The sequence below is a fragment of the Stenotrophomonas sp. PD6 genome, assembly GCF_049199305.1.
Lineage (GTDB): Bacteria > Pseudomonadota > Gammaproteobacteria > Xanthomonadales > Xanthomonadaceae > Stenotrophomonas.
This window is the reverse complement of the sequence record NZ_JBLZQD010000003.1, coordinates 56627-114297: the sequence shown is the minus strand read 5'-3', so window position 1 is coordinate 114297 and position 57671 is coordinate 56627. Positions and strand designations below refer to the sequence as shown.

General features: G+C 66.0%; 50 protein-coding genes and 1 pseudogene (2 of these 51 running past the window's edge). 25 read left to right on the top strand and 26 right to left on the bottom strand.

Going from position 1 to position 57671, the window contains the following annotated elements:
- The 4 genes from ACOZHM_RS06300 to ACOZHM_RS06285 form a co-directional block, all read left to right on the top strand.
- Positions 1-157, top strand: the 3' end of a protein-coding gene (locus ACOZHM_RS06300) for a carboxylesterase/lipase family protein (RefSeq protein ID WP_421568250.1). Its footprint begins 1457 nt before the window's first position; 157 of the gene's 1614 nt are visible here — the last part of the coding sequence; its start codon lies off the left edge, out of view; the stop codon is at positions 155-157.
- A gap of 208 nt (positions 158-365) precedes the next feature.
- Positions 366-956, top strand: a complete 591-nt coding sequence (locus ACOZHM_RS06295) for a cysteine dioxygenase (RefSeq protein ID WP_421568249.1) — start codon at positions 366-368, stop codon at positions 954-956.
- 111 nt (positions 957-1067) lie between these two features.
- Positions 1068-1469: a hypothetical protein gene (locus ACOZHM_RS06290; protein ID WP_421568247.1), complete on the top strand. Its 402-nt coding sequence runs from the start codon at positions 1068-1070 to the stop codon at positions 1467-1469.
- Positions 1470-1542: 73 nt separating this feature from the next.
- On the top strand, positions 1543-2382 hold the full coding sequence (locus tag ACOZHM_RS06285; protein WP_421568246.1) for a PhzF family phenazine biosynthesis protein: 840 nt from the start codon (positions 1543-1545) through the stop codon (positions 2380-2382).
- Between the two features lie 91 nt (positions 2383-2473).
- Here the strand turns inward: ACOZHM_RS06285 and ACOZHM_RS06280 are convergent, their stop codons facing one another.
- Together ACOZHM_RS06280 and ACOZHM_RS06275 are read right to left on the bottom strand one after the other, a co-directional pair.
- Complete coding sequence (locus ACOZHM_RS06280; protein WP_421568244.1) at positions 2474-6289, bottom strand: LamG-like jellyroll fold domain-containing protein; 3816 nt, start codon at positions 6287-6289, stop codon at positions 2474-2476.
- 138 nt (positions 6290-6427) lie between these two features.
- Entirely contained in the window at positions 6428-9184 is a 2757-nt protein-coding gene (locus tag ACOZHM_RS06275; RefSeq protein ID WP_421568243.1) for a TonB-dependent receptor, read from the bottom strand.
- A 274-nt stretch (positions 9185-9458) separates the two neighbouring features.
- Between ACOZHM_RS06275 and ACOZHM_RS06270 the strand changes: the two genes are divergently transcribed.
- On the top strand, positions 9459-10475 hold the full coding sequence (locus tag ACOZHM_RS06270; RefSeq protein ID WP_421568241.1) for a sugar kinase: 1017 nt from the start codon (positions 9459-9461) through the stop codon (positions 10473-10475).
- Complete coding sequence (eda, locus tag ACOZHM_RS06265) at positions 10462-11100, top strand: bifunctional 4-hydroxy-2-oxoglutarate aldolase/2-dehydro-3-deoxy-phosphogluconate aldolase (RefSeq protein ID WP_421568240.1); 639 nt, start codon at positions 10462-10464, stop codon at positions 11098-11100. Before ACOZHM_RS06270 ends, eda begins: the two co-directional genes overlap by 14 nt.
- Before the next feature lie 31 nt (positions 11101-11131).
- Here eda and ACOZHM_RS06260 read toward each other — a convergent pair whose 3' ends face one another.
- On the bottom strand, positions 11132-13015 hold the full coding sequence (locus ACOZHM_RS06260) for a sigma-54-dependent Fis family transcriptional regulator (RefSeq protein WP_421568238.1): 1884 nt from the start codon (positions 13013-13015) through the stop codon (positions 11132-11134).
- A 235-nt stretch (positions 13016-13250) separates the two neighbouring features.
- Between ACOZHM_RS06260 and adh the strand changes: the two genes are divergently transcribed.
- The 4 genes from adh (at position 13251) to ACOZHM_RS06240 (ending at position 16784) form a co-directional block, all read left to right on the top strand.
- Positions 13251-14780: an aldehyde dehydrogenase gene (gene adh / locus ACOZHM_RS06255; RefSeq protein WP_421568237.1), complete on the top strand. Its 1530-nt coding sequence runs from the start codon at positions 13251-13253 to the stop codon at positions 14778-14780.
- Between the two features lie 75 nt (positions 14781-14855).
- A complete protein-coding gene (adhP, locus tag ACOZHM_RS06250; protein WP_421568235.1) occupies positions 14856-15884 on the top strand; it encodes an alcohol dehydrogenase AdhP in 1029 nt (342 codons plus the stop codon).
- Positions 15885-15974: 90 nt separating this feature from the next.
- The gene (locus ACOZHM_RS06245) at positions 15975-16352 is read left to right on the top strand and encodes a DUF779 domain-containing protein (RefSeq protein WP_421568233.1); all 378 of its coding nucleotides are present in this window, start codon (positions 15975-15977) and stop codon (positions 16350-16352) included.
- Positions 16353-16400: 48 nt separating this feature from the next.
- Positions 16401-16784, top strand: coding sequence for a hypothetical protein (locus ACOZHM_RS06240; protein WP_421568232.1), 384 nt, complete (start codon positions 16401-16403; stop codon positions 16782-16784).
- Positions 16785-16905: 121 nt separating this feature from the next.
- Here the strand turns inward: ACOZHM_RS06240 and ligD are convergent, their stop codons facing one another.
- The 3 genes from ligD to ACOZHM_RS06225 all read right to left on the bottom strand — a co-directional run bounded on the left by ligD (position 16906) and on the right by ACOZHM_RS06225 (position 20886).
- A complete protein-coding gene (gene ligD / locus ACOZHM_RS06235) occupies positions 16906-19422 on the bottom strand; it encodes a DNA ligase D (RefSeq protein ID WP_421568230.1) in 2517 nt (838 codons plus the stop codon).
- 6 nt (positions 19423-19428) lie between these two features.
- Positions 19429-20391 carry a Ku protein gene (locus tag ACOZHM_RS06230; RefSeq protein WP_421568228.1) on the bottom strand — a complete coding sequence of 321 codons (963 nt, stop codon included), beginning with the start codon at positions 20389-20391 and terminating at the stop codon, positions 19429-19431.
- A gap of 96 nt (positions 20392-20487) precedes the next feature.
- Entirely contained in the window at positions 20488-20886 is a 399-nt protein-coding gene (locus ACOZHM_RS06225) for a hypothetical protein (protein ID WP_421568227.1), read from the bottom strand.
- Positions 20887-21046: 160 nt separating this feature from the next.
- On the opposite strand from ACOZHM_RS06225, the gene ACOZHM_RS06220 reads away from it, so the two are divergent.
- Positions 21047-21394 (top strand): hypothetical protein, encoded by a 348-nt coding sequence (locus ACOZHM_RS06220; protein WP_421568226.1) that lies wholly within the window; start codon positions 21047-21049, stop codon positions 21392-21394.
- Between the two features lie 121 nt (positions 21395-21515).
- Here the strand turns inward: ACOZHM_RS06220 and ACOZHM_RS06215 are convergent, their stop codons facing one another.
- Positions 21516-23597, bottom strand: a complete 2082-nt coding sequence (locus tag ACOZHM_RS06215; protein WP_421568225.1) for a TonB-dependent receptor family protein — start codon at positions 23595-23597, stop codon at positions 21516-21518.
- 201 nt (positions 23598-23798) lie between these two features.
- Here ACOZHM_RS06215 and ACOZHM_RS06210 point away from each other — a divergent pair, with 201 nt between their 5' ends.
- The 5 genes from ACOZHM_RS06210 to ACOZHM_RS06190 all read left to right on the top strand — a co-directional run bounded on the left by ACOZHM_RS06210 (position 23799) and on the right by ACOZHM_RS06190 (position 28879).
- Positions 23799-25001 (top strand): aromatic amino acid transaminase, encoded by a 1203-nt coding sequence (locus ACOZHM_RS06210; protein WP_421568223.1) that lies wholly within the window; start codon positions 23799-23801, stop codon positions 24999-25001.
- Between the two features lie 178 nt (positions 25002-25179).
- Positions 25180-26193, top strand: a complete 1014-nt coding sequence (locus ACOZHM_RS06205) for a class 1 fructose-bisphosphatase (protein WP_421568222.1) — start codon at positions 25180-25182, stop codon at positions 26191-26193.
- A gap of 201 nt (positions 26194-26394) precedes the next feature.
- Positions 26395-27105 (top strand): 2OG-Fe(II) oxygenase, encoded by a 711-nt coding sequence (locus ACOZHM_RS06200; RefSeq protein ID WP_421568221.1) that lies wholly within the window; start codon positions 26395-26397, stop codon positions 27103-27105.
- Between the two features lie 317 nt (positions 27106-27422).
- Positions 27423-28067 carry a hypothetical protein gene (locus ACOZHM_RS06195; RefSeq protein ID WP_421568219.1) on the top strand — a complete coding sequence of 215 codons (645 nt, stop codon included), beginning with the start codon at positions 27423-27425 and terminating at the stop codon, positions 28065-28067.
- 488 nt (positions 28068-28555) lie between these two features.
- Entirely contained in the window at positions 28556-28879 is a 324-nt protein-coding gene (locus tag ACOZHM_RS06190; protein WP_421568217.1) for a SymE family type I addiction module toxin, read from the top strand.
- A gap of 123 nt (positions 28880-29002) precedes the next feature.
- Here ACOZHM_RS06190 and ACOZHM_RS06185 read toward each other — a convergent pair whose 3' ends face one another.
- Positions 29003-29629, bottom strand: coding sequence for a response regulator (locus tag ACOZHM_RS06185; RefSeq protein WP_421568215.1), 627 nt, complete (start codon positions 29627-29629; stop codon positions 29003-29005).
- Positions 29630-29918: 289 nt separating this feature from the next.
- Here ACOZHM_RS06185 and ACOZHM_RS06180 point away from each other — a divergent pair, with 289 nt between their 5' ends.
- From ACOZHM_RS06180 to ACOZHM_RS06170, 3 genes and pseudogenes are all read left to right on the top strand, one after another.
- Complete coding sequence (locus tag ACOZHM_RS06180) at positions 29919-30977, top strand: alpha/beta hydrolase (RefSeq protein ID WP_421568213.1); 1059 nt, start codon at positions 29919-29921, stop codon at positions 30975-30977.
- Positions 30974-31471, top strand: a pseudogene (locus ACOZHM_RS06175) ((R)-mandelonitrile lyase); the annotation flags it as partial. The gene ACOZHM_RS06180 and the pseudogene ACOZHM_RS06175, both read left to right, overlap by 4 nt.
- A gap of 12 nt (positions 31472-31483) precedes the next feature.
- On the top strand, positions 31484-32137 hold the full coding sequence (locus ACOZHM_RS06170) for a carboxymuconolactone decarboxylase family protein (protein WP_421568611.1): 654 nt from the start codon (positions 31484-31486) through the stop codon (positions 32135-32137).
- An 83-nt stretch (positions 32138-32220) separates the two neighbouring features.
- On the opposite strand, the gene ACOZHM_RS06165 is transcribed toward ACOZHM_RS06170, so the two are convergent.
- The 6 genes from ACOZHM_RS06165 to cls all read right to left on the bottom strand — a co-directional run bounded on the left by ACOZHM_RS06165 (position 32221) and on the right by cls (position 38290).
- Positions 32221-32712 carry a hypothetical protein gene (locus ACOZHM_RS06165; RefSeq protein ID WP_421568212.1) on the bottom strand — a complete coding sequence of 164 codons (492 nt, stop codon included), beginning with the start codon at positions 32710-32712 and terminating at the stop codon, positions 32221-32223.
- 247 nt (positions 32713-32959) lie between these two features.
- Complete coding sequence (locus tag ACOZHM_RS06160; protein ID WP_421568211.1) at positions 32960-34030, bottom strand: hypothetical protein; 1071 nt, start codon at positions 34028-34030, stop codon at positions 32960-32962.
- Positions 34031-34310: 280 nt separating this feature from the next.
- A complete protein-coding gene (locus ACOZHM_RS06155; RefSeq protein ID WP_421568210.1) occupies positions 34311-35402 on the bottom strand; it encodes a PA0069 family radical SAM protein in 1092 nt (363 codons plus the stop codon).
- A gap of 331 nt (positions 35403-35733) precedes the next feature.
- Entirely contained in the window at positions 35734-36477 is a 744-nt protein-coding gene (locus ACOZHM_RS06150; protein ID WP_421568208.1) for a pyridoxine 5'-phosphate synthase, read from the bottom strand.
- A 4-nt stretch (positions 36478-36481) separates the two neighbouring features.
- Positions 36482-36751, bottom strand: coding sequence for a hypothetical protein (locus ACOZHM_RS06145; protein ID WP_421568207.1), 270 nt, complete (start codon positions 36749-36751; stop codon positions 36482-36484).
- Between the two features lie 69 nt (positions 36752-36820).
- Positions 36821-38290: a cardiolipin synthase gene (gene cls, locus ACOZHM_RS06140; RefSeq protein WP_421568205.1), complete on the bottom strand. Its 1470-nt coding sequence runs from the start codon at positions 38288-38290 to the stop codon at positions 36821-36823.
- Between the two features lie 116 nt (positions 38291-38406).
- Between cls and ACOZHM_RS06135 the strand changes: the two genes are divergently transcribed.
- A complete protein-coding gene (locus ACOZHM_RS06135) occupies positions 38407-39000 on the top strand; it encodes a hypothetical protein (protein WP_421568204.1) in 594 nt (197 codons plus the stop codon).
- 243 nt (positions 39001-39243) lie between these two features.
- Here ACOZHM_RS06135 and ACOZHM_RS06130 read toward each other — a convergent pair whose 3' ends face one another.
- The 12 genes from ACOZHM_RS06130 to dnaA form a co-directional block, all read right to left on the bottom strand.
- On the bottom strand, positions 39244-39657 hold the full coding sequence (locus ACOZHM_RS06130; protein WP_421568202.1) for an ExbD/TolR family protein: 414 nt from the start codon (positions 39655-39657) through the stop codon (positions 39244-39246).
- A gap of 3 nt (positions 39658-39660) precedes the next feature.
- Entirely contained in the window at positions 39661-40086 is a 426-nt protein-coding gene (locus ACOZHM_RS06125) for an ExbD/TolR family protein (protein ID WP_392923058.1), read from the bottom strand.
- Between the two features lie 57 nt (positions 40087-40143).
- Positions 40144-40905: a TonB-system energizer ExbB gene (gene exbB, locus ACOZHM_RS06120; RefSeq protein ID WP_421568201.1), complete on the bottom strand. Its 762-nt coding sequence runs from the start codon at positions 40903-40905 to the stop codon at positions 40144-40146.
- 86 nt (positions 40906-40991) lie between these two features.
- Complete coding sequence (locus ACOZHM_RS06115) at positions 40992-41660, bottom strand: energy transducer TonB (RefSeq protein ID WP_421568200.1); 669 nt, start codon at positions 41658-41660, stop codon at positions 40992-40994.
- A 145-nt stretch (positions 41661-41805) separates the two neighbouring features.
- Positions 41806-43014, bottom strand: a complete 1209-nt coding sequence (locus tag ACOZHM_RS06110) for a tetratricopeptide repeat protein (RefSeq protein WP_421568199.1) — start codon at positions 43012-43014, stop codon at positions 41806-41808.
- 132 nt (positions 43015-43146) lie between these two features.
- Positions 43147-43953 carry a M48 family metallopeptidase gene (locus ACOZHM_RS06105; RefSeq protein ID WP_421568198.1) on the bottom strand — a complete coding sequence of 269 codons (807 nt, stop codon included), beginning with the start codon at positions 43951-43953 and terminating at the stop codon, positions 43147-43149.
- 70 nt (positions 43954-44023) lie between these two features.
- Entirely contained in the window at positions 44024-44863 is an 840-nt protein-coding gene (locus ACOZHM_RS06100) for a CPBP family intramembrane glutamic endopeptidase (protein WP_421568197.1), read from the bottom strand.
- Positions 44864-44936: 73 nt separating this feature from the next.
- Positions 44937-47396, bottom strand: a complete 2460-nt coding sequence (gene gyrB, locus ACOZHM_RS06095; protein ID WP_421568196.1) for a DNA topoisomerase (ATP-hydrolyzing) subunit B — start codon at positions 47394-47396, stop codon at positions 44937-44939.
- Positions 47397-47506: 110 nt separating this feature from the next.
- Positions 47507-48604, bottom strand: coding sequence for a DNA replication/repair protein RecF (recF, locus tag ACOZHM_RS06090; protein WP_421568195.1), 1098 nt, complete (start codon positions 48602-48604; stop codon positions 47507-47509).
- Positions 48605-49560: 956 nt separating this feature from the next.
- Complete coding sequence (dnaN, locus tag ACOZHM_RS06085; protein ID WP_421568194.1) at positions 49561-50661, bottom strand: DNA polymerase III subunit beta; 1101 nt, start codon at positions 50659-50661, stop codon at positions 49561-49563.
- A 21-nt stretch (positions 50662-50682) separates the two neighbouring features.
- Positions 50683-50934, bottom strand: coding sequence for a hypothetical protein (locus ACOZHM_RS06080; protein WP_421568193.1), 252 nt, complete (start codon positions 50932-50934; stop codon positions 50683-50685).
- 17 nt (positions 50935-50951) lie between these two features.
- A complete protein-coding gene (gene dnaA / locus ACOZHM_RS06075; protein ID WP_421568191.1) occupies positions 50952-52286 on the bottom strand; it encodes a chromosomal replication initiator protein DnaA in 1335 nt (444 codons plus the stop codon).
- Positions 52287-52538: 252 nt separating this feature from the next.
- On the opposite strand from dnaA, the gene rpmH reads away from it, so the two are divergent.
- The 5 genes from rpmH to mnmE all read left to right on the top strand — a co-directional run.
- Positions 52539-52679 (top strand): 50S ribosomal protein L34, encoded by a 141-nt coding sequence (gene rpmH / locus ACOZHM_RS06070; RefSeq protein WP_006404565.1) that lies wholly within the window; start codon positions 52539-52541, stop codon positions 52677-52679.
- 5 nt (positions 52680-52684) lie between these two features.
- On the top strand, positions 52685-53173 hold the full coding sequence (gene rnpA, locus ACOZHM_RS06065; RefSeq protein ID WP_421568190.1) for a ribonuclease P protein component: 489 nt from the start codon (positions 52685-52687) through the stop codon (positions 53171-53173).
- Positions 53173-54876: a membrane protein insertase YidC gene (gene yidC / locus ACOZHM_RS06060; RefSeq protein WP_421568189.1), complete on the top strand. Its 1704-nt coding sequence runs from the start codon at positions 53173-53175 to the stop codon at positions 54874-54876. Before rnpA ends, yidC begins: the two co-directional genes overlap by 1 nt.
- Before the next feature lie 105 nt (positions 54877-54981).
- Entirely contained in the window at positions 54982-57654 is a 2673-nt protein-coding gene (locus ACOZHM_RS06055) for a polysaccharide deacetylase family protein (RefSeq protein WP_421568187.1), read from the top strand.
- A gap of 3 nt (positions 57655-57657) precedes the next feature.
- A protein-coding gene (gene mnmE / locus ACOZHM_RS06050; RefSeq protein WP_421568186.1) for a tRNA uridine-5-carboxymethylaminomethyl(34) synthesis GTPase MnmE crosses the window boundary here: on the top strand, positions 57658-57671 show its 5' end (the start). Its footprint extends 1330 nt past the window's final position; only the first 14 of its 1344 coding nucleotides appear in the window; its start codon is at positions 57658-57660; its stop codon lies off the right edge, out of view.

Below are 57671 nucleotides of genomic sequence, written 5' to 3'. Positions count from 1 at the left end.
CCCCAACCACGGCGGGCTGCCGCGCTGGGAGCCCTACACCGTGGCCAGGCGCCAGACCCTGCTGTTCGACACGACGCCGGCCCAGGCCGACGACCCGCGTGGCGGCGAGCGGCGGCTGTACCGGCAAGCCCCGTTCGTGCAGCGCGGAACGCTGTAGCGACACGCCATGCGTGTCCCACGGACGGCCGGCCGCGTTCTGGACACGCATGGCGTGCCGCGACGATAGCCAGGGAACACACATGTCCGCAGTGATAGGCAGAATCAACCAAAGTACGTAATTTGATCGCTAATTCGGCCATCGCGAAGCCATTTGTAGTGATTGAGATCAAACATCTCGTTCACCGCAATGGCCTAGACTGCGGGGCATGCAAGACCAATTCGATCCATTCCCGCCGTTCCATGGCCGCGATCGACTGATTGCCGCCGTTGATCACGCCGTCCAGCATGACGATCCCCAACAGATCGCCAGCACCCTGCGCGGTGCGTTGCGCGAGGCGATTGCCGACAGCCGCATCCAGTTGCCGGCCTGTGTGCACCGCCCGATCAGCGACCATTACGCCCGCCGCGAGCTGTACCGCAGCCCGGCCCATGGCTACAGCATCGTGGCGATGAGCTGGGCACCGGGGCAGGGCACGCCGCTGCACGACCACAGCGGTCTGTGGTGCGTGGAGGGCGTCTGGCTGGGCCAGCTGGAAATCACCCAGTACCGGTTGCTGGAACGCCACGGCGAACGCTTCCGCTTCCAGGCCGAGCCCCCGGTCATCGGCGACTGTGGCAGTGCCGGCAGCCTGATCCCGCCGCACGAGTACCACACCATCCGCAACACCAGCGACGACGCGCTGGCCATCTCCGTGCACGTCTACCAGGGCGAGATGACCCGCAGCGCGGTCTTCGAGCCCGACGGCGGCGACTGGTACGCGCGGCGGGTGAAGGAAATGGAGACAGACGCGGCGTAACGGTGACGCGCAGGTCAAATCTAGGAGTTTGTTCAATGCCATGTGGCGGCGCGCACAGATAGGCTGCGGCCTTGTGCATCAGCGCGTTGAGTCGCCCCCCACATGCGGATCGTGAACACTGGTAGCGAGGACAGTTCCTGCGTTGAGCTCGATCCCGGGGCGGAAGGCCGTGCCCGCCTGTCATCGGCGGCTCGCCCCGCAGGCCATTCGCGGCGTTGGCGCGTCATCGAGTCGCGCGAGGAGGACATCGCCTACTTCGTGGTCAAGGACGAGGCCGGCCGCGTTCAAGTGACCATCGGCAATGCGGGCGGCGTGTTCTGGGCGCTGCCTGCCGCCGGTGCGCTGGCCAAGGTCTCGCTGCCGTCCTGGCGCCTGCGCATTCCCCCCGATGCCCTGCCGACCGAGGTCTACGGCAGCGCGGATTTCTCCCTGGTGCTGTTCGACCACGGCGGCGATGCGGTGTGGTCTGTCGAATTCGTCAGCGCCGCTGCCGGGCCACACGCGGACGCGTAAGGTGATGCTCGACCGCTGTCGCAGCGCGCGCGATCATGGGAGTGCATGCGGCACGCCCCGCAGGAGATCCCCCGTGTCCACCCATCCCTACCAGCAGGTCAACGTCTTCAGCACCGACCCGCTGCTCGGCAACCCGCTGGCGGTGGTACTCGACGCGATCGGGCTGGATGAGGCGCGCATGGCCGCGTTTGCGCGCTGGACCAACCTGAGTGAAACCACCTTCGTGCTGCCGCCCACCGACCCGCGGGCGGACTACCGGGTCCACATCTTCACCACCATCGGCGAGCTGCCGTTTGCCGGGCACCCGACACTGGGCAGTTGCCATGCATGGTTGGCCAATGGTGGCGAGCCGCAGGGCGAGGAGGTGGTGCAGCAATGCGGCATCGGCCTGGTGCGGATCCGGCGCAGCGCGACCGGGCTGGCGTTCCTTGCGCCGCCACTGCTGCGCGATGAGGCACCGGACCCGGCTTTGCTCACGCGCGTAACGCGCGGATTGGGTCTGCGCGCCTCCGCCGTGGTCGGTGCGCGCTGGGTGGACAACGGCGCCGGGTGGCTGGCACTGCGGCTGCGCAACCGCGCTGCGGTGCTGGCGGTGGAGCCGGACTACGCGGCGCTGGACGGGTTGGCGGTGGGCATATTCGGGCCGTGGCGGCGGCGCGATGGCAAAGGCGCGCAGTTCGAGTCGCGTGCGTTCATCGCCGGCGATGCCGCGCCGGAAGACCCCGCCACCGGCAGCCTCGCCGCCGGCATCGCACGGTGGCTGCTGGAGGACGACACCGTGCCCGACCGGTATGTGATCAGCCAGGGCACCGCGTTGGGGCGTGAGGGGCGGCTGCAAGTGGAGCGGATCGGCGATGCGCTGTGGATCGGTGGGGCGTGCGTCACCTGCATCGAGGGCACGGTGACGTTGTAGGGGGCGGCCGGGCAGAGCCCGGCGCTACGAACAGGTACGCTGACGTTGTAGCGGGCCGCCGGGTAGACGCGCAGCCGGGCATGGCCCGGCTCTACAAGTGCACGGTGTTGTTCAGCTGGGTCGTTTCGGCGCCACCGTCGGCCAGCATCACCCGCACGCGCAACCCACTGCGGTTGCCTGCCGGCAGCGGCAGGCCCACGGTGGTGGTCTTCGGCACCAGGTCGGTGGGCGCGTCCAGCGCCGGAATCTCGATGCGGGCCAGCTCGCGCCCGTTCGCATCTTCCAGCAGCGCCACGCCCACCGGCGTGCCCACGTGGCCCAGGCTGTGCACGGTCACGTGCACCTGGCGCCCGTCCACGCGGATGTCGCCACGGCCGATGCCCAGGTCCGGGCGCTGCTCCACCGGCGTGCCCGCCTTGAGCAGCTCGAACTCGACCACCTGCGCCTGGCCCGGCGCGAAGCGCAGCGGGACGGACGCGCTGCGTTCGAGCTGCACCTCGGCGGTGGTAGCCTTGCCGTCGATACGATCATCGCCGTCGCGGTCCACGCCGCTGGTCATCCGCCATTGCCCGGCCGTGACGTTCCACGTGCTCATCTGCGCGTCCACCGCGCGCGTGCCCAGGTTGTAGGCGATCACCTTGAAACGCTCGGGCGACGGTGCGTGCACCAGCAACGCGACCTGCTCGGCCGCATCGGGCTGCACGAAGCGCCAGCTCACCGTGTGCCCCGGCCAGCTCTGGTTGCGCTTGAGGGCGATGCCGCCCAGCCGCGCACGCTGCAGGAACTCGCTGGGGGCTTCCACCCGGTCGGACCACCAATGGCCCTCGGTGTTCATGTACTCGCGCTGCGCCTTGGCCTGGATGCCGTCGGCATGCAGTGCCTCGAGGTACTTCTTGTCGCCGGTGGCCTGCCACGCCATCAGGCTGGAGAAGCCGGTGTTGCCGGCATCGGCGTCGGCGATCAGCGCCGGATTCCACGCCGCCGCCTTGCCCAGTACCTCCACGTAGTTCTCGCCCAGGTTCGACAGTGCGCCGGGGCCGCCGCGCACCACGCGGTAGTCCAGCGCCTTGAGGTACTTGTCGTCGCCCGTCCAGCGCCATGCCGCCCAGAAGGTGTGCATGACATCGCCGCCGCCGGAGCCGTTGTTGAGCTCGCCGCCGCGCACCTTGCCGGTGGCCCAGTTGATCTCGTTCGGCAGCGTCCACCGGCCCTTGTCGTCGGCGTAGGCATGGGCCAGGTAGCTGTCGGCCAGGCCGGTGACCAGCTTGCGCCCGGTCGGGTCGGCGTTGTACTGGCCCATCAGGAACGCCGGGTGCAGCGCCGGGAAGGAGTACGGCTTCTGCCATTGCCAGTTCGGCTCGCGGTACACCTTGTTGCCGCCGAACCAGTTGCTGGAGAACAGCAGGTGACCCTGCGGGTTGGGCAGGATGATGCGTTCGTCGAACGCCTTCACCGTCTCCATCAAGCGTTCGACGGTCAGCGGGTCGCCCCAGTTGAGGTAGAGCATCGCGCTGTTGGCGTTGATGCCCTCCTCATAGGAATGCAGCTCATCGGTTTCGATGGTGCTCAGCCCGTTGGAGAACATCCCGTTGCGGTACACCGCATCGGACAGCGCGGTCAGGGAGCGGTTGAGCCGGTCCGGTTCCACGCCCATCAGCGCCAGCCCAGGCCACTGCTGGGTGAGGTCGGTGTCGTCGGAAATGCCGCCGCCGAAGTCACCGTAGGCGATCTGCCGGTTGTCGATCCACCAGTCCGCGAAGCGGCGCACGTACTTGAGGTCTTCGGTCTGGCGGAACGCCCACAGCGGCACGCCCTTCGGCGGCGTGGGTTGGGTGAACGGCGGTTTGCCCTGGCTGTTGTAGCTGATGTAGTTCCAGTACAGCCGCCCCAGCTCATGGTCCGGGTCGACCCGCAGCAGGTCGCTCAGGTCGGCATAGACGCGCGCGTACAGGCGCTGGCGCTTGGAGGTGGTGTGTTCTTCCACCAGGAAGCCCCAGTTGTCGCGGACCTGGTTGAAGCGGTCGGCCACATGCTCCTGCTTCGCTTCGGCACGGTCCTTGTAGACCATGCGGATCTCCGCGCCATCGAGCGAACCGGCGTTGAAGCCCGGCGCGCCCGAAGCAATGCTGATCCACAGGCTGTCGGCGGTGAGGATGCGGTCGCGCAGGTCCAGCCACAGCGTGCGCTTCTCGTTCGGCTTCACCGACACCGACACATCGATCATGTCGCGCGCCGGCCAGATCGGGTCCTTGATGCGGATGTTGAGCGGGATCAGCCCATCGCGCGCCGCCGGCAGGTTCAGCGCAGGCAGGTCGATGGCCACGCCGTCCAGGCCGTCGTACATGTTTTCCCAGCTGTGCGCCCAGCTGCGGATCAGCGGCTGCGCGGCCGGGGCGTCGCCGACGCCGGACGGTATCAACACGTGCACGATCGGCAGCGGGCTGGCCGGCAATGTATCCGCGCCGCGCCGGCGCGAGCCGGCGCCCTTGGGCAGCGCCATCACCGTGCTGCGCTCGGCCGCCGGGTAGCGGCCGTCGATGTACTCGCGCAGCGCGGTGATATTGAGGTAGTCGGGCAGGGCCTGGCTGTCGATCAGGTAACGCTGCTTCACCGTGCCGGCCGGCTCGGCGGCATCGCTGACCTGGTAGGCCCAGATCTCCTGGATCGGCGTTTCCTGCGCGACATTGCGGAAGTGCAGCACGCCGCCGGTCTGCGCCGCGATGTCGTCCACGCTGCGCACCACGCCCTGCGGGCGCTGCAGCAGCGTCGTTGCCGCAGTGCCGGTGCTGCCGGTGTGGGTGAGCGAGCCGAACGCGGCGCCGCGCACTTCAATGCGGTTGACGGTCTCGCCGTCGGGCAGGGTCAGGTCGAGCTGCTGGCCGCCTTCCACGTAGGTGTTCCAGTCGGGCAGCTGGAAGTAGTCGTTGCGCCCGGGCAGGCGCGAGCGGTTGTAGACGCCGGGCCAGGTGGTCTCGGCGATGCCGTCGGTCGCCTTCCACATCCACTGCTTGTGGTCCTTGGTGTCGGCGAACTCGATCTTGCGGATGGTGGTGGTCGGGCTGGCCAGCGCGGGCGGCGCGGCGCTGTCCCAGCCGAAGCGGTGGTTCCAGGCGCGCAGTGCGCCGGTATCGGCGACGGCGGTGGTGGGTGCCTTGTTGGCGGCCAGCGCGGCCATGCCGGCGGGGTCCAGCAGCTGGTCGTACACCCGGATCTCGTCGACATCGCTGCCGCGCAGGAAGTTGTAGCGGCTCTGCACCTGGTAGGGAGCCATCACCCGGCCAGCGAGGCCGAGCTGGTCCAGGGCGGCATCGTAGTCGGCGGTGGTCTCCTGGCGGGCGACCTCCTTGCCGTCCACGTACAGGCGCACGCCATGGTTTTCGTCCCAGCCGAAGGCGATGTGCTGCCACTGCTGGGGCGAGGGATTCTGGTCCAGCTTGAATGACACGCGGGTACGCGCCAGGTTGGCATCGGTGACGAACGCATCGAAGCCGTGTCCGTTCCAGTCGATGCGCAACCAGGCCATGTCCCAGCTGCTGTGGTCGGCATAGCCGACCCGGAAGATCACGAAGGGCGCTTCACCCACTGCATAGCGGGGGCGCCAGTAGAAGCCGAGCGTGCCACGCTGGGCCTGGATGTTGCCGGGTGCATTCCAGGAAAGCACGCCATCGTCTTCCCATTGAATCGCGGCGCCGTGCGCACCGTCGGGCACGCGTTTGACCTTGTCCTGGAAGTTCGGAATCGCATCGCCGTGGGCGGTGTCGGCCGTAAAACCTTTGTCGGCCGATACGTGGAACAGCAGCTGCGGTGCGCCCTGCGCCCAGGCCCCGGTGCTGCTCCCCAGCAGCAACAACAGCAGGCTGGCGGAAAGACGGGTGCGACGGGGCGAACGGACAACGTGCAGCGGCATGGCAGGTTCCTTTCGACAGCTTATCGGCACGGCAGTGACCTGCACGCAACGCACGCTAGCAAAGCGGCGGTTCCCCAACATCTTGCGACGCAACAGCGGCGGCGCGATCACTCGCGCCACCGCCTTCAGTGCGTTGGATCAGAACTTGTAGCGAACGCCCAGCATGTACTGCCGGCCGGTTTCGGTGTACTGCAGCGGCAGGCGACCGGTGGCCGGCGAGTACACCCACTCGTCGCTGGCCTCGTTGGTCAGGTTCATGCCTTCCAGGCTCAGCTCCAGCTTGTCGCTGATCGCGTAGCGGATCGAGGCATCGATGAAGGTGGTGCCGGTCATGCCATGGGTACCGTCCACGTTGAAGCCGGCTTCGGTACCCGGCACCTGGGTCAGGTAGTCATCGCGGTTGGTGGCCGAGACGCGGCCGGAGAACACCTTGCCTTCGTAGAACAGCGTGGCATTCCAGGACGACTTGGACAGACCGGTCAAGTCGGCCTTCATCACCGGCTGGCCGCTGGAGTTGATGTACTGGATCTGCGATTCCACCCAGGTGTAGTTCAACTGCACGCCCAGGTTGGACCACTTGCCCGGCAGGAAGGTGAAGGGCTGGATGTAGTTCGCTTCCACGCCGTGCAGCTCGCCGCCGGGGGTGTTGACCGGCTTGGTGTAGGTGAAGTCATCGGCCGGCGACGCGCCGGTACCGATCAGCAGCTCGGCCGGCAAACCGCTGGCGCTGTACGGCGCCACTTCGCGGGTGGTCTGCACGAAGCTTTCGATGTCCTTGTAGAACAGGCCGATACCCGCCATGGCGCCTTCGGAGAAGTACCACTCGAAGCCCAGGTCCACGTTGGTGGCGCGGATCGGATCCAGGTTCGGGTTGCCGCTGGAGATGGTGCGCGCACCGCCGGCCACGGCCACGGTGGCACCCGGGGTCAGGCTGCCCAGGCCCGGACGGCTCATCACCTTCGCCGCGCCCAGGCGGATCAGGAAGTCCGGGCTGATTTCCGCCACCAGGTTGAACGAGGGCAGGGTGTCGTCGTAACTACGGTCCACCGTGGTGGAGACCGTGCCGGTAGCCAGCGTGGAAAGACCGGTGGAGCTCTGTTTGGTCTTGACGTAGCGCACGCCGAAGTTGCCCGAGAACGGGATGCTGCCCAGGTCGGTGGAGAACTCGCCCATCAGGTAGCCGCCGCGGTCTTCTTCTTCCACGCTGCGCACGTTGTTGGCGCGCGGGGCGACGGCGAAGATGCCGGAGTTGCTGTAGATGTCGAACTGGTTGGCAATGGCGTTCAGATCCGGCACCACCCACTGGTCCGGGCTGCCGGTGATGCCCTTCAGCCCAGCCTGCTGGGTCATGTCCACCGGCACGATCTTGGTGCCGTTGGGGAAGTTGGGCACGGCCAGTTCGCTGGCGCGGCGCAGTTCCACGGTGCTGAAGGTGTAGTTCTTGGCCAGGATGCCGCCCTTGAGGCGGAAGCCGGGGCTGATGTTCCAGTTGAAGTCGACCTGCCCGGTGTCGAAGTCGTTGTCCACGTACTGCGGGCGCAGGCGGATTTCCGCCAGTTCCCAGCCGGCCGGGTTGGTCGGGTCGATGCCGTAGTTCAGCGTCGGGAAGCGGCTGTTGCCCCGGTAATCGTAGCTGTAACCATCCACATCGTACTTGTCCATGATGATGGTGGTCTGGATCGGGTTCTCGTGCTTGGAGCGCGAGATGCCGACCTTGCCGGACAAGGTGAAGTCATCGCCGAAGCGGTGCTGGCCGTTCAATGCGATCTGCTTGAACTCGGTGCTCCACTCGTCGTGGCGGTTCTCGGTGCGGATGTCGACGTTGTCGAACTCACCGTAGACCAGCGCGTTGTTCTCGATCACGCCGTCCTTGACGATCATGTTCGGCTTGCCGACCAGGCGCGGGGTGCTGCTGGTGCCGCGGCTGAAGGAGATGGCCTCGATGTAGTGCTCGTCGCGCTTGGCGTCGATCTTGGAATACAGCGCGTCCAGCGAGACTTCGGTGGCGTCGCTGGGCTTCCACTGCAGGGTGCCGGTCACGCCCAGGCGCTTCTGCTCGTGTTCCATCTGCACATAGCGCGGGAAGCGCGGGTGGTAGACGTTGGCCGAACGCGCCGCCGTAAACGGCGAAGACGCGCTGAAGTTGCCGTTGCTCGGGCCGTTGGCCCAGCGGCCGGTGTTGGAGCCTTCTTCCAGCGCCTGGCGCTCGGAATAGGCCACCGACAACAGGCCGCCGAAGGTGCCGTCGGCCCAGGTGTTGGAGATCAGCGCGGCGATGCGCGGGTCGGCCTTCTGCGCCATGGCGTTGTAGCTGGCCTGGCCGCTGGTGGCGAAGGTGAAGCCGTCGTAGTCGAACGGGCGCGCGGTGCGCAGGTCGACAGTGGCGCCCAGCGAGCCTTCCTCGACGTCGGCCGAGGCGGTCTTGCGCACGATCAGCTGCGAGAACAGGTCCGAGGCGAACACGTTGAAGTCGAAGCCGCGGCCGCGGTTGGTGCCACCGCTCTGGTCGCCGGCGCCGACGGTGGTCAGCGCTTCCATGCCGTTGATGCGCACGCGGGTGAAATCCGGGCCCAGGCCGCGCACCGAGATGTTGCGGCCTTCGCCGGCTTCACGGGTGATGACCACGCCAGGCACGCGCTGCAGCGACTCGGCTAGGTTCAGATCCGGGAACTTGCCGATATCCTCGGCCACGATGGCGTCGACCACTCCCGATTCGCTGCGCTTGATGTCCAGCGCCTTCTCGACGCTGGCGCGGTAGCCGGTGACGGTGACGGTGTCCAGGTCAGTGGCCGCCGGGGCCGGATCCTGCGCCAGGGTGGTACCGCTCAGCGCCAGGCCGATGGACAGGGCGAGCAAGGTAACCGGTGTCTTTTTCTGGATGTTTCGATATTGCATGTTTTCCCTCTCCCAAGGTGCTACATGAAACAGCTATCCGGCGACATGTCAGTGCAATGACACCGCTGGTCAGGGCGGACGTTAACAGTCCGTTGGGCAACGAGCATCTTGCACCGCAGCAGACTTTCGATGTCCCGTAGATGCTTGCGGGACATAGGTTCCGACCCGGGCGACGGGTGGACGAAGGCCGTCGCACCGCTAGAATGACACCGCTAGCCATTACTGTCCGGGCGTTGACTCGCGGGTCATGCCCACCACGAAGGGATCCATCGCCATGAGTCGTGTTGTCTGTTTCGGGGAGTTGTTGCTGCGCATGAGTGCGCCGGGCCGTGAGCTGCTGCTGCAGACGGCGCAGCTGGCGGTGCACGCCGGCGGCGCCGAGGCGAATGTAGGCGTATCGCTGGCCCACTTCGGCCACGCCGTGAACATGGTCAGCACGCTGCCGGCCAACCCGCTGGGCCAGTACGTGGCCGGCGAACTGCGCCGGCACGGCGTGGACACCACCCACGTGCAGACCCGCGCCGGACGCATGGGCCTGTACTTCCTCACCACCGGCGCGGTGCAGCGCGCCAGTGAAGTGGTCTATGACCGCGTGGATTCGGCCTTTGCGCTGGGCAACGCCGCCGACTACGACTGGGACACCCTGCTGCACGGCGCCGACTGGCTGCACCTGTCCGGCGTAAGCCCGGCCCTGAACCCGGCCATGGCCGAGGCCACCTTGGTGGCGGCGCGCGCGGCGGGCGCGCGCGGCGTGAAGGTCTCGTTCGACGGCAACTTCCGGCCGTCGCTGTGGGCACGCTGGGAAGGCGACGCGCCAGGCATCCTGCGTGAGCTGTTCGCCTGCGCCACCGTGGCCTTTGCCGACTACCGCGACATCGGCGTGGTGCTCGGCGGTCAGTTCCCGCAGGCGCAGCTGGCCGACCGCGTGGATGCCGCCGCCGCGCAGGCGTTCGCCGCATTCCCGCGCCTGCAGTGGATGGCGTGCACGCAGCGTACCGCGCACAGCGTGGACCACCACGCGCTGGGCGCGATGCTGCTCGGCCGCGATGGCACCCGCGCGCTCGCGCCAACGCGCGAGATGGTCGGCATCGTCGACCGTATCGGCGGTGGCGACGCGTTCGCCGCCGGGATCCTGCATGGCATGATGCAGGGCTTCGAACCGGACGCGATCGTGCGTTTCGGCCTGGCCGCGGCCAGCCTGAAGCATTCCATCCCCGGTGATTTCAACCCCGTCAGCGAAGCTGACGTACTGGCCCTGACGGGCGAGGAGCGATTCGATGTCCGGCGCTGATCCGCGCGTACGCGCAGTCCTGAAACTGGCCCCGGTGATTCCGGTGTACACCCCCGAGAGCGTGGACGAGGCGGTGCATGTCGCCCAGGCCCTGTTCAACGGCGGGCTGCCGGTGATCGAAGTGACGCTGCGCACGCCGATCGCGATGGACGCCATCCAGGCCATGGTCGAGGCCGTGCCCGATGCCGTGGTGGGCGCAGGTACCGTGCTGACCGCCGCACAGATGGAGCGGGTCAAGGCCGTGGGCGGCCGCTTCGCGGTCTCGCCCGGCGCCACGCAGCGCCTGTACGCGGCCGCACGCGATACCGACCTGCCGTTCCTGCCGGGCGTGGCGACCTCGTCCGAGCTGATGCTGGGCCTGGAACACGGCCTGGACACGTTCAAGTTCTTCCCGGCGGTGCAGGCCGGTGGCACGGCGATGCTGTCGGCGTGGAATGGCCCGTTCGGCGATGTGCGGTTCTGCCCGACCGGCGGGATCAGCGCGCAGACCGCGCGCGATTTCCTGCACCTGCCCAATGTGCTGTGCGTGGGCGGCTCGTGGTTGACCACGCGGGCGTTGCTGCAGGCACGGGATTGGGCGGGGATCGAAGAGCTGGCGCGCGCCTCGGCCGCGTTGGTCGGTTGAGGTGCGGTAACGACCGTTGGTTGTTACGCGTTCACCCGAGCCGGCGGTACAGCGTGCTGCGGCTGATGCCCAGCGCGCGCGCGGCGCGGGTGACGTTGCCGTCGGCAGCCGCCAGCGCGTCGCGCATGGCGGCCTGGGTGATGGCGTCCAGTGCACCGGTCGCGGGCGTGCTCGTGGCCACCTGCGCCGCGACAGGCGCCACGCGCACGTAAGCCGGCAACGCGTCCGGCGCAATCATGCTGCCGGGATCGCTCAGCGCCACCAGCGTGCGCAGGCATGATGCCAGCTGGCGCAGGTTGCCCGGCCACGCATAGGCGGCCAGCGCGTCCACGGTGGCCTGCTGCAGCTGGCGTCCCTGACCCAGCCGTTCCCACAGGCCACGCACCAGCGGCACACGGTCGCCCTGCGCACGCAGCGCCGGCAACCGCACCGCGTGGTCGGCGATGCGGTAATAGAGATCGCTGCGGAACGCGCCCTCGGCCATGGCCTGTTCCAGGTCGCGATGGGTGGCGCAGATCAATGCGAAATCCAGCTGCACCGTCTTGCCGCCGCCCAGCGGCGACAGCGTGCGCTCCTGCAGCACCCGCAGCAGGCGCGGCTGCAGGGCCAAGGGCATGTCGCCGATCTCGTCCAGGAACAGCACGCCCCCCTGCGCCTGACGCAACAACCCGGTGCTGCCGCTGCGGCGCGCCCCGGTGAACGCGCCTTCCTCGTAGCCGAACAGCTCGGCTTCAATCAGGCCTTCGGGCAATGCCGCACAGTTCACCGCCACGAACGGGCGGTCTGCACGCGCACTGCGGCGGTGCAGTTCGCGCGCGAACACTTCCTTGCCGCTGCCGGTTTCGCCCAGCACCAGCACCGGCAGCTGCGCGTCCAACACCCGCCTCGCGCGCTCAAGCGATTCCAGCTGCGCGCTGTCGAACAAGGGCGACGCATCCGCCTGCAGCGGCGCGCGCAGCGCCGGTGGCGACGCCGTGGCCGGGCGCGGTGCGGGCGAGGGCACAGGGCGGCGAGCCGCAGGCGCGCTCGTCGCGGTCAGCGCACCGTGCAACGCACGGCCCTGGCGGTCGATCAGCGCGCCATCGTCATGCAGGCGCGACAGCGGCGCATCGAACAGGGCCGCGTACGGTGCGTGGCCGATGTCGCGGTGGTCCAACCCGAACAGCGCCAGCCCCGCGCGGTTGGCCGCCACCAGCCGGCCATTGCGGAAGCCCAGGATGCCTTCGCGTGCGGTGCCCAGCAGGGTGCGGTCGTGGTGCAGCCGCACCAGTTCGCAGTCGGCCAGGCCCTGGTCGAAGTAGCGGTGCTCGATGTGTGCCACGGCCTGGCGTGCCAGCACCCGCGCGTGCAGGTGCTGCTGGCGCGCGTCGCCGGAAATATCCAGCACGCCCACGCGTTGCCCGTACGGGTCGAAGATCGGCGTGGCCGAACAGGTCAGGATGCCGTGCGGCGCGAAGTAGTGCTCGCCGCCGCGCACTTCCACCGAACGCCCTTCCACGATCGCCGTGCCGATCGCATTGGTGCCCACCGTGGTTTCGTCCCAGCGCACCCCGGGCATGAGTGCCACCCGCCCGGCCTTGTCCAGGAAGGCCGGGCTGCCTTCGGCGTCCAGGATCCAGCCGTCCTCGTCGGTGAGCAGCACGATGCTGCCGGTGGCGGCGATGTCGCCGGCCAGGCCATCCAGCTCCGGCCGGGCCAGCCGCCACAGGCGCTGCTGGCGCTCGCGCAGCTCCCGAAGGCGTGCGTCCGGCAGCGGCTCCACCTCGGGCTGCGCATCCACCAGCAGGCCGCCGCGCAGGCAGCGCTGCCACGACTGCAGGATGGTGTCGGGCACGATGCCGACCGGCGCCGCGCCGCGCTCGAAGAACGAACGCCGCGCATTGCCAACGCGGTGCTGAAGCGGGAGCTGGGACACCTGGAATCTCCAGTGTCGCAATCTGCGACAGTTGTAGCGGGCCTGTCCTGATAAACACCACAGCGGGCGTTACCGCGCAATGACCGCGCGTGCTGCGTCGCCGCAATCTGGACGGCACAACCGGGCAACCGCGCGCTGCGACACCGTGTCGCAGCGCAGCAGGGAAAAGCTGGCATCGTCCTTGCGCCATGGCAGTACCCCCGCAAGGGCCACCTGCCAGTTGGAGATGCACCCGATGAACGCCTTACCGTCGCCCCCGTCGTTCGCCACCGATCCGCAGTCCGTGTTCAAACCGCGCTACGGCAACTACATCGGCGGGGAGTGGGTCGCCCCGCGCAGCGGCCAGTACTTCGACAACACCACCCCGGTCACCGGCAAGGTCTTCACCGAGGTGGCGCGCTCCAACGCCGAGGACATCGAAGCGGCGCTGGACGCCGCCCATGCGGCCACGCGCGGCTGGGCCGAGACTTCCACCACCGAGCGCGCCAACGTGCTCAACCGCATCGCCGACCGTATCGAAGAACACCTGGAGCTGCTCGCGCACGCCGAAACCTGGGACAACGGCAAGCCGATCCGCGAAACGCTCAACGCCGACATCCCGCTGATGGCCGACCACTTCCGTTACTTCGCCGGCGCGGTGCGCGCGCAGGAAGGCAGCCTGTCGGAGATCGACAAGGACACCATCGCCTACCACTTCCACGAACCGCTCGGCGTGGTGGGGCAGATCATTCCGTGGAACTTCCCGATGCTGATGGCCGCGTGGAAGCTCGCCCCGGCGCTGGCCGCCGGCAACTGCGTGGTGCTCAAGCCGGCCGAGCAGACCCCGGCCTCCATCCTGGTGCTGATGGAGGTCATCGGCGACCTGCTGCCCAAGGGTGTGCTCAACGTGGTCAATGGCTTTGGCCTGGAAGCGGGCAAACCGCTGGCCAGCAACCCGCGCATCGCCAAGATCGCCTTCACCGGCGAAACCACCACCGGCCGGCTGATCATGCAGTACGCCAGCCAGAACCTGATTCCGGTCACGCTGGAGCTGGGCGGAAAATCGCCCAACATCTTCTTCGCCGATGTGATGGCCGAAGACGATGACTTCCTCGACAAGGCCATCGAAGGCTTCGTGCTGTTCGCGTTCAACCAGGGCGAGGTGTGTACCTGTCCCTCGCGTGCGCTGATCCAGGAATCGATCTACGACAGATTCATGGAACGCGCGCTCAAGCGCGTGGCCGCGATCAAGCAGGGCGATCCGCTCGATCCCACCACCATGGTCGGCGCACAGGCCTCGTCCGAGCAGCTGGAGAAGATCCTCTCCTACTTCGACATCGGCCGCCAGGAAGGTGCCGAAGTGCTGATCGGCGGCGAGCAGAACAAACTGGGCGGCGACCTTGCCGGCGGTTACTACGTCAAACCGACGGTGTTCAAGGGCCACAACCGCATGCGCGTGTTCCAGGAAGAGATCTTCGGGCCGGTGGTGTCGGTGACCACGTTCAAGACCGAGGAAGAGGCGCTGGAGATCGCCAACGACACGCTGTACGGCCTCGGCGCCGGCGTGTGGAGCCGCGACGCCTCGCGCCTGTACCGCATGGGCCGCGGCATCCAGGCCGGGCGGGTGTGGACCAACTGCTACCACGCCTATCCCGCGCATGCGGCGTTCGGCGGCTACAAGCAGTCCGGCATCGGCCGCGAGAACCACAAGATGATGCTCGACCACTACCAGCAGACCAAGAACCTGCTGGTCAGCTACTCGCCGAAGAAGCTCGGCTTCTTCTGATACCCGTTTGATCACGATCAAGGCGCCGGCACGACGCCGGCGCCACGCTCACGCAACAGGATTGGAGATGGATGCATGAACAAGACCATGAAGGCGGCGGTGGTACGCGAGTTCGGCAAACCGCTGCGGATCGAGGAGGTGGCGGTACCGCGCCCGGGTCCCGGCGACATCCTGGTGAAGATCGAAGCCTGCGGGGTGTGCCACACCGACCTGCACGCGGTGGAAGGCGACTGGCCGGTGAAGCCCAACCCACCGTTCATTCCCGGCCATGAAGGCGTGGGCCACGTGGTCGCGGTGGGCGCGGGCGTCACCCATGTGCGCGAAGGCGACCGGGTCGGCATTCCGTGGCTGTACTCGGCGTGCGGCCATTGCGAGCACTGCCTGGGCGGCTGGGAAACCCTGTGCGAAACCCAGCAGAACACCGGCTACTCGGTGAATGGCGGCTTCGCCGAATACGCGCTGGCCAATGCCGACTACGTGGGCCTGCTGCCCAAGGGCGTGGGCTTCATCGAGATCGCCCCAGTGCTGTGCGCCGGCGTGACCGTCTACAAGGGCTTGAAGATGACCGACACCAAGCCCGGCCAGTGGGTGGTGATCTCCGGCGTCGGCGGCTTGGGGCACATGGCCGTGCAGTACGCCAAGGCGATGGGCCTGAACGTGGCCGCAGTGGATATCGACGACGACAAGCTGGCACTGGCGCAGCGGCTGGGCGCCACGGTGACGGTGAACGCACGCAACACCGACCCGGCCGCCTTCCTGAAGAAGGAAATCGGCGGGGCCCATGGTGCGCTGGTCACCGCCGTGTCGCCGAAGGCCTTCGAACAGGCGATGGGCATGGTGCGGCGGGGCGGCACGGTCGCGCTCAATGGCTTGCCCCCGGGCCAGTTCCCGCTGGACATCTTCGGCATGGTGCTCAATGGCATCACCGTACGCGGCTCGATCGTCGGCTCGCGGCTGGACCTGCAGGAATCGCTGGAGTTCGCCGAACAGGGCAAGGTCGCCGCCACGGTGAGCACCGACGCCCTGGAGAACATCAACGACATCTTCGCGCGCATGCACGCCGGCAAGATCGAAGGCCGCGTGGTGCTCGACCTCAACGCCTGAGCCCCCGGCGGTCGCGCCTGTTTCCCTCTCCCGCAGGCGCGGCCGCCATTCTCGGGTTCCCCTGTTGGCTGGCCCTCACGGACTTCCATCATGACGGACACCCCGCCGCAGGTCACCGCCACACTGGCGGCCCTGCACCTCATCGACACGCTGCGCGCCCGCCACGGCCCGCTGCTGTTTCACCAGTCCGGCGGCTGCTGCGACGGCTCCTCGCCCATGTGCTTTGCCGAAGGCGACTTCATTGTCGGCGACCGCGACGTGCAGCTGGGTCACATCGGCGGGGCGCCGTTCTTCATCAGCGCCCCGCAGTTCGATTACTGGAAGCACACCCAGCTCATCATCGACGTGGTGCCCGGGCGCGGCGGCATGTTCTCGCTGGAGAACGGCGAGGGCGTGCGCTTCCTGGTGCGCTCGCGGTTGTTCACCGACGAGGAGTTTGCCGCGCTGCAGGCGGCCGGCCTCGCCTGAGCGTGGGGAGGGCCATAATGGGTGCCATCCTGTCGCTGGAGCGCGCCCATGTCCACGTTGTCCACCGCCAAGACCGTCGTGCTCTCCGTGCTCTGTGTGGTGGTGGCGATGTTCGTGCTGGGCATGGTGGCCGGCGCGGGCGGCTGGATCGCGCCGTGGCTGGGGCTGGGTCAGGGCGAGGGGCGCCTGGCGTGGGACCTGGCCTGGACCATCATGGGCGGCGTGGCCGCCACCGCGTTCGCCGCGCGCTATGCGCCGGTGTGGCCGTATGTGCATGGGGGTGTGGTGTGGGTGTTGATTGCCGCCGCGTCGGGGTATGCCGCGTTCGATATGGGCAGTGATTACCCGTTCTGGTTTGCGATCACGCTGGTGGTGTCGTTGCCTTGCCAGGCGATCGGGATCTGGCTGGGCGCGCGGTATCGGCCGCGGTGAATCTACGCTCAGCCACGCATGGCGTGGCTCTACCGCGGTGCGCTATTTTTCCCGTAGCCACGCCATATTTATACCGTAGAGCCACGCCATGCGTGGCTGAGCACGGTAATCGGCCACCCCATCACAACGTAGGCAATACCTGCTTTACCTGATCGATCCCTTCCCAAGGGTCCTGCTTCAACCTCTGCGCCCGCTGCAGCGCCTTTGGCAACGGAAACGCATCGGCGGCAGTGATCCGCCCCAACTCCTCCCACCGCAGCGGTACTGCCACGCCAGCGGCGGGGCGCGCCCGTATCGACCACGAACACACGCTGGTGGCGCCGCGCGCATTGCGCAACCAATCAATGAAGATCACCCCGGTGCGCTTGGCCTTGCTCATGGTGGCCACGTAACGCTCCGGTGCGTGTTCGGCCATCGCCTGCGCAAACGATTCGCAGAAGTCCTTGGCCTGCGCCCAGTCCGCCTTCGGCTGCAGCGGCACCACCACATGCACGCCCTTGCCGCCGGACAGGCGCACGAAGCTTTCCAACCCGACCTCCTGCAGGCGGGCCCGCACCTCCCGCGCCGCCGCCTTGATGGTGGTCCAGCTGACCCCTTCGCCCGGGTCCAGATCGAACACCAGCCGGTCCGGATGCTCGGGGTCGGCCACCGTCGCCCCCCAGGGGTGCAGCTCCAGCGTGTTCATCTGCACCAGCTGCAGCAGGCCTTCCATGTCCTCGATGTAGAGATAGTCCTCGCGGCCGCTCTTCTGCTCCAGGGGAATGGCCTTCACCGCGTCGCCCAGGCCGGTGCCATGGTGCTTCTGGAAGAAGCACTGCTTGTCCACGCCGTCGGGGCAACGCAGTAGCGACAGCGGGCGCCGCGCCACTTCGGGCAGGATCCAGCGTGCCATCTGGCGGTAGTACTCCGCCACGTCGCCCTTGGTGAGCTTGGCCTTGGCGAACACCACGCGTTCGGGGTGGGAGATGTTCACCCAATCCGCTGGGTGATCCGACGCTTTCGTTTTGGCAGCCACCTTCGTCGGCTTCGCGGCCTTGCCTGGTGATGCCGCGCCCAGATCGGTGGCTGTCTTGTCCTCACGCAGCCGCTTGAAGCTCGCCTGGCGCAGCAACCCTTCCTTTGCCCAGCCACGGAACGCGACTTCGGCCACCAGTGTTGGTTTGACCCAATGCACGCTGCTCGCTTTGAACGGCACGTGTGAAGGAAGCTCGACAGCCGCCTTGTCGGTACTCAACGCCTTGAGCTGGCGATGCATCGCGGCCAACTTCGCATCGTCGAACCCGGTGCCCACACGCCCCACGTAGCGCAGCGCGCCCTTGTCGGGCGTGGCCATCAACAGCGAACCGAAGCCGCTGCGCGACCCCTTCGGATCGGTATAGCCCACCACCACGAACTCGTCGGTGTTCTCGTGCTTGACCTTCACCCAGCTCGGCGAGCGCGCGTTGACGTACGGCGCGTCCACGCGCTTGCTGATGATCCCTTCAAAGCCGGCAGTACCGCTGGCATCGAACACTGCCGGACCGTGGTCCAGCACATGATCGCTGTAGGCCAATGTGCCGGGCACGTCGCCCAGCAGTTCCTTCAGCAGTGCCTTGCGCGCCAGCAACGGCGAGCGGCTGATATCCACGCCGGCCACGCCCGGCATGTCGAACACCACATAGCGCAGCGGCTGTTTGGCGGTGCCGTCGATGACCTTCTGCAACGCGGTGAAATCGCTGCGGCCCTGTGCATCCAACACTACCAGTTCGCCGTCGAGGCGCAGGTCGGTGACCGGCAGTGCGGCGATGGCCTGGACTACTTCAGGAAAGTCGTCGGTCCAGTTCAGGCCATTGCGCGAGCGCAGCGCCACCACGCCGTCGCGCACGTCGGCCAGCAGGCGGTAGCCGTCCCACTTGATTTCGTGTAGCCACGCGTCGCCGTCGGGCGCGTTGGTGCGGTGGTCGGTGAGCTGCGGCTTGAAGTCGTGCGGGTAGGGTTTGCTGCGCGCGTGCTCCAGCGCCAGCGCGCGCGTGGCCCAGCGCGCGTCGGCGTTTCTGCGCACGCCAGGTTTCTTCGTTGCTGACCGGGTCGTGCTGTTGCGCTTGGTCGCACTACGCGTGGTCGAAGTGCGCTTCGGTGATACACCTTCCTCCAGCAACGCGTCCGCATCCGCATCGCGCGCGTCCTCGTCATCGCGCTTGATCAACAGCCACTGGTGCTGCTTTCCCTTCATGTTGGTGCGCACCAGCTTCCAGCCACCCTTGAGCTTTGTTCCGTGCAGTACGAAGTCGACCTTGCCGGCGGCAATCGCCTCCAGCGGGTCGCCATCGCAGGCCCAGGTGCCGTGGTCGTACACGTCCACATGGCCGGCACCGTAGTGGCCTTCCGGGATGTCGCCCTCGAAGGTGGCGTAGGAGAGCGGATGATCCTCCACCTCCACCGCCAGCCGCTTCTCACCTACGCGCAGCGAGGGCCCCTTCGGCACCGCCCAGCTCTTGAGCGTGCCGTCCGCTTCCAGACGGAAGTCGTAGTGACGCGAGCTGGCGTGATGCAGCTGCACCACGAAGATCGGGCGGCGCGCGGCAGCACCACGACGTTCGTCGTCGGGTTCGGGGGTCTCACCAAAGCGGCGTTTGCGGCGGTATTCCTGCAACGACATGAGCGCTCAACCCGCCTTGCGCGCAGGCGCACGCGTGGTCGTTTTCTTCGTCGCCTTGGTCGGCTTGGTAGCGGCCTTCTTCGTTGTACTGGTCGCCTTCGCGGCCTTCTTTGCAGACGCCGCCTTCTTCACCACCTTCGACACCGCCGCGCTCTTCTTGGCCGGGGTGCGCTTCTTCGCGTCCAGGCTCTTCTGCAGCAGCGACATGAAGTCCACCACGTTGGTGGTGGCATCGTGCGGCGCAGCCGGTTCGTCTTCCACCTTGGTGGTGCCGCCCTTCTGCTTGATGCGCTTGGTCAGCACGGCCTGCAGGCGTTCGCGAAACTCATCGTGGTACTCATCAGGCTTCCATTCGCCCGACATCGATTCGATCAGTTTTTCTGCCATCTCCGTTTCCTTGCTGCTGATCCGGTATTCGGCCAGCGAGCCGGTGGGCAGCTTGTGTTCCTCCGGGTCCACCAGTTCCTGCGGGTAGCGCAGGATCAGCAGCACCAAGGCATGTTCGTGCGGCATCACCGCGCATAGATATTCGCGGGTACGCACCACAACCCGGGCGATGCCGACCTTGCCGGTGCTGCGCAGGGTTTCGCGCAGCAGCACGTAGCCTTTCTCGGCCTTCTTGCCGGGCACCAGCAGGTAGGGCTTCTCGAAGTAGCGCGGGTCGATCTGGCTGGCATCAACGAAGCTTTCCACTTCCACCGTTTCGTGGCTCTCCGGCGCAGCGGATTTGATGTCGCTCTCGTCCAGCACGACATAACTACCCTTGTCGTACTCGTAGGCTTTGACGATGTCTTTCCACGGCACTTCCTCGCCGGTGTCGGCGTTGACCCGCTCGAAGCGGATCGGCTTGCGGTCGCGCGAATCGAGCATGCGGAAACTGAGGTCCGTCTTGCGTTCGCCCGACATCAGCGACACCGGCACATTCAGCAGCCCAAAAGACAGGGTTCCGGTCCAGATGGGTCGGGCCATGGCGGCGCCACTCCAGTGCAAAGAGGAACGCCACCTGTACCGCTGCACGCGTGAAACGCCTGTGTCTGCCCTGTGCAGGCCGGCTGCACGCCGGCCTTACTGCAGCAGGCCGTGCACCGCCGCGGCGGGCATGTGGTCCAGCGCCAGCCAGGCGTCTTCCACGATGGCCCGGGCCTGCAGCCAACCCAGCCGCGACTGGCCGCGCATCTGTTCCCAGTGCTCGGCCAGTTCACCGTCGGTGTCGTCGTCATTGCCACGCGGCCAGTCGGCGTAATGCGTGGTCAGCGCGAACGCGTAGGCGGGGTAGAGGTCCTTCCAGCTGCGGCGGCCCTGTGCACGGCGGCGCTCGTAATCGTTGCGCATGTACTGCAGGTAGTCCTGCGCCACGGCCTGCGGGTCTTCGGCACGCGTGTGGCGCCCCCGGCGTGTGCTCCGTTGCGGCTGCAGGTAGGCGTTGAAGAGCGCGGGGGCGGCGCGGCGGTCCAGGCGGGGCATGGCACGTCTCCTGCGGTGGGGCAGGCAGGAATAGCCCCGCCACCGTTAGCCAGACGTGACAGATGTGTTGAGGGTTTCCACGTTTCTTCGGGGCGGGCTTCACGGCAGGCATCCACCGTGGGTGGGTACGCTTCCACCACCGCTCCCTGGAGACACCCCCATGCAACGCGATCCCCTGCGCGAAGCCACTGCCCCGGTCCCCGGCGAGCAGCGCGCCAAACATGACCTGCAGGACGCTGAAGACCGCGGCGCCGGGATGCCTGCGCCGGAGGAGAAGACCAGCAGCAGCGACGCGGCCGATCATCTGCCCATCGCCGCCAGCTCGTCGCACGGTTACCGCGACCGCAAGGACCCCACTGGCGCGCCTGCACCGGCGACCAAGGAAAGCGAGCACCAGCGCAGCGAGCGCAAGGCGCACGCCAGCGACAACCAGGACGAGGCGCTGGATGAGACCTTCCCGGCCAGCGATCCGACCTCGCCGTTTGTGCCGGCCAAGCCGCCGCGCTGAATGGGCGAGGCGCGCGAGGCGGTCGCGCGGGTCCGGTGGTTCAGCCACGCAGGGCGTGGCTCTACGTGACCGTTCAAGGTTTGCGGGTAGAGCCACGCCCTGCGTGGCTGTTCGCGCGCCGTCAGCGCCACGTCCATTGCGCGCCGACGCTGTAACGCCGGTCCGGCCCCGGCTCGAAGAAGCGCTGATTGCCATCGTTGACGATCACCGAACCGATGTAGCGCTGGTCCAGCGCATTGTCGATGCGCGCGAACACGCGCAGCGCGCCCTGCGCGGTGGTCCAGTTGCGGGCGGCCTCCAGATTCAGAAGCGCGTAGCCCGGCGCGCTGTCGGTCGCCAGATCGTTCACCACCGTGTCGCTGGAGGCCACCACCTCACCCGCCCATTCCCATTCACCCGGCCGGTAATCCACGCGGCCGAACCACTGCTGTTCCGGCACCCCGGGCAGGCGTGAGCCTGCCGCCACCGGCGTATTCGGCGTGGCGCAGTTGCTGGCGGCGCACACCAGGTAGGGCTCGCGCACGGTGGCTTCCACGTAGGTATAGGCCAGCGTGGCCTGCACCTGCGTGCCCAATGGCAGCTGCAGGCTGGCCTCCGCGCCCTGGCGGCGGGTCTTGCCGATGTTGCGGTAAGTGCTGCGCCCGAAGGTGTTGCTGGCCACGGCCAGCTCGTCGTCGGTGTCGGCGCGGAACAGCGCGGCATCGAACGCCGCCCCGCCGCTACCCCGCCATTTGCCGCCCAGTTCAAGATTGCGGCTGCGTGCGGCCGACAGATCCAGCGCCAGCCCCGCCTGCCGGTCAGCGCGGTAGCCCAGCTCGTTGAAGGTGGGCGTTTCAAACCCGCGCCCGGCCGAGGCATACACCCGCCACGCGTCGCTCGGGTGGAACACCACCCCGGCCACCGGCGTGGTGGCGTCGTAGCTGCGCGAGCCGCTGTCGTCGGGGTTGCTCGCGGTCACATAGCGATCGTCGGAACGGAACCGCACGGTGCTGTGGCGCGCGCCCAGCAGCAGCGACCAGCGCGGCGCCCACTGCCAGAACGCCTGCGCGAACTGGTCCACGTTGCGCACGCGGTCGCGCTGGTCGCGGCGCAATGCGCCGCGCACGCCCAGCTGGTCACCCACGAAGTTCTCGTAACCGCGGCGATTCTGCTGTTGCTGGTCGGCATTGGCGCCGATCACGAACTCCAGCGGCCGCCCCGCCCACTGCCCCTGCCACGCCCAGCGCGCGTCCAGCCCGCCGTAGCCGCCGTCCAGGTCGATCACTCCGCCGGCGTGCAGCGGGTTGGCCTGCGGGCCCGGGGGGATGGCCAGGTACTGCTCCACGCTGCGCTGGCCGGCGTAGCCCATGGCGCGCCATGTCTGCGCGCCCTCGGTACGGGTGAAGACCAGCCCGGCCTGTCCCTGCCGGGCCGATTTGCGGGTGTTGTACTGGCTGGCAACCGCGGTGGCCTGACGCGGATCCTGGCGCACCTGCTCGCGGGTGAGACCCAGCGGGTCCTGCGCGTCGGGGGAATCGAAGTAATTGAGCACCAGCTCCAGCTGGCCATCGGCGACATCCGTACCCAACCGCGCATTCAGCGATTCGCGCCGCGCGGCGCTATGGTCGCGCCAGCCGTCGGTGCGGAAGTGGTTGGCCGCCACGTTGTAGCGCACCGGCCCCTGCTCGCCGCGCAGCTGCGCGCCCGCGCTGAGGGTGGCGTCGCTGCCGGTGGCCACGCGCAGCCGCCAGGGGTCGCCGGCCGCGCCGTCGGCGCTCCATACCTGCACCACGCCGCCGGAGGAGTTGCCGTACAGGGCCGAAAACGGTCCCCGCAGCACCTCCACCCGCTCTGCAGAGAGCAGGTTGGCGTGCGAGAGCTGGCCCTGTCCGTCGGGCATGGTGGCCGGCACCCCGTCCACCAGCACCCGCACCCCGCGTACGCCGAAGGTAGAGCGCGCGCCGAAGCCGCGAATGGAGAGCTGGGTGTCCTGCGCCAGGTTCTGCCGGTCGCGGGCCACCACGCCGGGAATGCCGTTCAGGGCCTCGCTGAGCTGGGCCAGGTTGCCGTTGGCGTCATCACCCAGCCAGACCGTGCTGATGGAGGCGGGCAGGTCCACATCAGCGACCTGCTGCCCGCGTGCCGCCTGGACCTGAACCGTGGGCAGCCGTTCAATCGGCGGCGGCGGGGCGGCATTCTGGGCCTGTGCCAGGTTCGGCAGCATGGTGGCCGATATCAGCGCGCAGCAGCACGCCAGCGGGGTGGGACGGAACGGGCGCAGAGGGGTTCTCCTGAATTCGGGGGTCCGCACGCAATGGTACGGATCCAGACGTGACGGCGTCTGCCGCGCCCGCGCCACGGCTTTGTTACGATTAACTCGTTTCGCGCACACCTCCCCCCTTCCGTCATCCGAATGAGTACCGCCGTGTCCTTCTTTGCAAATGTGGAACTGGTCCCAGGCGACCCGATCCTGGGCCTGACCGAGGCGTACAACGCCGACAGCCGTCCGACCAAGGTCAACCTGGGCGTGGGCATCTACTACGACGAAAGCGGCCGCATTCCGCTGCTCCGCGCCGTCAAGCAGATCGAACAGCAGCTGGCCAATGAAGCCAAACCGCGCGGCTACCTGCCGATCGACGGGCTGCCTGCCTACAACCAGGCCACCCGCGAACTGGTCTTCGGCAAAGACTCGCCGCTGCTGGCCGCCGGCCGCGTGGCCACCTCGCAGACCGTGGGCGGCAGTGGCGCGCTGCGCGTAGGCGCGGATCTGCTGCACCGCCTGCTGCCGCACGCCACCATCGCCATCAGCAACCCCAGCTGGGAAAACCACCGCGCGGTGTTCGGTGCGGCGGGCTTTGACGTGGTGGAGTACAGCTACTTCGACCCGACCACCCACGGCGTGGATTTCGCCGCGATGCTGGCCGATCTGAACACGCTGCAGCCGGGCACCGTGGTGCTGCTGCACGCCTGCTGCCACAACCCCACCGGCGCCGACCTCACCGTGGCGCAGTGGAAGCAGGTGGCCGAGCTGCTGAAGGAACGTCAGCTGTTCCCGTTCATCGACATGGCCTACCAGGGCTTCGACAAGGGCATCGATGAAGATGGCGCCGCCATGCGCATCATCGCCGAGGCCGGTATCGACAGCTTCGTGGTGGCCAACTCGTACTCCAAGTCGTTCTCGCTGTATGGCGAGCGCGTGGGCGCCCTTTCGGTGGTGGCCCCGGATGCGAACGCCGCCAAGGCCGTGCAGTCGCAGGTCAAGCGCATCATCCGCACCATCTACTCCAGCCCGTCCACCCACGGCGCCGCCCTGGTGGCCGGCGTGCTGACCAGCCCCGAGCTGCGCCAGCTGTGGGAAGCGGAGCTCACCGAGATGCGCGAGCGCATCCACGCCCTGCGCCACGGGCTGGTGGACAAGCTGGTGGCCGCCGGGGCACCGGAGTACGCCTTCATCAACGACCAGGCCGGCATGTTCTCGTACTCGGGCCTGACCCGCCCGCAGGTGGACCGCCTGCGTGACGAGTACGGCATCTACGCCGTCGGCACCGGCCGCATCTGCGTGGCCGCGCTGAACCAGGGCAACCTGGAATACGTGGCCAAGGCCGTGGCGACGATCGCCAAGGGCTGAAGCAGCGCGTAGATGTATCGAGCAACGGCCGCCCAGTGCGGCCGTTTTTCGTTGTGGGGACCACGCCTGTAGGCCAGACCGCGCGCGCACCATGAAACCGGTTACGTGTCCGGTTACCTCGTAATGCCCTGCCGAACGGGCCACAATACGGCCCCCAAATGTCTGTGGCAGCCATTCCATGTCCCGTACGTCGCTTACCCGGTACCTCATCGAAGAGCAGCACGCCGGCCGCATCAACGCCGACCTGCGCCAGCTCATCGCCGTTGTTGCCCGTGCCTGCACCAGCATCTCCATCGCGGTGAGCAAGGGCGCGCTGGGTGGCGTACTGGGCGAGGCCGGCACCGGCAACGTGCAGGGCGAAGCGCAGAAGAAGCTGGACGTGATCAGCAACGAGATCCTGCTCGAAGCCAACGCCTGGGGCGGCCACCTCGCCGCCTGCGCCTCCGAGGAAATGGACCACTGCCAGCCCGTGCCGGACACCTACCCGCGCGGCGACTTCCTGCTGCTGTTCGACCCCCTCGATGGCAGCTCCAACATCGACGTGAACGTCTCGGTCGGCACCATCTTCTCCGTGCTGTGCTGCCCGCCGGGCACCGAACAGCCCAACGACGCCAGCTTCCTGCAGCCGGGCACCAGCCAGGTGGCCGCCGGCTACTGCATCTACGGGCCCAGCACCCAGATGGTGCTCACCGTGGGCCACGGCACCCATGCCTTCACCCTGGACCGCGAGAAGGGCGAGTTCGTGCTGACCACGCCGGACATGCAGATTCCGGCGGACACACAGGAATTCGCCATCAACATGTCCAATCAGCGCCACTGGGAAGCGCCCATGCAGGGCTACGTGCAGGACCTGCTGGAAGGCAAGGAAGGCGCGCGCGGCAAGAACTTCAACATGCGCTGGATTGCCAGCATGGTGGCCGACGTGCACCGCATCCTCACCCGCGGCGGCATCTTCATCTACCCGTGGGACAAGAAGGACCCCACCAAGGCCGGCAAGCTGCGCCTCATGTATGAAGCCAATCCCATGGGGCTGCTGGTGGAGCAGGCCGGCGGCGCCGCCACCACCGGGCGCGAGCGCATCCTGGACATCCAGCCCGACCAGCTGCACCAGCGGGTGCCGGTGTTCCTCGGCTCGCGCAATGAAGTAGCCGAAGCCACCCGCTACCACCGCGAGCACGACGCGCAGGGCTGATGCCAGCCGCCCCGGACGGCTTGGCACGACGGGGCGACACGCAATTGGGGACACGCGACTGGGTAGAGCGGACTGTTGGTCCGCTGCCGTACCGCGACGCACGCCACACCTCTGAAAAATCCCCCGTTCCCACACATGGCAACGGGGTGACACCTGCACCAACACAGGTCACCATCGGGTCAAATGCCCACGGATGACCCCATGACGGCCGAAACCCAGCCTGACTTCATAGAAGTAATCCACAACGCCATCCCTGCTGAAACCTGCGCCGCCATTCGGGCCCAGATGCGTGCCAGCGCACAGTTGGAGCCCGGCGAAGTAGGAAGTGGCGTGTTCCCGGAACTCAAGCACAGCAAGGATCTGCGCATCAGTGGCCGCCCCGAGTGGCGCCAGGTGGAAATACAGCTGCAGCAGGCAGTATTCAGCGGGGTTTTGACTTATCTACGCCGTTATCCACAGGCGCTGATCTCCCCACTCATGTTGCAGGTGCAAGACAACGATGGCACCACCCGCCGCCTGAAGGCCGAAGATTTCCCCGGCATGGACGACAACGCGCTGTCCGAACTGGCCCGCACCTGCCTGCGTCCGGGCGCCATCAACCTGCAGTGGTACGCGGCGGGCGAGGGCGGTTACCCGTACTGGCACTGCGAGCTGTACCCGCGCGACGCGGCCGGGGAAACCCTGCACCGGCACCTGCTGTGGACGCTCTATCTCAATGATGAATTCGAGGACGGCGAAACGGAGTTCCTGTTCCAGGACCGCAAGATCGCCCCGCGCACCGGCAGCCTGCTGATCGCCCCCACCGCATTCACCCACACCCACCGGGGCAACCGCCCGCAAGGCGGGGACAAGTTCATTGCGACAAGCTGGATCCTGTTCCAGAGCGCGGAGAAGCTGTATGGGGGCGCGTGAACCGGGGCGTGTACGCCCTCATCGTCATGATCTGGAATATGAACGAATACGCGGCGTGGATTAGCCATGTCAAAGCGTGCAACCCACAGCCCCATGCGTTCTGAGATAGCGCACACATGCTGCACATTTTCGTGGATTTAGGAGAAGTACGAGTGATGAATCGGTCATCTCATTGAACTCTTGTCCGCGCTGACGAAGCAGGCGGCGATGCTCACTGACGGAAGCTGATGTCTACGGCTCCGCCTTGATGCAATTGGACGTGGCATTGCCAAAGTTGATGCCGCGAGACAGTGAGTTTTTTGAAAAGGTGAAGCGTTATGTTCGAGGGGCTGGCGCGCTGTGCCTTTCTCGCAGCACTGCTGCATTGTGTGGGGTGTTCGGTGCAGGCAGTGGACGCCAAAGGAGGAGTTCGGCATGAAGTGCACCCCGGTAGCGAGCACGCAGTACAACGTCCGGTGGAGAATACGGACCGCCGCACGTCGGCCGAGGGATCCACCCTACGACCATCGTCAGGCTCCAGTCTGGAATCGAGGACACTGGCTGACTCGACCTACCTTCCCACCGAATCTGAATTGATCGAAGAGGCTGGGATTTCGGCCGCCATCTCTGACGAGATAGTGGAATCGCAAGACGCCTTCTCCAAAGCACTCCGAAGAATCAGCAGCGACGAAAGCAGGAGCATGGAGGCGCAGGATCTTGCCAAGCACTATCGCAGTGCGCTTGAGCGCGCTGTGGGTACGAACGGTGCCGTGGAGAATCTTTCGTGCGGCCTCAGCATTTGCATAGGGTCTGTAACAGCGGGATCCATAGCGGATCACGACACCTGGCTTGGCCACCTGCAAGAAGATCCTGGTGCTGAAACGTACGGATTCATTGAGGCGATCGAGCGTACCGGTGATCAGTTCCAGAGTCGGTTTGTGTTCTCTACCGACCCGGCAATCAAGGCGATCATTGAGCGCTGATTGCGCCCGGGCGCCATTCATCTGCAGTGGTGTGCGGCAGGCGGAGGGCGGCTTCCCCGGTTGCTACCGCAAGCTGTACCCGAAGCCCATCGCCTACAGGGCGGAAACTAGTTGATTGCGACAAGCTGGATCCTGTTCCAGAGCGCGGAGAAGCTGCACGGGGGCGCGTGAGGAATGCCAACCAGTTCACGCAACTGGGCAGCATTCGGGTTGATGCTGGGCTGATGGCGTCAAGCAGTAGGCAACGCCTACTTGATCCGAAAGTTCAAAAGAAACAATCGACTTCGCTTCTTCCGCATCGGTCGGCATGGTGGTCCACGGAGCTCAAAAACTCCAAAAAGGCAAAATATCTGGATGCCCCATGTCGGGAGGGTGGCTAATACAACACCCTCATGTGGGAATACGCCCGCCGTCTGCCTTTTGCGGTTTTTGACCTCCCGACGCCCTCGCCCTCACCGGCGAGGGCCCTTCAACGTGGGAGGCACCTCATGAAAACCAGTCCGGCCAAACGGCACGAAGACGAATCCACTACTCACCAGCAGCGCTACGCTCCGCGCTACATCCACAACGTGCGCGCAGTCCCGCAGACCTGCGATCAAGACCGCGACATATACGGCCCCATTCCCTTCGTGATGCTGCGCGGCACCTGGCTGCGCAAGCTGGGCTTCGAAGTGGGCGTCCATCTCCGGATCGAAGCCATCCCCGGCCAGATCACTCTGAGAACGTTGTGGCGTGACCCACCGTCTGAAGCCGAATTGGCCCAGCTCGAGAAGCCGGAAACGCGCGGCTATGCCGAAGTAGTCCATCGCTAGCGCACGCCTCTAACGCGCTCTTCGCGACAAGCTCAAATTGGTTGGTTTCTTTTGCCTTCCAAGCCCATGCGGAGCAGTTTCATGCCCGCGCGCGCGGCGTTGTGAAGCCCGTCTTCCCGGCGCCTAGATGAAACCTTCCGCTTTCGCACGGGAGATGAGCTGGATGGTGTTGTTCACGCCCAGGTGCTGCATCAACGCGTACTTGTGCGATTCCACGGTCCGGCGTGAGAGTTCCAGTTCGGCGGCAATCTGCTTGGCAGAGAGGCCACGCTCCGCCAGCTTCAACACGGACAGCTGCGCGCCGGAGGGAATGAAGCGTGTCGCGCTCTGGCGATAGCTCATGGCCACCGCCACGTCCTGGCTGATGAACATCTCGCCCCGCATGGCGTGTTCGATTGCCGTCAGCAGCTCGTCACCCGATGCCTGCTTCAGCACGTACCCTTTCGCACCCGCCGCGATTGCCTTGCGCGCGAGGGCAGGATCGTCATACATGGTCAGCATGACAACGGGGACAAGGAAGCCAAAGAGCCGCATCGCCTCCAGCGCCTGTATGCCGGAAATGCCCGGCAAGCCGATGTCCAGGACGACCACATCGGGCGATGCGAGCAACATCGCGGCCAGCAGGTCCTCCCCTGAGAACACGACATCGACGCTGCGTACGTTGCCTCTGAGCAGGCGCTGGACGCCCTGAGCCACCACGAGGTGATCATCCACCATCAGCACCTGAAGGCCGGAAAGAACAGGCGCCATGGAATCCCCCGATTCGACTCTCACGTCATGTTGCTGGCGGGTTGCGCGCTCTCCCTGATGGTTGCACCGCTCCTTCAATGTCCGAAAAATGCTACCGCGCGAGTGAAGGCGGCGCGAACGCCGACGGGAACCGCTTCGCGTGTCAATTCATAACGTTGGTGCATGACTGATATCCAGCTGATGCGCTGTTTCCATCAGTCCATGACGGTTAGCTTCTAGTCCTGACCCCACGAACGCCTCCGCGCCCTTCGCGCCGGGCGGGGACGATTCCGGACCGTTGGAGCCCCCAATGAAGCACACGCTACACGCCACCCTGTTGGCACTCACAATCGGCCTGGCCGCCGGCAACGTCGCCGCCGCCGACTACACGCTCAACCCCTACACCTTGGCCTACGACGGCGCGATCACCCGCAATGCACCGGGCGAGGTCAACATCCACCCGGTGTCCTACCCGCTGGATGGCATCCAGATCGCGGCCAACGTGTACACGCCGGCCAACTATGACCCGGCGAAAAAGTACCCGGCCGTGGTGGTCGCCCACCCCAATGGCGGGGTGAAGGAGCAGGTGGCTGGTCTATACGCGCAGCGCCTGGCCGAGCAGGGCTACATCACCATTACCGCCGACGCCGCCTACCAGGGCGCCAGCGGCGGCCAGCCACGCAGTGTGGACAAGCCCGCGCTGCGCATCGAAGACATCCACGGCATGGCCGACTACATCACCCGCTATGCCGGTGTGGACAGCGCGCGCCTGGGCTTGCTGGGCATCTGCGGCGGTGGTGGCTATTCGCTGACGGCGGCGCAGACCGACAAGCGCTTCAAGGCGGTGGCGACGATCAGCATGTTCAACTCCGGCCGGGTGCGTCGCAACGGCTATGTGGATTCGCAGCTTCAGACCCTCCAGCAGCGCCTGCAGCAGGCGTCGGAGGCGCGCGCGCAGGAGGCCGCCGGCGGCCAGGTGCAGTACACCGGCGATGCCAAGCTCACCGACGAACAGATCGCCACGCTGCCGTACGACCTGTACCGGGAGGGGTTCGCGTATTACGGGAAAACCCATGCCCATCCCAATTCCACGTTCCGCTACACCACCAGCAGCCTGCTGGACCTGATGCGGTTCGATGCCACCGACCAGATCGCGCTGATCAACCAGCCGTTGCTGATGATTGCCGGCAGCAAGGCCGACAGCCTGTACATGACCGAAGACGCCTTCGCCAAGGCAACCGGCACCACCGACAAGGAACTGGCATTGCTGGACGGCGCCACCCATATCGAAACCTATTGGGTGCCGCGCCATGTGGACATTGCGGTGGGCAAGCTGGCCACGTTCTACGGCCGGACGCTGGCGCAATGACCGCCGACCGCACGCCCGCCGGTTCCAAAGCGTTGCTCGGCCTTGCACTGAGCGTTGCCGCCCCGTTTGCCGGCGCGGCTGAAGCTGCCGAAGCGGCTGAGCAGAGAATCACCCGGGCAGGAACGCAGTCGTCGCTCACGGGCGCCGAGGCCAACTTCGTCGGCACGGTACGGGTGGATCCGCTGTTCCCGGCGGACCCGCGTGTTCCGGTGACGGCTGCGTATGTCAGTTTCGAGCCCGGGGCGCACTCGGCGTGGCACACCCATCCGGCGGGCCAACGCCTGGTGGTGACCGCCGGTGTTGGCTTGACGCAGGAATGGGGCAAGCCCGTGCAGCAGATCCATCCCGGCGATGTGGTTGTATGCCCCGCAGGTGTGAAGCATTGGCACGGTGCGGCACCCCACAGCGCGATGACGCATCTGGCGGTGACCGGCGCGCTGGAGGGATCGACGGTGACCTGGCTGGAGCAGGTCAGCGATGAGCAGTATCGCGAAGCCACTGCGGCCATTGCCGCGCCGGTTACGGGTGCGCTGTCAGCCCGGCAGCAGGCGATACCGCTGATTGCCGCCGCCGTTGCCAGCAGCAACATGCCGCAACTCAACGCGGTCCTGCACCGCGGGCTGGATGCCGGGCTGACGCTCAGCGAAGCCAAAGAGGTTCTGGTGCAGCTGTACGCCTATACCGGTTTCCCGAAGAGCCTCAACGCGTTGGGTGAGTTGATGGCGGTGGTGGAGGCGCGCAAGGCGCAGGGCATTGAAGACGCGCCAGGGCAGCCGCCGCGCGGCGAGATTCCGGTGGGCGATGCGCTGCGTGCGGTGGGTACGGCCAACCAGACCCGCATTTCCGGTGCACCGGTTGCGGGACCGGTCATGGCGTTCGCTCCGGTCATCAACCAGTACCTGCAGACGCACCTGTTCGGCGACATCTTCGAGCGCGACAACCTGGACTGGCAAAGCCGCGAACTGGCCACGGTGGGTGCACTGGCCGCCATGCCGGGTGTGGAAGCGCAGCTGCGCTCGCATATGGCGGCCAGCCAGCGTGTTGGGCTGAGCCGCGCACAGCTGCAGCACGTGGCCGAGCTGCTTGCCCACAGCGGTGACGTCGCTGCCTCTGCACGCGCGGTGCAGGCACTGGAGCAGGCCCCGGCACCTTCGCGATGATTGACTGCAACCGGTCACCGCAGTTCAGGGCCTGTGCGCGCTGTTCCGGTGTAACCCGGAGCATGCGTTGAAGAATGGCGCGCTCAGTTTTCCTGATAGTCGTTTTCATCGTACGTGCCCGCGACCGTGCAGGTCAGCTGCACTGAGCCACCTTCGCCAAGCATGAGCTCGCCCATCGTTGTGGTACGTCCGCCGGCCGCGTTGAGCTTGGCCGCCTTGCGTACGGCGGCAGCAGTGGCGCTGAGATCGGCGGTGTAGCTTTCGCCCATCTCGCCGTCCGGGTCGATGAAGATGGACACCTCGCGTACCGGCAGGCCGAACACGGCAAACGGCACGGGCGGTTTGATCGGCTTGAGTGCGCCGGTTTCGTCGCGGGGCAGGGCCTTCCACGCGGCAGCGGAAGTGTCTGGCTTGGCCCGGCATTCCAGTGCTGCCTGGATGGCAGGCGCGGCAGCCTGCCATTGCGCGGCGTCGAGTGCGTGTGCCGCTGGCGCGGCCAGTACGCCCACCAGCAACGGGGCGAGGGTCTTGAGTCGTGCGCCGCGTAGCGACGGCATCCATTGGATCTTGGTCATTGAAAGGCATTCCGGTTGCGCTGTGGGGGTTCAATTGCGAGAGACCGCCGCGGCGGTGGCTCAGGCGGCACCAGTCTACTGCGCTGGTACTGCATGGAATGCATCAGGCCGCCAATTGGCGGCCTGATGGTCTCTACGGCTGCGACGCTTAGAAGAAGATCGCGTACAGGATCAGCAGCGGAATCGGAACGCCAAGCGCCCAGAGCAGCAAGGTCTTCATGGTCAGTCTCCTTGTTCGATGATGGAGTTACAGGTCGCGGCGACGGCCGCCCCACGTGGCACTCAGGCTCGCGAAGAAGGCGCCGATCAGCAGCGTGATGAACAGCCACAGCGCGGCATAGGCCGTGGCCTTGCGTGCGTCGTCTGCTACCTGCTTGGCCTTGTTCTTGGCTTCTTCCAGGGCGGCACGCATGCGCGTCTGGATGTCGGTGACGCGTGCCTCTGCTTCGGCCTGGCTCATGCCGGTCTCGCGGGCTACCACCTGCGCCAGATACGCCTTGTCCGCCGGATTCAGCCCTTCGGACTGCAGGCTGGTGACGATGATGCGGTTCACTTCAGCGCGCACCTCGCGACGATCCCCACCCGGACCCTGACCCGGCCTCGGGCCCTGTGGCGGCATCGGGCGCGGCGGCGGGAGAACGGTGCCGGGCTCAGCGCCAGCGGTCATCGGCGAAGGGTTCATCGGCGCAGCAGGATCGGCCGGCATCGCTGCCGGCGCAGTGGCCGGGTTCGACGTGTTGCGGAAGAACGAGTCCACCCAGTAGTTCAGGTCACCCTCTTCCGAGCCCATGGCCGCGGTACCGGCGCCTGCGGCAGCGACGCCGGCCGTAGTCGCAGCGCCGCCTGCGGCGGCACCCACCGTCTTGACGCCGGTACCGAGAATGCCGCCAATGGCCGACGTCAGCAGGCCGGCGGTGAGCAGTGTGGCCACCGCCCAGGAAACGAAGCCGTGGGCGGTATCGCGGAAGTAGGTTTCATCGCCGTGGATGCGGGTCCACTTGGTGCGCAGGCGACCGGCAAGATAACCACCGAGGCCGGAGGCCGCCAATGCGGTAAAGGTCAGCCAGACGATGCTGCCCCAACCGAAGGTTTCCTTGGAGACACCGTCAAAAGACCACGGCGACACCGAGGACAGCCCCAGGCCGATACCGAGAATCAGCAGGACGAGCGAAAGCGCAGCGGCAGCGATGGCGCCCGCGAGGATCGCGCCCCAGGACACGGCGCTTTCCGGAGCAGGCTCAATGACGGAGGTTTCGGTGACGACGGCAATGTCGGGCCCCAACACCCCGCGTTCGGGATACTCGATTCGGCTACTCATGGGCAGTGCGTTCCAATTGAATGCTGCAAATGCAGCTGGCCTTGAGGCTGCGCGCGAGGCCGTGAAGTCGGTGAGACTTGTGTTTCACCTGCCGTATGCGCGCGTGCTCGTCGTTCAAACGGCACCGCAGTTGGCGGCGAATCGCGACGGGGTAGAGCGGACTGTTAGTCCGCTGCACTTCGCAAGCAGCGGACTAACAGTCCGCTCTACCCCGTCGTGCGTATCGTGGGCGTCGTGCGCGTGGTGTGTCGCGTTTTGCGGCATTTGCGGCGTGCGCCACTCAGAACAGCTGGCCCTGCGGCGAATCCTCTCGCGGCGGCAGCGGACGCACGAACTTCGTGCAGTCCAGTTTCGGCCAGTGACTGTTCTGCGCGTTGAAGCCGATGCGCTTGCGGGCCAGCTTGAAGCGGTTGGACAACAGATCGGCATAGACGCCTTCGCCGCGCATGCGGGTGCCGAATTCGCTGTTGTAATCCTTGCCGCCGCGCAGCTGGTTGATGGTGCTCATCACGTGCGCGGCGCGGTCGGGGTGGTGGGTGTCGAGCCAGTCGCGGAACAGGGGCGCCACTTCCAACGGCAGGCGCAGCAGCACGTAGCCGGCAGTGGACGCACCCGCGTCGTGGGCGGCTTCGAGCACCGCTTCCAGTTCGGCGTCGTTGATCCAGGGAATCACCGGAGCGACCATGACACCCACCGGAATGCCGGCCTCGTGCAGGCGGCGCATGGCGCGCAGGCGCGCATGTGGTGCGGAGGCGCGTGGTTCCAGTTTGGCCGACAGGTGCGGGTCCAGCGAGGTCACCGAGAAGTGCACGCTGACCAGGTTCTTTTCGGCCAGTGGTGCGAGCAGGTCGATGTCGCGCTCGACGAGGGCGTTCTTGGTGATCAGCGAGAACGGGTGCTGGGTTTCCAGCATCACTTCGATGAGCTGGCGGGTGATCTTGAGCTTGCGCTCGATCGGCTGGTAGGCGTCGGTGTTGATGCCCAGCGCGATTGGCTGCGGCACGTAGGCTGGACGCGAGAACTCCTTGCGCAGTAACTGCGGGGCGTTGGTCTTGGCGAACAGCTTGGTTTCGAAGTCCAGGCCCGGCGAGAGGTTGAGGTAGGCGTGCGACGGACGGGCGAAACAGTACGAGCAGCCGTGCTCGCAGCCGCGGTACGGATTGACCGATTGGCTGAAGCCCACGTCCGGGGATTTGTTGCGGCTGATGATGCTGCGCGCGGTTTCGGCGCGCACTTCGGTGCGCAGGCGCGGGGCGGCGAATTCTTCGCTGTCGTCGGGGTCCCAGCCGTCGTGCACCGCTTCGCTGACGGTGACCTCGAAGCGGCCCGCCAGGTGTGTGGTGGAGCCTCGGCCCTTGATCGCGATACCCATCTTCAGAGGCTATCGCTGCGACGTCTCATGGAATGAGACGTTCGGTGGGGGCGGGGCGTGGGCGTCGGGGTGCGCATGGGTTAGTAGTATTACTAACCACAGCTGCGTAGGGAAGCGGAATCCGTGGCGCCGTTCGGTTTCGGCTGAATCGTTTGGGTTTGTTCCCCAGGGTTATCCACAGGGGTGACGGGTGGGGCGATTTTGCCGCGAAGAGCGGCCGGGCAGAGCCCGGCGCTACGGGGTTGCGCAGCGCTCGGAGGCGTCAGGGTCCGGGATTGCCGAATCCAGGATTGCGCAGCGTTACGGGGGCGGCGGGTTCCGGCTGCGTTGCTTAGAGCAGCGCGAGGTAGCCCTTTACGGTGGTGTCCAGGCCGGCGTAGAGGGCCTCGCTGATCAGGGCGTGGCCGATGGACACTTCAAGGACGTTCGGCACCGTTTGCAGGAAATCACGGAGGTTTTCCTGGGACAGGTCATGGCCGGCATTGACGCCGAGGCCGGCCGCTTGGGCACGGCGGGCCGCGTCGGCGAACAGGGCGAGCATGACGGTGGCGTCGCCTGCCGCATGCGCTTCCGCGTACGGACCGGTGTAGAGCTCGATGCGGTCGGCGCCGATGGCGGCTGCCTGTTCCAGGTCCGGATTGCCGGCATCCACGAACAGGCTGACCCGGCAGCCGTACGACTTCAGTTCGGCGATCAACGGGCGCAGGCGCTCGGCGTCGCGGCCGAAGTCGAACCCGTGGTCCGAGGTGAGCTGGCCGTCGCTGTCCGGCACCAGGGTGGCCTGGGCCGGGCGGGTCTGCGCGCACAGCGGCAACAGGCCGGGATAGCCCTCACGCGGGGGCGCGAAGGGGTTGCCTTCGATGTTGAATTCGACGCCGCGTGCGCGGGTCAGCGCCGACAGCGCAATGACGTCCTCGGCGTGGATATGCCGGCGGTCTGGGCGCGGGTGCACGGTGATGCCGTGCGCGCCGGCGTCCAGGCAGGCGCGTGCGGCCTGCAGGACGTCCGGGTCGCTGCCGCCACGCGAGTTGCGCAGGACGGCGATCTTGTTCACGTTGACGCTGAGCTGGGTCATGGGCTTACGGAGTATCGGTCTCGTCGCGCTCGGCGTCGCGGCAGGCCTGGGCCTGCTCGCGCAGCCGGCGCAGTTCGGTGGGGTCGATGACGCTGTGGATGTCGCCTTGCATGCCGCTCTGTGCGTCGCCGAACCCGGCCACGTAGCGCCCCCGCACCCAGGCGAGGAAGAACAGCAACGCGCCCAGCAGCGAGAGCAGCATGATGCCGGTGGACGTTGTTTTGATGGCGAAGGCGAAGCAGCCGATGGCCAGCAACAGGAACAGCCAATACATTGTCATTACTCCCCGTGTTGACCGGCCCAGTGTAGCGCCGGCACCCGTACTGGTTCCACGTGGCCGGGGTTACAGCAGCGGGGAGGCCAGGCGGGCGAATGCCTCCGGAACACGGTGCAGCCACAGGGACCGCTTGCGGTCATTGCGCACCGGGGTGGCGGCGGCAAACTCGGCGGCCAGGATCGTTTCCAACGCCGCCACGCGGTCGGCGCTGGTGATCATCATCGACAGCTCGAAGTTGAGGCGGAAACTGCGGTGGTCGAAGTTGGCGCTGCCGGCGATGCAGACGTCGTTGTCGGCAATGAATGCCTTGGTGTGCAGCATGCGCGGGCCGTACTCGTAGATCTTGACCCCGGCCTGCAGCAGCTCGTCGAAGTAGGAACGCGCGGCCTGGGTGACGAACCAGGAGTCGCTCAGCTTGGGCACCAGCAGGCGCACGTCCAGCCCGCCCAACGCGGCGGAGGTCAGCGCCATGCGCGCGGCCTCGCCCGGCACGAAGTAGGGGGTAACGAGCCAGACCCGCTCGCGCGCTTCATGGATGGCCGCCACCTGCAGGCGGTGGATGGTCTCCCAGGAGGAATCGGGCCCGGAGACGAGTACCTGGGCATTGATGGGACCTTCCTGGCGGCTGGGCACGTCGTTCGGCCACAACTGGGCGATGGCGAAGCGTTCCTTCGGCTCACCGGTGGCATAGATCCAGTCTTCGACGAACACCAGCTGCAGGCTGCGCACGACATGGCCCTTCAGCCGCATGTGCAGGTCGCGGTAGGCGTCCGGGTTGCGGCTCTCATCCTCTTCGTCGGTGATGTTGATTCCACCGGTGAAGGCGACCCGGCCATCGATCACGACCAGCTTGCGGTGGGTGCGCATGTTCAACCACGGCCGCTTGAACGGCTTGAGCAGCTGGCGCGGATGGAACCACGCGACCTCGCCACCGGCGTCGAGCAAGGGCTGCAGGAAGCGCTTGCGGATGCCCGAAGAGCCCACCGCATCGAGCAGCAGGCGCACGCGCACGCCCGCGCGGGCACGCTCGACCAGCGCGTCGCGCAGGGCGGTGCCGGCATGGTCGGGGTTGAAGATGTAGTACTCCACATGTAGGTGGTCGCGGGCCTCGGCCACGGCGGCGATCAGGGCCGCATAGGTCTGGGCGCCATCCACCAGCCATTCGACCTCGGTGGCCGAGCTGGGTGCCAGGCCGGTGGTGGCCTGGGCGATCTTGGCCAGCTCGGTGCAGTCGGCATCGGGCGGGCACACGCTGCTGTAGTGCTCCATGCCGGAACGGGCGCGACCGCGGCGCAGCCGCTGCCGCTTCACCTTCTGCGGGCCGAGCAGGTAGTAGATGAAGAGGCCCAGGTAGGGCAGGGCGGCCAGCGACAGGATCCAGCTGAGCGTGGCCACCGGTTCGCGCTTCTGCAGCATGATCCAGCCGGTCAGCCACAGCAGGTACAGCACGTAGGCGGCGATGAGCAGCGGGCGCAGGTGCGGAATGGCATCCAGCCAGTGGAGCCAGTCGGCGAGCGCGGGGTAGGTGGCGAGCATGCGCGGATGATAGCCGGACGCGCGTGTCCGGCGCATGCGATGACTTTTTTAGCCTTGCAGTGTTGGCGGCTATGCCGCGACTCTCTTTCCGCTGGGCAGGGTCGACGGAGCACGGGATGGCGGTCAACTGGGCAGGCGGACTCATTCGCTGGATGCCACACAGGGATAAGCAGGGACGGGTATTTCGCCTCAATCACCTGCATCCGTTCCGGATGCACTGCCTGCTTGCAGCAGGGAAGGGACACCCCGCCCGGGATGAGGTTCTACACGTGGGCTTCGGGCTCCACTGCTTCTCCGTGCAGCGCCGAGGCGTCGATGACGACACAATCTCGGACAATCGGGAGTCGCGCGCGTTCGATCATGCGCGCTATGCACTATCCCGGCGACTTCCACAGATCATTCGCAGTGTCGCCGAGGGACGGCAATCCTGTGAACGCGCTTCCGCGGACAATTACGTCGCCGTGGAGTTGGACAATGGAGAGCGCTACGGCGTGTTCTTCAACCTCAAGCGCTGGACCCGACACGGTGCGAACAGCGTGCTGCTGCTGGTTCAATCGGCGTATCCGCTCGATCCTGGCAAGCGGCACCCCGGCAAAGGCCGCTACTCGTTCAACCTCCTGCTGGGAGAGGTGCTGCGGGGGAGGGCGCACAAGAGCGACGAACCCGATCCGCAGCGGTTCGCGGAGGTGCTGGAAGCACTGAGCCCCTGAAAGACGAAAGCCCCGGCCAGCAGTGCTGGGCGAGGCTCCGTGAGTCCGATTCCCTTGGTTATGCCCGGACCGGCCGGGACCTGGTGACCAGGTGGGATGCGCAATAGCTCGGCTATATGTTGCTTGCGCGCTGTTATCGTCGGACGGAAGCCCGGTGATGTCAAGGGTGTGAAACGGCAACAAAAAAAGCGCCCCTGTTTCCAGGGGCGCTTTCCAGTCGCGTCATGACTTGGGTCTTGCGTATTACTGCTGCTGGAACCCGATCTTCTTCATCTGCGCGTTCTTCGCGGCGGCCAGAACCTTGGCCATCACGTCGTACTCGGAGTCCGGGCTGGCGTCGATGTGCAGTTCCGGCTGGTTGGTCGGGTCACGCTGCACTTCCTGCTCCATGCGCTGCTGGAGTTCGCCCGTAGCGATCGGGCTGTTGTTCCAGGTCACCTGGTTGCTGGCGTCGATCCGCAGCTCAATCGGCGGCGGCGGTTCGACCAGCTGCGGCGGTGGGTTGAGCACGCGCTGCGGCAGGTCCACGGCGATCGGGTACGTCATGATCGGCGCGGTAACGATGAAGATGATCAACAGCACCAGCATCACGTCCACGAGGGGCGTGACGTTGATGTCGGCCATGGGGCCTTTGCCACCACCACTACTGAATGCCATGGCTTATTGCCCCTTCTCTTTGGTGGCAACGAAGCCAACGTCGAGCATGCCCTGCTCCTGCGCAATCTTGGTCATCTCGTTGATGACACGCATCTTGGTGGTGCGGTCACCACGCAGATTGAGCGGGGGCTGGGGGGTCTGCTGGGCGGCGGTCGCCAGGCGCGACTCGAGAGTCTGCTTGTCGATCTCTTCGTCGTTCCAGTAAATCGAGCCGTCTTCCTTCACCGCCAGGGTGATGGGACCCTTGCGATCAGCCGCATCTTCCGGCTTCTGCACCAGGTTCGCCTCGGGCAGGTCGACCTTGACCTTGTGGGACATCAGGGGCGCCGTGATGATGAAGATGATCAGCAGCACCAGCATCACGTCCACGAGGGGCGTAACGTTGATGTCGGCCATGGGGCCGCCGCTGTTACCACTACTGAAAGCCATAACGGGCTCCGTCTAGATCGTGTTGACTACGTTCTCGCTGGGTACAGCGCGTCGCAATTAGCGGACGCGCGAACCGGTGGCGAAGAAGTCGTGCAGGTCGTGAGCGAACGTATCGAACTTGCTGATCGTGGCGCTGTTGATCTTGCTGAAGAAGTTGAAGGCGAACACGGCCGGGATTGCCACGAACAGACCGATGGCGGTCATGATCAGGGCTTCACCCACCGGGCCGGCAACGGCGTCGATCGAGGCGGAACCGGTTGCACCGATCTTGATCAGCGCGCCGTAGATGCCCCACACGGTACCGAGCAGACCCACGAACGGAGCGGTTGCGCCGACGGTGGCCAGCAGGGTCATGCCCGACTGCAGGTTGTTGCTTTCGCGGGTCACGGCCTGACGCAGGGCGCGGTCGACGAACTCCGAACGGCTCAGGTTCTCACCCAGGCCACCGGTTGCGCCGCCTTCGGCACGCTGGTGGTGGGCAGCTGCCTGGGCAGCGTCCAGAGCGATCTTCGAGAACGGCTCGGATGCCGGCTGTTCTTCCATCGCACGGATGGCGTCCTGCGCGTTCGGGGTATCCCAGAACAGGCTCACGACCTTGTCGGCAGCGCTCTTCAGGCGGGTAGCACGGAAGATGTTGATGACAGTCCAGTACCAGGACATGGCCGACATGACGACCAGGGTCAGCAGCACGACCCAGGAGACCGCGAAATCACCCGGCTTGGTGGTCATTTCGTGGAGAAGGTGTTCGAAGCCCATCTGCGAGAGGGCGTTCCCAGAGTTGCCCCCGGCAGCAGCGGCGATGAAGAGTTCCTGCAGCATGACGCTTACCTTTGTTGTGTGTGGTGATGAATGGTGTTGCTAGTAAATAACCGGCAGGGCGGTGGCCGGCGGGCCACCCACCACTGTCAGTTCAGCGCAAAGTTGACCGGGACGCGAACGCGACCTGCGACCTTCTTCCCGCCCGACTCCGCAGAACGGAAGCTCCACTTGCGAGCTGCTTCCATCGCGGCGCGGTCGAGGTCACGGTTACGGCTGGACTTTTCGACCGACACATTGGTGACGTTGCCATTGGCATCGACATCAATGATCAGGATGACTTCACCCTGGATACCTGCGCGGAATGCGGCCGGCGGGTAACGCGGGGGGTTCATGTTCTTCGACGAGATGTCGACGCTGGCCTCGATGGAACTCGGCGGCTGCGGCGGACTCGGCGGAGACGGCGGCGTAACGATGTCGTTCGGACGCGGTTCCGGCACGTCGATCACCGGCGCCTGCGGCGGCGGTGGCACCGGCGAGGGCTTCGGCGGCGACAGGTTCTTGACCGGCGGCGGCGGCGTTTCAGTCGGCGGCGGCGGCGGCGGCGGCGGTGGGGGCGGCGGCGGAGCGTCGACCAGGGTCACCATGATGTTGCGTTCCTTCTCCGTAGCGGCCTTGGGGGCCACGGCGGGGATCAGAAGCAGCATCAGGGCGGCGAGATGCAATGCGATTACAAAGGCGATACCCACGATGCGCGGCCAGCTGAGGCCGGTGTCATCGCGTTGTTCGTACCTGTGAACGACTAGTTGTTCCGTCATGCGCCAAGAGCTCATTAGTGGGGCCGGGTACCCGGGGACAGGTAGCCCATGATCAGCGGTGCATGACACCGCAGGAACCTCCAAGCTTATACCAATCCTGAGCGCCTGCGCATGAATGTCGCAGGCGTTCAGGCGTTATTCCTACTTACTTCAGGTTGATGATTTTCTTGGCATCTGCCTGGTTCTTCACACCCTTCGCCAGCGCCTGCTGGGCAGCCGTTTTGGCCTCCGGGATGCGACCTTCGGCATGCAATACGCGTGCCAGGTTCAAGTAGGTTTCACCGTCCTTGGAAAGCGGGGCGGCCTTCTGCCACGCTTCGATCGCCTTGTCGGCCTGCTGAGGGTCGGAGTAGTAGTACGCCTGGGCCAGGGCCAGGTAGACCTGGTAGTCCGGCTTCAGGATGCCCTTCTGCAGCCCGTCGTTGATGACGGTGATGACTTCCTTTTCCTTGTTCTCGGTGTTCGCGTAGATCGAGTAGAGCTGCTTGTATTCGCGCTCGTCGGTCAGCTTGCCGGACTTGTACAGGGTGTCCATGATCCCGGCGGCCTTGTCCATCTGGTCGGCCTGCATGTACATACTGGCCAGGTTCATCTGGGCCTTCTTGTCGTCCGGATTGCGCTTGGCAATCGCTTCGGCTTCCGCAACGGCTTCACCGGTCTGGCCGGCTTCGGACATGGCAGCCATCAGCAGCTGGCGCCAGTTGTCCTTGGCGTCGGCGCCGGCGCCGGCGATGGCCTGCTTCAGCACCGGGATGGCGTCCTGGTAGCGCTCCAGCTGGTACAGGGCCTGGCCCTTGATGATCAGCTCTTCCGGCTTGGTCGACTTGCTTTCAGCGAAGTACTTGTCCAGGGTCGCCAGGCCAACGGCCGTCTCGTCGTCCTGGATCTGCAGCTGGGCCAGCATCACCATCGACTGGAAGTGGCCGTTGTTGTCCAGGCCACCCAGGTCCAGCACCTGCTGCAGGTACTTCTTGGCGGCGGCGTTGTCGTCGGTCTGGTAGGCGGCCTGGGCAGCCAGCTGCGCGGCAAGCGACTTGTCGTAGGCGTTGGCGGCGCTGTTGGCCAGGATCTCGTCGGCCAGCGCGCGGGTTTCCGGGAGCTTCTGCTCGTTGTAGCTGTCGATCATTTTCTGCAACTGCTTGCCCAGCTTCGGCGAGGCCTTGATGTCCGGCTCTGCACGGGTTGCCTGCGGGTACAGCGCCTCAGCCTTGGCCGAGGACTGCTTGCCACCACGACGATCGCTGTTGCGGTCGGCGGAGCGGCTTTGGGCGACAGCGTCGGTAACCATGACGCCACCGATGGCGGTCGCGATGAGAACGGTAAGCAGGGCTTGCTTGTGGTTGCTGAAAATCATCTTTCACCTCGATCGAACCGCCGCGGCGGGGTCAAAACGGACTGTCAGAAAAATCTGAGCCGCCAAACGTATCAGAAACCGATGGCGTGAGAAATCGTTTCCGATGCTGCAATACAGCATCCTTTAGTCGTATTACCCGCACTTCGGACGCCGCCCGGCGGCCTGGGCCTGCTGGAACACGCCGCTCAGGGCCGGGGCATCGCGCTGCAGTTCCCGGATCCGGTTGGCTGGATCGGGGTGGGTGGACAGCCACTGCGGCGAACGACCGCCGCTGGCGGCCATCATGTTCTGCCACAGATTGACCGCCTGGGCCGGATCGAAGCCGGCGTCGGCCATCAGCCGCTGCCCGACCACGTCGGCCTCGCTTTCCTGGGTGCGCGACCCCGGCAGCAGGAACGCGGCCTGGGCGCCCGCACCGCCGAGCTGGTTGACGGTGCTGGCCGCGCCCTCGCCATAAGCGGCACCGGCCAGCGCGCCGAGCACGGCCAGACCGGTCTGCGTGCCCATCTGGCGGGTCAGGCGTTCCTCGTGGTGGCGCGAAATGACGTGGCCGATTTCATGCCCGATCACGGCGGCCAGCTGGTCCTGGTTCTTGGCCACGGTGAAGATGCCGGTGTTGACGCCCACCTTGCCGCCGGGCAGGGCGAACGCATTCGGCTCGGGGTCGACGAACACGGCGGTCTCCCACCGTACGCCACGGTACTGAGGCGGCAGCTGCGCGACCAGCGCATTCACCACGCACTGCACATAGCCGTTCTGACGGCCATCGGTGCTGACCTTTTCTTTCTGCTTGGTCTCCGCGAAGGCCTGCGCGCCCAATTGATCCAGTTCTGCCTGCGATACGCCGCCCACCATCTGCCGGCGCCCGGTGGGCGAGGTGGTGGTGGCGCAGGCGCTGACCAGCAGCGTGATGGCAAGCCCAAGCAACAAGGGTTTCAAGGCGGGGACTCCCGTGTTCATGTCCGCAGTGTGGCGGGGGTGGATGTAAGGTTTCGTCAAGCCGACGCGGTCAGTGCATGCCCAGGAACATCAGCGCGCCCAGCGCGATGGCATTGTTCAGCCCATGCGCGACGATCGGCGCCCACAAGGTGCCGGTACGCTGGTACAGCCAGGCGAAGGCGGCGCCCATGCCGCCATAGACCAGCCACAGCTGGGCAATTTCCCACGGGCCGTTGGCGCTCGTGCCAGGCACTTCGTGCACCAGAGCAAAGGCAAGGCTGCTGAGCAGCATGCCCAGCCAGGGGCGGCCGGCCTGCAGCAGGCGGCCGAACAGTACGCGGCGGAACAGCAGTTCTTCGTAGGCCGGTGCCAATACGACCGCGAACAGCGCCAGGAACCAGGGGAAGCGGGCCTGGGCCTGCTCCATCAACGCCAGGTTGGTGGGTACCGGTTCAACGCCGCCCTGCTTGGCCAGCCACGCGATGAGGTTGCTGCCGATCACCACGCCAGCGGCGACGACCAGGGTCCAGCCCCAGGTGGACGGCCGACGCGCGGCCTGCAATGAGGCGGTGCGCTCGGGGCCATCGGCACGCCGGCGCAGGAAGTACAACAGCAGTGCTGCGCCGCCCGTGGCGAACAAGGCCATCAGGATCTGCGCGAGGGCACCGGGTTGGCCCACCTGCTGGACCAGGCCTTCATCGAGGCTGACGCCCCCTTGGCGCGCCACGACCACCGCGCGGTACAGGCCCCAGAACAGGCCACCGAGCATGCTCAGCGCCAGCAGGGCGAGGGCGGCGAGGCCGAAATCGATCAGGAAACCCGCCAGCGGGGAGCCGGGCTTTCGCGGGGGAGGCTGCGGCAAGACAGGCGGCAGCGGAGGCGTAGCGGACGCCGGGGCAGTAGCGGACATCGGGTTCCTGGCAGCAATAGGCGGCGGCCGGGCCGGTTGCAGGTCGCAACCGGCCGGCCTTGTGCCGATTGTGTCAGATATCCAGGTTGGCAACCCGCAGCGCGTTGTCTTCGATGAAGTCGCGGCGCGGTTCCACCACATCGCCCATCAGGGTGCTGAAGATCTGGTCGGCAGCCACCGCGTCTTCGATCCGCACCTGCAGCAGGCGGCGCGTATCGGGGTTCACGGTGGTGTCCCACAGCTGCTCCGGATTCATTTCACCCAGGCCCTTGAAGCGCTGGATCTGGCGACCCTTCTTGGCTTCGTCCAGCAGCCAGTTGCGCGCCTCGGAGAAGCTGGAGATCTCGCCAGACTTGGCACCGCGCACGATCTTGGCACCGTCGCGAACCAGGCCATGCAGCAGCAGCGAGGACTGGTGCAGGGCACGCAGTTCGCCGGTTTCGAAGGCCGACAACGGCAGCACCTGGACCAGCTCTTCGCCCATGTGGCGGCGCGTGACCAGCACGGCGGCCGGGCGCTGGTCGGTGGGTTCCTGCAGTTCCAGGCTGAAGCGCGGCGAGCCCAGGCTGCCCCGGTTGAGGCGGGTCGCCAGTGCGGCCAGGCCTTCATCGGCACCGGCCTTGCGCAGGTGTTCCAGGTCCATCGGGGTGAAATCGACCAGGGCTTCGAGCAGCTGGCGATCGTAGCGATGGGTGTTGCGGCCGATCGATTCCTGCGCCGAGGCGTAGGCGAGCAGCAGCTTCTCCAGCGCGACACCTTCGATGGCCGGCTCATTGTCGGCCGGAATCAGCGAGGCATTTTCCACCGCGTTGCTGGCCAGGTAGGCGTCCAGCGCGGGGTCGTCCTTCAGGTACAACTCCTGCTTGCCCTGCTTGATCTTGTACAGCGGCGGCAGGCCGATGTAGACGTGGCCGCGCTCGATCAGCTCCGGCATCTGCCGGTAGAAGAACGTCAACAGCAGCGTGCGGATATGCGCGCCGTCGACGTCGGCGTCGGTCATGATGATGATGCGGTGGTAGCGCAGCTTGTCCGGGTTGTATTCGTCGCGGCCGATGCCGGTACCCAGTGCGGTGATCAGCGTACCGACCTGGTCCGAGGCGAGCATGCGGTCGAAGCGGGCGCGTTCCACGTTGAGGATCTTGCCGCGCAGCGGCAGCACGGCCTGGTTCTTGCGGTTGCGGCCCTGCTTGGCCGAGCCACCTGCCGAGTCACCCTCGACGATGAACAGCTCGGACAGTGCGGGGTCCTTTTCCTGGCAGTCGGCCAGCTTGCCGGGCAGGCCGGCGATATCCAGCGCACCCTTGCGGCGGGTCAGGTCGCGGGCCTTGCGCGCCGCTTCGCGCGCACGCGCGGCGTCGACGATCTTGCCGGCGATGGCCTTGGCTTCGTTCGGGTTTTCCTGCAGGAACTCTTCCAGGCGCTGGCCGAACGCGCTCTCCACGGCCGGGCGCACGTCCGAGCTGACCAGCTTTTCCTTGGTCTGGCTGGAGAAGCTCGGGTCCGGCACCTTCACCGACAGCACGGCGATCATGCCTTCGCGCATGTCATCGCCGGTCAGGTTGATCTTGGCCTGCTTGGCGATGCCGTTCTGTTCGATGTAATTGTTGAGCACACGGGTCAACGCGCCGCGGAAACCGGCGAGGTGGGTACCGCCGTCCTTCTGCGGAATGTTGTTGGTGAAGCAGTACATCGTTTCCTGGTAGGAATCGGTCCACTGCAGCGCCACATCCACGGTGATGCCGTTGGATTCGCCGGTGACCGAGATGACGTTCGGGTGCAGCGGGGTCTTCAGCTGCGCCAGATGCTCCACGAAGCTGCGGATGCCGCCTTCGTAGTGGAAGTCATCGCGACGGCCGTCGCCGCGCTCGTCGCTGAGGACGATCTTGACGCCGGAGTTGAGGAACGAGAGCTCACGCAGGCGGCGGGCCAGGATGTCGTAGTGGAACTCGACGTTGTCGTGGAATGCCTTCACCGACGGCCAGAAGCGCAGGGTGGTACCGCGCTTGGTGCTGGCTTCAACCTGCTGGAGCGGAACCACGGCGGCGCCGTCGGCGTATTCCTGGTGGAAGTGGAAACCGCTCTGGAAGATGTCCAGCGTCAGCTTCTGCGACAGCGCGTTGACCACGCTGACGCCGACGCCGTGCAGGCCGCCGGAAACCTTGTAGCTGTTGTCGTCGAACTTGCCACCGGCATGCAGGACCGTCATCACGACTTCGGCGGCGGACACGTCGCGGCCGAGCTTGCCGCTCATCTGCTCGTGCTTTCCGGTCGGAATACCACGGCCGTTGTCGGACACCGACACCGAGCCATCGGCATGGATGGTGACCGCGACGTGGTCGGCGTGGCCGGCCAGGGCCTCGTCGATGGAGTTGTCGACAACCTCGAACACCATGTGGTGCAGACCGGTGCCGTCATGGACATCACCGATGTACATGCCAGGACGCTTGCGGACCGCCTCCAGGCCTTCCAGGGCGGTGATGCTGTTGGCGTCGTAGTTGCCGCTCGTTGCCGGGGTGTTCTGTTCTTCAGTCATTGCGCTTGCCATAGGCTCCGCAGTTCGGGCCGCCGCCGTAGGGCGGGGCACCGATGGATAAGGGGTTGCAACAGCAATTATACCAGCCGGGCGCGTCGGGCCCTGCGGCACTATGGCACAAGCTGGACCTGCCCATGTTCCACGTGGAACCGGGTGATGTCGGTGCGGTCGATCAGCGCCGTAGGGGTCTCTGTTGCGGTGATGAATATCTGGGCCGGCCCGTTGCGCAGGCGGTCCAGAACACGGCCTTGATGGCTGCGGTCCAGCTCGGAGGCGATGTCGTCCAGGGCGATCACCGGCCATTCGCCGCGTTGTTCGGCGTAGTCCTCGGCCTGGGCCAGCAGGCAGGCGAGGGCGGTGAGCTTCGCCTGACCGCGCGAGAGGGCGTCGCGCCCCGGAATGGCGGCGAAGCCCACACTCCAGTCGGCCCGGTGTGGCCCTACCGAGGTGTACCCGGCCTGGCGGTCGCGTTCCCGCGCCAGCAGAAGGGCATCGGCCAGCGACAGCTCCTGTTTGCGCCAGCCCGGGCTCAGTGTCAGCGATTGGATGCCCAGTGTGGGCGCCAACTCCTGGGCCAGCACCACGGTGCGGTCCTGTAGACGCTCGAGGTAGTGCTGGCGGCGGCTGTTCAACGGCTCGCCGGCCTCGGCGAGTTCGTGGTCCCAGGCATCCAGGGCGTGGGGATGCCCGCCCTGCTTGAGCAGCGCATTACGTTGCTTGAGGGCGCGCGAATAGCGCCGCCAGAGTCCCAGGAAGTCTGGTTCCACGTGGAACAACCCCCAATCCAGGAACCGGCGGCGCGGTTCTCCGCCGCCGCTGACCAGCGCATGGCTGCCCGGCTCGAAGGTCACCACCGCCAACGCCGCGCAGAGATTGCCAAGCTGGGCCACATCTTCGCCGTCCAGCCGGCCCTTCCAGTCCTGGCCGCTGTGACGCAGGCCGGCCTTGCGCCGCGTGGAGGTGTCGGCGCCTGCGCGCTGTTCGTCCCACTCCACAAACACCTCCAGTGCATCGGCCCCCTGGCGGACCAGGCCGTCGCGGACCCGCCCGCGGAAGCTGCGCCCATAGGCCATGACGTGCAAGGCCTCCAGCACGCTGGTTTTCCCGGCCCCGTTATCCCCGGTGATCAGGTTGATTCCCGGTTGCGGGGCCAGTTCCACGTGGTCAAAGCGGCGGATCTGGTGAAGGGACAGGCGGCGGATGTGCATGCAGATCGATCGACGCCAGGGAAGGCGGTGGGCGTGGGAGTCAGTCGATCAGCTTACTGCATCCCCGTGATCTGGTAGCCCCACTGCCGAGTCCCTCGTACAGGCGGTGGAATGCCGCAGAACGGTTCCACGTGGAGAGAGCGCCCCCTTCGCAACAGGTCTGAATTCCTTCAAATCTGCGCGCAGGGCAGGCCTGCGGTCCTGCAGATTTCAAGAAAATTGCGCGGTTTTCCCGGGGGAGCTGTTCTTCGCGGCAGCCGAGGAGTCTGATTCTTTGAAATCTGAATCCGTGCCAAGGCTGGGCCTCTACAGATTTCAAAGAAAACGACGACCTGTTATTTCACTGTCCACAGGGGGCATGTATGACTTATGCACAACCTATGTGCAGTCTGTGGATAAAAAAGAGGCTAGGGAGACCCATGAAAGATATCCACAGGTTCAACCCCAGGCTCAAGGGCCTTTCTACAGGGGGTTTCGACCCCATATAAATCAATATTTTCAACAACTTAAGGTACTTTTCAACCAAATCTAGCCCTACCACCACCACCTAGCTTTAGATTTATATACAGTTTTTAAAAGCTTAGAGCTGTGATCCGGGGCCAAGCGGGGAGCCAAAAGCAGGAAGCAACCGCGGCCTGGTTTCCAGGTGTCGATTCACCCAAATCCAGATGGGCACGTAGCAGCTCGTAGGTCCTGCCCATGGCTGGACACCGCGCGAAGCGCGGCACAACCGTCCAGGATCGGATCGACATCGGTGACCCGCACTCCGTCCGACGTTTAGACCTGCCGAAGCCGTTCGTCAGGTGTGCAAGAGGCAAGAACGGAGAGCAGCCACGCATGGCGTGGCTCTACGGATCCCAACGCCAACCCATCCAATGCTCCACGTGGAACCATAAAAAAAACCCGGCGTTCAGGCCGGGTTTTCCAGATCACGTTCCACGTGGAACCAGATCAGGTCAGAGCCGCAGCGGCATGACCACATGACGCGACTTCTCGCTGCTGGCTTCACGAACCAGGGCCGAGGAGTTCGAATCGCGCAGCTGGATCACTACGTGCTCATCGCGCAGGGCAGACAGCGCGTCCAGCAGGTAGTTCACGTTGAAGCCGATGGCCAGGTCGCTGACGGTGGTGTCCGCCTCGATCTCTTCCTGGGCCTCTTCCTGCTCCGGGTTGTGCGCGCTGATCTTGAGGTTACCCGGCGAGACTTCCACGCGGATACCGCGGTACTTCTCGTTGGACAGGATCGCGGCACGCTGCAGCGAAGCACGCAGCGCCTCGCGGTCGACCTTCACTTCGCGGTCGGCACCAATCGGAATCACCGCCTCGTAATCCGGGAAACGACCATCGATCAGCTTGGAGGTGAAGGTCACATCGTCGCGCTTGACCCGAACGTGGCTGCGGCCAACTTCCAGCTCGATCTCGCGATCGCCGCTTTCCAGCAGGCGCTGCAACTCGGTCACGCCCTTGCGCGGCACGATGATCTGGCGCTTGGCGCCACTGGTCTTCTCCAGCTCGGTTTCGCACAGCGCCAGACGGTGGCCGTCGGTGGCAACGGTGCGCAGCGCATCGCCGCGCAGATCGAACAACAGGCCGTTGAGGTAGTAGCGCACGTCCTGCTGGGCCATCGCAAACGCGGTGCGTTCGATCAGTTCCTTCAGGGTTGCCTCGCCGATGGCCACGCGTTCGGTGGCTTCGACCTCGTCTACCGACGGGAAGTCATTGGCCGGCAGCGTTGCCAGGGTGAAACGGCTACGACCGGCCTGCACGGTGATCTTGTCGCCGCTCTGCGAGACGGTGATCCGGCTGCCATCGGGCAGGGCACGGATGATCTCGAACAGTTTCCGGGCCGGGATGGTGGTTTCGCCGTCTTGGGCATCTTCCACCGCGATCCGCGACACCATTTCCACTTCCAGGTCCGTACCGGTCAGCGAAAGCTGGCCGTTCTGGACCTGGACCAGGAAATTAGCCAGAACCGGCAAGGTCTGGCGGCGTTCGACCACGTTGACGACTTGTGCCAACGGCTTGAGAAAGGCTTCGCGCTGCAGTGTGAAACGCATGTGGTTCCGTGCCCCTATGCTTTAAAAAGATGTGGAATAAATCAAAAGCTTGGTGGTGATGGTAGAGCCAGAATTGCGGGAAAACACATCTAAGTATTTGTAAATAAAGGCAATTTCTGCCTTGAAACCCTCTGCACTACTACCCCCCAAGGGGTGGGGAAGCCTGTGGATAATTTTCGTCGTCACTCCGACGTCGTTTTTATCCACAGCATCTCCCTCGCTTGTACCCGGATTTTGCACCGTTTTATGCGATGACGCCTCTGCGGCGTGCATGCATCATTCGCTCAACCTCACTCACTCAACTTACGGATCAACTTGTCCCAGTCTTCCCGCAACTTGCCGTCGGTCTCCATCAGCGTCCGGATCTGCCGGCACGCGTGCAGCACCGTGGTGTGGTCGCGACCAGCGAAGGCATCGCCGATCTCGGGCAGGCTGTGCTCGGTCAGTTCCTTGGTCAGCGCCATGGCGACCTGGCGCGGACGGGCCAACGAGCGGGTCCGGCGCTTGGACAGCAGATCTTTCATCTGCAGCCCGTAGTAGTCGGCAACGGTCTTCTGGATGTTGGGAATGCTGATCGCCTGCTGCTGGGCACGCAGCAGGTCGCGCAGGGTTTCCTGGGCGAATTCGGTGGTGATCGCGCGGCCGGTGAAATTGGCGCGCGCGGTCAACGTATTCAGCGCACCCTCGAGGTCGCGGACATTGGAGCGCATCTTCTTGGCAATCAGAAACGCCACATCGTCGGGAATCTCGGCACCCCGTTCGCGCGCCTTGGCCAGCACGATTGCGGCGCGGGTCTCGAAGTCCGGCGGCTCGATGGCCACCGACAGGCCCCAGGCCAACCGCGACTTGAGCCGCGCTTCCAGCCCTTCGACTTCGCGCGGGTAGCGGTCGCAGGTGAGGATGATCTGCTGCTTGCCGTCGAACAGGGCATTGAACGTGTGGAAGAACTCTTCCTGGGTTCGGTCCTTGCCGGCGAAGAACTGGATGTCATCGATCAGCAGCGCGTCCACCTGCTGAAACTGGCGCTTGAACTGGTCCATGCTCTTTTCCTGCAACGCACGGATCATGGCGCTGAAGAACTGTTCCGAGCGCAGGTACAGCACCTTGGCGGCCGGATTGGCCTGGCGCATGGCATTGCCGGCCGCGAACATCAGATGGGTCTTGCCCAGGCCGGTGCCGCCGTACAGCAGCAGCGGATTGTGCGAACGGTCGCCCGGCTTCTGGGCCGCCTGGAACGCCGCGGCCAGACCCAGCTGGTTGCTGCGGCCTTCCACGAAGTTGGCGAAGGTGTAGTGCGAATCCAGGTTGCCGGCGAACGGCACCAGCGGCTCGGCCACGGCGGCCGGCGCAAACGGGGCCGAATTCGGCGCAATCTGCGCCTCCACGGCCCGCGGGCGCGAGCCGATTTCAAGAAATACGTCGCCGAAACCGGCGAAATGCGCCCACAGTTCCTTGATGCGCGGCAGGTACAGCTCGCGCACCTGGTCGACGATGAAGGCGTTTGGCGCATAAAGCACCAGGCAGTCCGCGCGCAGATCAGCCTGCAGCGGTTTCAACCAGGTGTGAACGTCCTCGGGCGGGAACTCCGCTTCAAGGCGTTCGAGACAACGGGACCAGGCATCCATCGGCAATAATCGTCTGGGGCCAGCGTACAGGCGTGGGAAACCGCCGCACCGAAGGCCGGAAGGGGAAAGAATGGATGGCGCAGACTACCACCGACGCGGGGGTCCGGGAATGGTTGTCCCAAAGTTATTCACAAAATGATCCACAGCTATTGCACAGCCCGGTGAAATCCCGTAGTGACACAGGCTTGACGCGACCCGGGGTAGGTCTATAGAATTTCCGGTTCTTTCCGTCCCCTTCATATAGAGGCCCGCATGGCCACCAAGCGCACTTTCCAACCCAGCAACCTCAAGCGTAAGCGCGACCATGGCTTCCGTGCCCGTATGAAGACCGCTGACGGCCGCAAGATCCTGTCGCGTCGCCGCGCCAAGGGCCGTAAAGTCCTGAGCGCTTGATTGCAATGCCGCTTCCCGCGGCAGACGCAATCCTGACTGTGAGCAGTTCCGACCCGCGCAAGCGATTCCCTCGCTCTGCGCGTGTTCGTACGCGTGCCGAATATACAACGGTCTTCAACGGCGCCCGCCGTGTGTCCGAACCGCTGATGACCCTGCACTGGCTGAAGAGCGACACGCCAGCCAGGCTGGGTCTTGCCGTTTCGCGCAAAGTCGACCCCCGAGCCGTGGGTCGCAACCGAGTCAAGCGTGTGCTGCGCGATGCCACACGCCATCTACGGCCGTGGCTGAGTGCCGGCGATTATGTCGTCGTCGCCCGTAGTGCCGCGCGTACCGCAAGCAATACCGAGATCCGGCAGGCCTTCGAACGCCTGCTTCGCCGGTTGGGCACATTGCCCATGCCGGGCGCGGACGGCACAATGCCGCCGCCCGGGGTTGCACCCCATTCCCAGTCCGAGCCGGCACCTGCTGCCGGCCACGTCGAGCCAGCACGCTGATGAACCAGACCCGCGTTTTCCTGATTGTTGCCTGGCTGATGGTGGCCGTTCTGCTGTGGATGCAGTGGGGCCGCGACACCGCCGCGCCGACGCCCACGGCGCCCGTGGCCGCCCAGACCCAGGGCAGCGTCCCGGGTGCGGCAGGCACCGTGCCCGGCGCCAATGTGCCGAATGCCCCGGGCAGCACCCCGGCGACCCAGACGACGGCGCAGGCCCAGGCCGGCGCGCAGCGCGTGACCATCACCACCGACGTGCTGCGCCTGGTGCTGGATGGCGGCACGGTGCTGGACGCCGAGCTGCTCCAGTTCCCGCAGACCAAGGCCGACGGCAGCCCGCCGGTGCGCCTGCTGACCGAAGAGCCGACCCATCCGTACCGCGCGGTGACCGGCTGGACCAGCCAGGACAAGAGCATGCCGGTGCCGGAAGCCAATGGCTTCACGCTGGTCGGTGACGCCAAGGACTTCGTGCTGGCCAAGGGCCAGAACGAGCTGCAGATCCCGTTCATCTGGAATGGCCCGAACGGCGTGAGCATCCGCCGCACCTTCACCGTCAACCGCAACGAGTACGCGGTGAAGGTCAAGGACGAGGTCATCAATGCCGGCACCACGCCGTGGAGCGGCTACGTCTACCGCACGCTGGACCGCACGCCGACCATCCTGTCGCGCAGCATGACCAACCCGGACTCCTTCAGCTTCAACGGCGCGACCTGGTTCGATGCCGAGAAGAAGTACCAGCGCCGCGCCTTCAAGGACTACCTGGACGACGGCCCGGTCAACCAGCAGGTCACCGGTGGCTGGGTGGCCATGCTGCAGCACCATTTCTTCACCGCGTGGATCCCGCAGAAGGACCAGGCGGCGAACTACGCGCTGAGCCAGCATGACGGCCGCGACCAGATCCAGGCCACCGGCCCGGCGTTCACCGTGGCCCCGGGCCAGCAGGTGAGCAGCGAAGCGCGCCTGTGGGTCGGCCCGAAGCTGGTCAACCAGATCGCCAAGGAAGACGTGCCCGGCCTGGACCGCGTGGTCGACTACAGCCGCTTCTCGATCATGGCCGTGATCGGCCAGGGCCTGTTCTGGGTGTTGAACCAGGTCCACAAGGTCGTCAACAACTGGGGCTGGGCCATCGTCGGCCTGGTGGTGCTGCTGAAGCTGGTGCTGTACCCGCTGTCGGCGGTGCAGTACAAGAGCGGCGCCAAGATGCGTCGCTTCCAGCCGCGCATCGCGCAGCTGAAGGAACGCTATGGCGATGACCGCCAGAAGTTCCAGACCGCGATGATGGAGCTGTACAAGAAGGAGAAGATCAATCCGATGGGCGGCTGCCTGCCGATCCTCATCCAGATGCCGATCTTCTTCGCGCTGTACTGGGTGCTGGTCGAGTCGGTGGAACTGCGCCAGGCCCCGTGGCTGGGCTGGATCCAGGACCTGACCGCACGCGACCCGTACTTCATCCTGCCGGTGATCAACATGGCAGTGATGTGGGCCACGCAGAAGCTGACCCCGGCACCGGGCATGGACCCGATGCAGGCCAAGATGATGCAGATGATGCCGCTGATCTTCGGCGTCATGATGGCCTTCATGCCGTCCGGCCTGGTCCTGTACTGGGTGGTCAACGGCAGCCTGGGTCTGCTGCAGCAGTGGTGGATGACCAAGCGCCACGGCGGCGAGCCGCTCCCGGCGACCCCGACCCCCGCCAAGAAGAAGTAACGGGCATCACCGACTGCCCCTCGAAAAACCCGCCCCCCGGCGGGTTTTTCTTTGCCAGCGATACAATCCCCACCAGCCCCCACCCGCTTCACCCCCGAGCCCCCCATGCCCCGTGCGTCGTCGTTGGTCCGCCTGTCCTCCACCCTGCTGCTCACCCTGGCCGTCGCCAGCTGCGGCAACAACGACCCCGCCGCGCCGAAGACGCCCACCCAGCCGAGCGCCCAGGCGGCTGCCGCTGCCGATCCCGCCGCCGCCCCGCTGCTTACCGCGCTGCAGAAGCAGCTCGATGGCCATCGCCGCATCATCGTGCTGCTGGCCGACGAGGCGCAGCAAACCCCTGCGGACCGTGCCACCTCGAGCCGCATCGGCCAGCAGCTGTTCCACGACGGCCTGGAACAACGCCAGGCCATCGCCGCGCTCTTCAACACGCTGCTCACCGGCAGTGCACCGCAACGCTTCACCACCCTGGGCACGGTGCTGGACTACATCGAATCGGCGCCGGAGCTGTACGACGCCGACCGCCTGGCCTTCCGCGAAGTACTGCGCGACCTGCACGACCGCATCGGCACCGATTCCTCGCTGCCGGCGGTGAAACTGCATCAGCGCGTCGGCGAAGACCTGGAGGCGCTGGATGAGATCGAGCGCAACTACAACCAGGAAATCACCCGCATCTTCAGCCGCTTCGAGCGGACGCGCGCGATCACCCTCAAGCGCGAGAAGTGGGACGACTACATCGCCCACCTGCGCAAGCAGTACACCCGCGACGCGATCCTGCGCGACTACGGCGTAATCGAGCCCTACCCGATGTCGATGAAGGACAGCGACCGCGAGGTCTTCGGCCGCGACCTGCCGCCCAAGACCGTGGTGCTGAGCTTCGACGACGGCCCGCACAAGGCCTATACCGACGAAGTGGTGGCGATCCTCAAGCGCTACGACGTGCCCGGCGTGTTCTTCGAAGTGGGCCGCAACCTGGGCGAGGTGCACCCCGATGGCAGCGTCAAGCTGGGTCCGTTGGCCGGCATCAGCCGCAACCTGATGGAGCAGGGCTACGCGGTGGGCAACCACAGCCTGACCCACGCGCAGCTGTCGCGCACCACCGGCGATGCGCTCCGCGAGCAGGTGCTGGTTACCGACACGCTGCTGAAGGACGTGGACAAGCGCCGCGCCCCGCTGTTCCGCTTCCCGTATGGCGCGCGCAATGCCGAAGGCCTGCAGCTGCTCAACGAAGCAGGGCTGAAGTCGATCATGTGGAACATCGATTCCATGGACTGGGCCGACCCGGTGCCGGAATCGATCGTGCAGCGCGTGCTCGACCAGGTGCAGAAGGAGCAGCGCGGCATCATCCTGTTCCACGACATCCACGACCGTGCGGTGAAGGCGCTGCCGCAGATCCTGGACCGCCTGATCGCCGAGGGCTACCAGTTCGCCGGCTGGAACGGCCGCGAATTCACCGTGAGCCGCCCGCGTAGCGCCGCCGCCAGCGAAGCCACGGTGACCACCGGCTATGAGAAGTCGTGGGCGATCGTGATCGGCATCGACGAGTACGCCAAGTGGCCGCGGCTGGAGTACGCCAGCCACGATGCGCAGGCCATTGCCGACACGCTCACCGGGCAGTTCAAGTTCCCGTCCTCGCAGGTGATCGTGCTGAAGGACAAGCAGGCCACCCGCAACAACATCCTGGCCGCGTTCCACGACCGGCTGGCCGATGACCGCACCGGCCGCAACGACCGCGTGTTCGTGTTCTTCGCCGGGCATGGCGCCACCCGCCGGCTGGCCTCGGGCCGCGACCTGGGCTACATCATCCCGGTGGATTCGGACCCGAACGAGTTCGCCACCGACGCGATCGCGATGACCGACATCCAGAACATCGCCGAAAGCATGCAGGCCAAGCACGTGATGTTCGTCATGGACGCCTGCTACAGCGGCCTGGGCCTCACCCGCGGCGGTCCGTCCTCGTCCGCGTTCCTGCGTGAGAATGCCAAGCGCAGTGCGCGGCAGATGCTCACCGCCGGCGGCAGCGACCAGCAGGTGGCCGACAGCGGCCCGAACGGCCACTCGGTGTTCACCTGGGTGCTGCTGCAGGCACTGGCCGGCAAGGGCGACCTCAATGGCGACGGCCTGATCACCGGTACCGAGCTGGCCGCGTATGTGGCGCCGGCGGTCTCGGCCGTGTCGCAGCAGACCCCCGCGTTCGGCAGCCTGCCCGGTTCGCAGGGCGGCGAGTTCGTGTTCCAGGTGCCCGACAGCCAGGAATACCTCAACGCCGATACCCGCCAGCTGTCGGCCGATGCGATCGCGCTCAACAACCGGGTGGATGCGGCGCAGGACGCCAAGCCGCCGGGCGAGGCGCCGGTGACCGTGGCCGACCTGCAGGGCGGCAAGAGCACGCTGGTGGTGCCGGCGGCGGTGCCGACCTCCGACCGCCAGCGCGCCCAGCAGGCCAACGACCGCGGCCTGCAGCTGTACCGCGAGAAGCGCTACGACGCCGCTGCGGCGCAGTTCACCGAAGCGCTGAAGCTGCGCCCGGACTTCGCCCAGGCCGCCAACAACCTCGGGTTCGTCTACTACCGCCAGCAGCGCTATGCCGAAGCAGCGCGCTGGCTGGAGAACACCCTGAAGATCGATCCCTCGCGTGCGGTGGCCCACCTCAACCTGGGCGATGCCTATTTCCACGCGGGCAACACCGCCAAGGCGAAGCAGGCCTACACCACCTACCTGGCGTTGCAGCCGCAGGGTAGCGGCGCCGCCCAGGCCCGCGCGCAGCTGGAGAAGCTCTGAGCCATGAACGCCTCGGC

Bases quoted from the DNA above. Each gene is read 5' to 3' on its own strand.
- ACOZHM_RS06295 (WP_421568249.1), top strand. From the start codon at position 366: ATGCAAGACCAATTCGATCCATTCCCGCCGTTCCATGGCCGCGATCGA.
- ACOZHM_RS06115 (WP_421568200.1), bottom strand. From the start codon at position 41,660: ATGACGGAACAACTAGTCGTTCACAGGTACGAACAACGCGATGACACC.
- ACOZHM_RS06160 (WP_421568211.1), bottom strand. From the start codon at position 34,030: ATGAGTAGCCGAATCGAGTATCCCGAACGCGGGGTGTTGGGGCCCGAC.
- gyrB (WP_421568196.1), bottom strand. From the start codon at position 47,396: ATGACTGAAGAACAGAACACCCCGGCAACGAGCGGCAACTACGACGCC.
- ACOZHM_RS06080 (WP_421568193.1), bottom strand. From the start codon at position 50,934: ATGCACGCCGCAGAGGCGTCATCGCATAAAACGGTGCAAAATCCGGGT.
- ACOZHM_RS06150 (WP_421568208.1), bottom strand. From the start codon at position 36,477: ATGACCCAGCTCAGCGTCAACGTGAACAAGATCGCCGTCCTGCGCAAC.
- recF (WP_421568195.1), bottom strand. From the start codon at position 48,604: ATGCACATCCGCCGCCTGTCCCTTCACCAGATCCGCCGCTTTGACCAC.
- ACOZHM_RS06280 (WP_421568244.1), bottom strand. From the start codon at position 6,289: ATGCCGCTGCACGTTGTCCGTTCGCCCCGTCGCACCCGTCTTTCCGCC.
- ACOZHM_RS06155 (WP_421568210.1), bottom strand. From the start codon at position 35,402: ATGGGTATCGCGATCAAGGGCCGAGGCTCCACCACACACCTGGCGGGC.
- dnaN (WP_421568194.1), bottom strand. From the start codon at position 50,661: ATGCGTTTCACACTGCAGCGCGAAGCCTTTCTCAAGCCGTTGGCACAA.
- ligD (WP_421568230.1), bottom strand. From the start codon at position 19,422: ATGTCGTTGCAGGAATACCGCCGCAAACGCCGCTTTGGTGAGACCCCC.
- ACOZHM_RS06240 (WP_421568232.1), top strand. From the start codon at position 16,401: ATGTCCACGTTGTCCACCGCCAAGACCGTCGTGCTCTCCGTGCTCTGT.
- ACOZHM_RS06220 (WP_421568226.1), top strand. From the start codon at position 21,047: ATGCAACGCGATCCCCTGCGCGAAGCCACTGCCCCGGTCCCCGGCGAG.
- ACOZHM_RS06135 (WP_421568204.1), top strand. From the start codon at position 38,407: ATGGCGGTCAACTGGGCAGGCGGACTCATTCGCTGGATGCCACACAGG.
- ACOZHM_RS06180 (WP_421568213.1), top strand. From the start codon at position 29,919: ATGAAGCACACGCTACACGCCACCCTGTTGGCACTCACAATCGGCCTG.
- ACOZHM_RS06215 (WP_421568225.1), bottom strand. From the start codon at position 23,597: ATGCTGCCGAACCTGGCACAGGCCCAGAATGCCGCCCCGCCGCCGCCG.
- ACOZHM_RS06195 (WP_421568219.1), top strand. From the start codon at position 27,423: ATGTTCGAGGGGCTGGCGCGCTGTGCCTTTCTCGCAGCACTGCTGCAT.
- adhP (WP_421568235.1), top strand. From the start codon at position 14,856: ATGAACAAGACCATGAAGGCGGCGGTGGTACGCGAGTTCGGCAAACCG.
- cls (WP_421568205.1), bottom strand. From the start codon at position 38,290: ATGCTCGCCACCTACCCCGCGCTCGCCGACTGGCTCCACTGGCTGGAT.
- ACOZHM_RS06110 (WP_421568199.1), bottom strand. From the start codon at position 43,014: ATGATTTTCAGCAACCACAAGCAAGCCCTGCTTACCGTTCTCATCGCG.
- ACOZHM_RS06190 (WP_421568217.1), top strand. From the start codon at position 28,556: ATGAAAACCAGTCCGGCCAAACGGCACGAAGACGAATCCACTACTCAC.
- exbB (WP_421568201.1), bottom strand. From the start codon at position 40,905: ATGCTGCAGGAACTCTTCATCGCCGCTGCTGCCGGGGGCAACTCTGGG.
- rnpA (WP_421568190.1), top strand. From the start codon at position 52,685: ATGCCGCTTCCCGCGGCAGACGCAATCCTGACTGTGAGCAGTTCCGAC.
- ACOZHM_RS06275 (WP_421568243.1), bottom strand. From the start codon at position 9,184: ATGCAATATCGAAACATCCAGAAAAAGACACCGGTTACCTTGCTCGCC.
- ACOZHM_RS06130 (WP_421568202.1), bottom strand. From the start codon at position 39,657: ATGGCATTCAGTAGTGGTGGTGGCAAAGGCCCCATGGCCGACATCAAC.
- yidC (WP_421568189.1), top strand. From the start codon at position 53,173: ATGAACCAGACCCGCGTTTTCCTGATTGTTGCCTGGCTGATGGTGGCC.
- eda (WP_421568240.1), top strand. From the start codon at position 10,462: ATGTCCGGCGCTGATCCGCGCGTACGCGCAGTCCTGAAACTGGCCCCG.
- ACOZHM_RS06055 (WP_421568187.1), top strand. From the start codon at position 54,982: ATGCCCCGTGCGTCGTCGTTGGTCCGCCTGTCCTCCACCCTGCTGCTC.
- ACOZHM_RS06245 (WP_421568233.1), top strand. From the start codon at position 15,975: ATGACGGACACCCCGCCGCAGGTCACCGCCACACTGGCGGCCCTGCAC.
- ACOZHM_RS06165 (WP_421568212.1), bottom strand. From the start codon at position 32,712: ATGACCAAGATCCAATGGATGCCGTCGCTACGCGGCGCACGACTCAAG.
- ACOZHM_RS06205 (WP_421568222.1), top strand. From the start codon at position 25,180: ATGTCCCGTACGTCGCTTACCCGGTACCTCATCGAAGAGCAGCACGCC.
- adh (WP_421568237.1), top strand. From the start codon at position 13,251: ATGAACGCCTTACCGTCGCCCCCGTCGTTCGCCACCGATCCGCAGTCC.
- ACOZHM_RS06230 (WP_421568228.1), bottom strand. From the start codon at position 20,391: ATGGCCCGACCCATCTGGACCGGAACCCTGTCTTTTGGGCTGCTGAAT.
- ACOZHM_RS06270 (WP_421568241.1), top strand. From the start codon at position 9,459: ATGAGTCGTGTTGTCTGTTTCGGGGAGTTGTTGCTGCGCATGAGTGCG.
- dnaA (WP_421568191.1), bottom strand. From the start codon at position 52,286: ATGGATGCCTGGTCCCGTTGTCTCGAACGCCTTGAAGCGGAGTTCCCG.
- rpmH (WP_006404565.1), top strand. From the start codon at position 52,539: ATGGCCACCAAGCGCACTTTCCAACCCAGCAACCTCAAGCGTAAGCGC.
- ACOZHM_RS06185 (WP_421568215.1), bottom strand. From the start codon at position 29,629: ATGGCGCCTGTTCTTTCCGGCCTTCAGGTGCTGATGGTGGATGATCAC.
- ACOZHM_RS06145 (WP_421568207.1), bottom strand. From the start codon at position 36,751: ATGTATTGGCTGTTCCTGTTGCTGGCCATCGGCTGCTTCGCCTTCGCC.
- ACOZHM_RS06125 (WP_392923058.1), bottom strand. From the start codon at position 40,086: ATGGCTTTCAGTAGTGGTAACAGCGGCGGCCCCATGGCCGACATCAAC.
- ACOZHM_RS06225 (WP_421568227.1), bottom strand. From the start codon at position 20,886: ATGCCCCGCCTGGACCGCCGCGCCGCCCCCGCGCTCTTCAACGCCTAC.
- ACOZHM_RS06100 (WP_421568197.1), bottom strand. From the start codon at position 44,863: ATGTCCGCTACTGCCCCGGCGTCCGCTACGCCTCCGCTGCCGCCTGTC.
- ACOZHM_RS06200 (WP_421568221.1), top strand. From the start codon at position 26,395: ATGACGGCCGAAACCCAGCCTGACTTCATAGAAGTAATCCACAACGCC.